Source organism: Chryseobacterium sp. CG10_8, assembly GCF_058117085.1.
Map to the genome: position 1 here is coordinate 1 of NZ_JBYVEB010000006.1, position 57,671 is coordinate 57,671.

The 57,671-nt window shown below is 35.8% G+C and carries 56 protein-coding genes; 32 read left to right on the top strand and 24 right to left on the bottom strand.

What is annotated here, in order from left to right; translation table 11 throughout:
* The 3 genes from AC4AGG_RS02090 to AC4AGG_RS02100 all read left to right on the top strand — a co-directional run.
* On the top strand, window positions 1-452 hold a 452-nt coding region (locus tag AC4AGG_RS02090; protein WP_489770320.1), incomplete at its 5' end, for a hypothetical protein.
* 454 nt (window positions 453-906) lie between these two features.
* Window positions 907-1,755 (top strand): hydroxymethylglutaryl-CoA lyase, encoded by an 849-nt coding sequence (locus AC4AGG_RS02095; RefSeq protein WP_489770321.1) that lies wholly within the window; start codon window positions 907-909, stop codon window positions 1,753-1,755.
* A 43-nt stretch (window positions 1,756-1,798) separates the two neighbouring features.
* Window positions 1,799-2,644 (top strand): sulfurtransferase, encoded by an 846-nt coding sequence (locus AC4AGG_RS02100; protein WP_489770322.1) that lies wholly within the window; start codon window positions 1,799-1,801, stop codon window positions 2,642-2,644.
* A gap of 54 nt (window positions 2,645-2,698) precedes the next feature.
* On the opposite strand, the gene AC4AGG_RS02105 is transcribed toward AC4AGG_RS02100, so the two are convergent.
* The 3 genes from AC4AGG_RS02105 to AC4AGG_RS02115 are packed head-to-tail and all read right to left on the bottom strand — an operon-like array spanning window position 2,699 to window position 4,341.
* Complete coding sequence (locus AC4AGG_RS02105; RefSeq protein ID WP_489770323.1) at window positions 2,699-3,028, bottom strand: SUF system Fe-S cluster assembly protein; 330 nt, start codon at window positions 3,026-3,028, stop codon at window positions 2,699-2,701.
* Window positions 3,029-3,069: 41 nt separating this feature from the next.
* Window positions 3,070-3,768: a ribonuclease H-like domain-containing protein gene (locus tag AC4AGG_RS02110; RefSeq protein ID WP_489770324.1), complete on the bottom strand. Its 699-nt coding sequence runs from the start codon at window positions 3,766-3,768 to the stop codon at window positions 3,070-3,072.
* A 24-nt stretch (window positions 3,769-3,792) separates the two neighbouring features.
* On the bottom strand, window positions 3,793-4,341 hold the full coding sequence (locus AC4AGG_RS02115; protein WP_489770325.1) for a hypothetical protein: 549 nt from the start codon (window positions 4,339-4,341) through the stop codon (window positions 3,793-3,795).
* 89 nt (window positions 4,342-4,430) lie between these two features.
* On the opposite strand from AC4AGG_RS02115, the gene AC4AGG_RS02120 reads away from it, so the two are divergent.
* The gene (locus tag AC4AGG_RS02120; RefSeq protein ID WP_489770326.1) at window positions 4,431-5,966 is read left to right on the top strand and encodes a YifB family Mg chelatase-like AAA ATPase; all 1,536 of its coding nucleotides are present in this window, start codon (window positions 4,431-4,433) and stop codon (window positions 5,964-5,966) included.
* 95 nt (window positions 5,967-6,061) lie between these two features.
* On the top strand, window positions 6,062-6,529 hold the full coding sequence (locus AC4AGG_RS02125; RefSeq protein ID WP_489770327.1) for a DUF5362 family protein: 468 nt from the start codon (window positions 6,062-6,064) through the stop codon (window positions 6,527-6,529).
* Between the two features lie 56 nt (window positions 6,530-6,585).
* Here AC4AGG_RS02125 and AC4AGG_RS02130 read toward each other — a convergent pair whose 3' ends face one another.
* From AC4AGG_RS02130 to AC4AGG_RS02140, 3 genes are all read right to left on the bottom strand, one after another.
* Window positions 6,586-7,047, bottom strand: coding sequence for a GNAT family N-acetyltransferase (locus AC4AGG_RS02130; protein ID WP_489770328.1), 462 nt, complete (start codon window positions 7,045-7,047; stop codon window positions 6,586-6,588).
* A complete protein-coding gene (locus tag AC4AGG_RS02135; protein WP_489770329.1) occupies window positions 7,044-7,520 on the bottom strand; it encodes a YdeI/OmpD-associated family protein in 477 nt (158 codons plus the stop codon). The genes AC4AGG_RS02130 and AC4AGG_RS02135 overlap by 4 nt, the downstream gene beginning before the upstream one ends.
* Before the next feature lie 81 nt (window positions 7,521-7,601).
* Window positions 7,602-9,770: a S46 family peptidase gene (locus tag AC4AGG_RS02140; RefSeq protein WP_489770330.1), complete on the bottom strand. Its 2,169-nt coding sequence runs from the start codon at window positions 9,768-9,770 to the stop codon at window positions 7,602-7,604.
* 95 nt (window positions 9,771-9,865) lie between these two features.
* Here AC4AGG_RS02140 and AC4AGG_RS02145 point away from each other — a divergent pair, with 95 nt between their 5' ends.
* The 8 genes from AC4AGG_RS02145 to AC4AGG_RS02180 all read left to right on the top strand — a co-directional run bounded on the left by AC4AGG_RS02145 (window position 9,866) and on the right by AC4AGG_RS02180 (window position 17,142).
* The gene (locus tag AC4AGG_RS02145) at window positions 9,866-10,300 is read left to right on the top strand and encodes an META domain-containing protein (RefSeq protein WP_489770331.1); all 435 of its coding nucleotides are present in this window, start codon (window positions 9,866-9,868) and stop codon (window positions 10,298-10,300) included.
* 32 nt (window positions 10,301-10,332) lie between these two features.
* Window positions 10,333-10,605 carry a SemiSWEET family sugar transporter gene (locus AC4AGG_RS02150; protein WP_489770332.1) on the top strand — a complete coding sequence of 91 codons (273 nt, stop codon included), beginning with the start codon at window positions 10,333-10,335 and terminating at the stop codon, window positions 10,603-10,605.
* Between the two features lie 73 nt (window positions 10,606-10,678).
* Window positions 10,679-11,890, top strand: a complete 1,212-nt coding sequence (gene hflX, locus AC4AGG_RS02155) for a GTPase HflX (protein ID WP_489770333.1) — start codon at window positions 10,679-10,681, stop codon at window positions 11,888-11,890.
* 120 nt (window positions 11,891-12,010) lie between these two features.
* A complete protein-coding gene (locus AC4AGG_RS02160; RefSeq protein ID WP_489770334.1) occupies window positions 12,011-12,727 on the top strand; it encodes a DNA alkylation repair protein in 717 nt (238 codons plus the stop codon).
* A gap of 63 nt (window positions 12,728-12,790) precedes the next feature.
* Window positions 12,791-13,453 carry a hypothetical protein gene (locus tag AC4AGG_RS02165; RefSeq protein ID WP_489770335.1) on the top strand — a complete coding sequence of 221 codons (663 nt, stop codon included), beginning with the start codon at window positions 12,791-12,793 and terminating at the stop codon, window positions 13,451-13,453.
* Window positions 13,454-13,474: 21 nt separating this feature from the next.
* Entirely contained in the window at window positions 13,475-15,493 is a 2,019-nt protein-coding gene (locus tag AC4AGG_RS02170) for a hypothetical protein (protein ID WP_489770336.1), read from the top strand.
* Window positions 15,493-16,758 carry a hypothetical protein gene (locus tag AC4AGG_RS02175; RefSeq protein ID WP_489770337.1) on the top strand — a complete coding sequence of 422 codons (1,266 nt, stop codon included), beginning with the start codon at window positions 15,493-15,495 and terminating at the stop codon, window positions 16,756-16,758. The genes AC4AGG_RS02170 and AC4AGG_RS02175 overlap by 1 nt, the downstream gene beginning before the upstream one ends.
* A 51-nt stretch (window positions 16,759-16,809) precedes the next feature.
* Entirely contained in the window at window positions 16,810-17,142 is a 333-nt protein-coding gene (locus tag AC4AGG_RS02180) for a DUF6122 family protein (protein ID WP_489770338.1), read from the top strand.
* Between the two features lie 87 nt (window positions 17,143-17,229).
* Here the strand turns inward: AC4AGG_RS02180 and AC4AGG_RS02185 are convergent, their stop codons facing one another.
* Window positions 17,230-17,610: a group III truncated hemoglobin gene (locus tag AC4AGG_RS02185; RefSeq protein ID WP_489770384.1), complete on the bottom strand. Its 381-nt coding sequence runs from the start codon at window positions 17,608-17,610 to the stop codon at window positions 17,230-17,232.
* A 69-nt stretch (window positions 17,611-17,679) separates the two neighbouring features.
* On the opposite strand from AC4AGG_RS02185, the gene AC4AGG_RS02190 reads away from it, so the two are divergent.
* Window positions 17,680-18,654, top strand: coding sequence for an ion channel (locus AC4AGG_RS02190; protein WP_489770339.1), 975 nt, complete (start codon window positions 17,680-17,682; stop codon window positions 18,652-18,654).
* Window positions 18,654-19,139: a YkgJ family cysteine cluster protein gene (locus AC4AGG_RS02195; RefSeq protein ID WP_489770340.1), complete on the top strand. Its 486-nt coding sequence runs from the start codon at window positions 18,654-18,656 to the stop codon at window positions 19,137-19,139. Before AC4AGG_RS02190 ends, AC4AGG_RS02195 begins: the two co-directional genes overlap by 1 nt.
* A 58-nt stretch (window positions 19,140-19,197) precedes the next feature.
* Here AC4AGG_RS02195 and AC4AGG_RS02200 read toward each other — a convergent pair whose 3' ends face one another.
* Complete coding sequence (locus AC4AGG_RS02200; RefSeq protein ID WP_489770341.1) at window positions 19,198-19,749, bottom strand: hypothetical protein; 552 nt, start codon at window positions 19,747-19,749, stop codon at window positions 19,198-19,200.
* 128 nt (window positions 19,750-19,877) lie between these two features.
* On the opposite strand from AC4AGG_RS02200, the gene mnmA reads away from it, so the two are divergent.
* The 3 genes from mnmA (at window position 19,878) to AC4AGG_RS02215 (ending at window position 22,108) form a co-directional block, all read left to right on the top strand.
* The gene (gene mnmA, locus AC4AGG_RS02205) at window positions 19,878-21,065 is read left to right on the top strand and encodes a tRNA 2-thiouridine(34) synthase MnmA (RefSeq protein WP_489770342.1); all 1,188 of its coding nucleotides are present in this window, start codon (window positions 19,878-19,880) and stop codon (window positions 21,063-21,065) included.
* A 145-nt stretch (window positions 21,066-21,210) separates the two neighbouring features.
* A complete protein-coding gene (locus AC4AGG_RS02210) occupies window positions 21,211-21,693 on the top strand; it encodes a hypothetical protein (RefSeq protein WP_489770343.1) in 483 nt (160 codons plus the stop codon).
* 52 nt (window positions 21,694-21,745) lie between these two features.
* Complete coding sequence (locus AC4AGG_RS02215; protein WP_489770344.1) at window positions 21,746-22,108, top strand: hypothetical protein; 363 nt, start codon at window positions 21,746-21,748, stop codon at window positions 22,106-22,108.
* Between the two features lie 51 nt (window positions 22,109-22,159).
* Here the strand turns inward: AC4AGG_RS02215 and AC4AGG_RS02220 are convergent, their stop codons facing one another.
* The 6 genes from AC4AGG_RS02220 to AC4AGG_RS02245 form a co-directional block, all read right to left on the bottom strand.
* A complete protein-coding gene (locus AC4AGG_RS02220; protein ID WP_489770345.1) occupies window positions 22,160-22,903 on the bottom strand; it encodes a LytR/AlgR family response regulator transcription factor in 744 nt (247 codons plus the stop codon).
* Window positions 22,904-22,913: 10 nt separating this feature from the next.
* Complete coding sequence (locus tag AC4AGG_RS02225; protein WP_489770346.1) at window positions 22,914-24,212, bottom strand: gliding motility protein GldB-related protein; 1,299 nt, start codon at window positions 24,210-24,212, stop codon at window positions 22,914-22,916.
* Window positions 24,213-24,306: 94 nt separating this feature from the next.
* The gene (locus AC4AGG_RS02230; RefSeq protein ID WP_489770347.1) at window positions 24,307-24,588 is read right to left on the bottom strand and encodes a 2TM domain-containing protein; all 282 of its coding nucleotides are present in this window, start codon (window positions 24,586-24,588) and stop codon (window positions 24,307-24,309) included.
* Window positions 24,589-24,621: 33 nt separating this feature from the next.
* Window positions 24,622-25,950 (bottom strand): 2TM domain-containing protein, encoded by a 1,329-nt coding sequence (locus AC4AGG_RS02235; RefSeq protein ID WP_489770348.1) that lies wholly within the window; start codon window positions 25,948-25,950, stop codon window positions 24,622-24,624.
* Between the two features lie 194 nt (window positions 25,951-26,144).
* Window positions 26,145-26,783 carry a hypothetical protein gene (locus AC4AGG_RS02240; protein WP_489770349.1) on the bottom strand — a complete coding sequence of 213 codons (639 nt, stop codon included), beginning with the start codon at window positions 26,781-26,783 and terminating at the stop codon, window positions 26,145-26,147.
* A 102-nt stretch (window positions 26,784-26,885) separates the two neighbouring features.
* Window positions 26,886-29,096 (bottom strand): TonB-dependent receptor, encoded by a 2,211-nt coding sequence (locus AC4AGG_RS02245; RefSeq protein ID WP_489770350.1) that lies wholly within the window; start codon window positions 29,094-29,096, stop codon window positions 26,886-26,888.
* Between the two features lie 179 nt (window positions 29,097-29,275).
* Between AC4AGG_RS02245 and AC4AGG_RS02250 the strand changes: the two genes are divergently transcribed.
* Entirely contained in the window at window positions 29,276-29,779 is a 504-nt protein-coding gene (locus AC4AGG_RS02250) for a superoxide dismutase family protein (protein WP_489770351.1), read from the top strand.
* A gap of 251 nt (window positions 29,780-30,030) precedes the next feature.
* Here the strand turns inward: AC4AGG_RS02250 and AC4AGG_RS02255 are convergent, their stop codons facing one another.
* Window positions 30,031-30,912 (bottom strand): mechanosensitive ion channel family protein, encoded by an 882-nt coding sequence (locus tag AC4AGG_RS02255; RefSeq protein ID WP_489770352.1) that lies wholly within the window; start codon window positions 30,910-30,912, stop codon window positions 30,031-30,033.
* A gap of 18 nt (window positions 30,913-30,930) precedes the next feature.
* Entirely contained in the window at window positions 30,931-33,054 is a 2,124-nt protein-coding gene (locus tag AC4AGG_RS02260) for a carboxy terminal-processing peptidase (protein ID WP_489770353.1), read from the bottom strand.
* A 132-nt stretch (window positions 33,055-33,186) separates the two neighbouring features.
* On the opposite strand from AC4AGG_RS02260, the gene surE reads away from it, so the two are divergent.
* The 3 genes from surE (at window position 33,187) to fdhF (ending at window position 38,672) form a co-directional block, all read left to right on the top strand.
* Entirely contained in the window at window positions 33,187-33,954 is a 768-nt protein-coding gene (surE, locus tag AC4AGG_RS02265) for a 5'/3'-nucleotidase SurE (protein ID WP_489770354.1), read from the top strand.
* A gap of 93 nt (window positions 33,955-34,047) precedes the next feature.
* On the top strand, window positions 34,048-35,700 hold the full coding sequence (locus tag AC4AGG_RS02270) for an NADH-ubiquinone oxidoreductase-F iron-sulfur binding region domain-containing protein (RefSeq protein WP_489770355.1): 1,653 nt from the start codon (window positions 34,048-34,050) through the stop codon (window positions 35,698-35,700).
* A 236-nt stretch (window positions 35,701-35,936) separates the two neighbouring features.
* Window positions 35,937-38,672, top strand: coding sequence for a formate dehydrogenase subunit alpha (gene fdhF / locus AC4AGG_RS02275; RefSeq protein WP_489770356.1), 2,736 nt, complete (start codon window positions 35,937-35,939; stop codon window positions 38,670-38,672).
* Here fdhF and AC4AGG_RS02280 read toward each other — a convergent pair.
* The gene (locus AC4AGG_RS02280) at window positions 38,669-39,244 is read right to left on the bottom strand and encodes a 5'-methylthioadenosine/S-adenosylhomocysteine nucleosidase family protein (RefSeq protein ID WP_489770357.1); all 576 of its coding nucleotides are present in this window, start codon (window positions 39,242-39,244) and stop codon (window positions 38,669-38,671) included. The genes fdhF and AC4AGG_RS02280 overlap by 4 nt on opposite strands.
* Before the next feature lie 102 nt (window positions 39,245-39,346).
* Between AC4AGG_RS02280 and AC4AGG_RS02285 the strand changes: the two genes are divergently transcribed.
* The 4 genes from AC4AGG_RS02285 to AC4AGG_RS02300 are packed head-to-tail and all read left to right on the top strand — an operon-like array spanning window position 39,347 to window position 41,921.
* Window positions 39,347-39,481 carry a hypothetical protein gene (locus tag AC4AGG_RS02285; protein WP_489770358.1) on the top strand — a complete coding sequence of 45 codons (135 nt, stop codon included), beginning with the start codon at window positions 39,347-39,349 and terminating at the stop codon, window positions 39,479-39,481.
* 10 nt (window positions 39,482-39,491) lie between these two features.
* Window positions 39,492-40,532 (top strand): GMP reductase, encoded by a 1,041-nt coding sequence (locus tag AC4AGG_RS02290; protein WP_489770359.1) that lies wholly within the window; start codon window positions 39,492-39,494, stop codon window positions 40,530-40,532.
* A gap of 50 nt (window positions 40,533-40,582) precedes the next feature.
* The gene (locus tag AC4AGG_RS02295) at window positions 40,583-41,464 is read left to right on the top strand and encodes a heme-binding beta-barrel domain-containing protein (protein WP_489770360.1); all 882 of its coding nucleotides are present in this window, start codon (window positions 40,583-40,585) and stop codon (window positions 41,462-41,464) included.
* 13 nt (window positions 41,465-41,477) lie between these two features.
* On the top strand, window positions 41,478-41,921 hold the full coding sequence (locus AC4AGG_RS02300; RefSeq protein ID WP_489770361.1) for a GNAT family N-acetyltransferase: 444 nt from the start codon (window positions 41,478-41,480) through the stop codon (window positions 41,919-41,921).
* A gap of 166 nt (window positions 41,922-42,087) precedes the next feature.
* On the opposite strand, the gene fabG is transcribed toward AC4AGG_RS02300, so the two are convergent.
* The 6 genes from fabG to AC4AGG_RS02330 form a co-directional block, all read right to left on the bottom strand.
* On the bottom strand, window positions 42,088-42,831 hold the full coding sequence (gene fabG, locus AC4AGG_RS02305; RefSeq protein WP_489770362.1) for a 3-oxoacyl-[acyl-carrier-protein] reductase: 744 nt from the start codon (window positions 42,829-42,831) through the stop codon (window positions 42,088-42,090).
* 23 nt (window positions 42,832-42,854) lie between these two features.
* Window positions 42,855-43,529, bottom strand: coding sequence for a 16S rRNA (cytidine(1402)-2'-O)-methyltransferase (gene rsmI / locus AC4AGG_RS02310; protein WP_489770363.1), 675 nt, complete (start codon window positions 43,527-43,529; stop codon window positions 42,855-42,857).
* A gap of 103 nt (window positions 43,530-43,632) precedes the next feature.
* Window positions 43,633-44,229, bottom strand: a complete 597-nt coding sequence (locus AC4AGG_RS02315; protein WP_489770364.1) for a DapH/DapD/GlmU-related protein — start codon at window positions 44,227-44,229, stop codon at window positions 43,633-43,635.
* An 8-nt stretch (window positions 44,230-44,237) separates the two neighbouring features.
* Entirely contained in the window at window positions 44,238-45,104 is an 867-nt protein-coding gene (bla, locus tag AC4AGG_RS02320; protein WP_489770365.1) for a subclass B3 metallo-beta-lactamase, read from the bottom strand.
* 24 nt (window positions 45,105-45,128) lie between these two features.
* Window positions 45,129-46,502 carry a UDP-N-acetylmuramate--L-alanine ligase gene (locus AC4AGG_RS02325; RefSeq protein ID WP_489770366.1) on the bottom strand — a complete coding sequence of 458 codons (1,374 nt, stop codon included), beginning with the start codon at window positions 46,500-46,502 and terminating at the stop codon, window positions 45,129-45,131.
* A gap of 94 nt (window positions 46,503-46,596) precedes the next feature.
* Entirely contained in the window at window positions 46,597-47,490 is an 894-nt protein-coding gene (locus tag AC4AGG_RS02330; protein ID WP_489770367.1) for a DUF8457 domain-containing protein, read from the bottom strand.
* Between the two features lie 59 nt (window positions 47,491-47,549).
* Here AC4AGG_RS02330 and AC4AGG_RS02335 point away from each other — a divergent pair, with 59 nt between their 5' ends.
* The 6 genes from AC4AGG_RS02335 to AC4AGG_RS02360 all read left to right on the top strand — a co-directional run bounded on the left by AC4AGG_RS02335 (window position 47,550) and on the right by AC4AGG_RS02360 (window position 56,078).
* On the top strand, window positions 47,550-48,146 hold the full coding sequence (locus AC4AGG_RS02335) for a thymidine kinase (RefSeq protein WP_489770368.1): 597 nt from the start codon (window positions 47,550-47,552) through the stop codon (window positions 48,144-48,146).
* On the top strand, window positions 48,143-50,593 hold the full coding sequence (locus tag AC4AGG_RS02340) for a bifunctional UDP-N-acetylmuramoyl-tripeptide:D-alanyl-D-alanine ligase/alanine racemase (protein WP_489770369.1): 2,451 nt from the start codon (window positions 48,143-48,145) through the stop codon (window positions 50,591-50,593). The genes AC4AGG_RS02335 and AC4AGG_RS02340 overlap by 4 nt, the downstream gene beginning before the upstream one ends.
* Window positions 50,593-52,737, top strand: coding sequence for a patatin-like phospholipase family protein (locus AC4AGG_RS02345; protein ID WP_489770370.1), 2,145 nt, complete (start codon window positions 50,593-50,595; stop codon window positions 52,735-52,737). The genes AC4AGG_RS02340 and AC4AGG_RS02345 overlap by 1 nt, the downstream gene beginning before the upstream one ends.
* A 4-nt stretch (window positions 52,738-52,741) precedes the next feature.
* A complete protein-coding gene (ybeY, locus tag AC4AGG_RS02350) occupies window positions 52,742-53,164 on the top strand; it encodes an rRNA maturation RNase YbeY (RefSeq protein WP_489770371.1) in 423 nt (140 codons plus the stop codon).
* 60 nt (window positions 53,165-53,224) lie between these two features.
* Entirely contained in the window at window positions 53,225-55,087 is a 1,863-nt protein-coding gene (mnmG, locus tag AC4AGG_RS02355; RefSeq protein ID WP_489770372.1) for a tRNA uridine-5-carboxymethylaminomethyl(34) synthesis enzyme MnmG, read from the top strand.
* 160 nt (window positions 55,088-55,247) lie between these two features.
* The gene (locus AC4AGG_RS02360) at window positions 55,248-56,078 is read left to right on the top strand and encodes a class I SAM-dependent methyltransferase (RefSeq protein WP_489770373.1); all 831 of its coding nucleotides are present in this window, start codon (window positions 55,248-55,250) and stop codon (window positions 56,076-56,078) included.
* A gap of 181 nt (window positions 56,079-56,259) precedes the next feature.
* Here AC4AGG_RS02360 and AC4AGG_RS02365 read toward each other — a convergent pair whose 3' ends face one another.
* Window positions 56,260-57,450 carry a phosphoglycerate kinase gene (locus tag AC4AGG_RS02365; RefSeq protein WP_489770374.1) on the bottom strand — a complete coding sequence of 397 codons (1,191 nt, stop codon included), beginning with the start codon at window positions 57,448-57,450 and terminating at the stop codon, window positions 56,260-56,262.
* Window positions 57,451-57,671 lie beyond the last annotated feature (221 nt).

Genomic DNA, 57,671 nt, shown 5'->3' on the forward strand with positions numbered 1-57,671 from the left:
TTTATTATAATAATGATCCCGTCTTAAGAGACGAAGGTAATTTGAAAAGAAGAGGTGTTGGTGGTGGATGGGAAGATATTTATTTAAGAGGTAAAAGAGTGGAAAATTATAATCTTAAAAAAGATCTGATAAAAAAGATAGAGCCATTAGCAAAAATTGTAGATACAGATAAGTTAGTCAATATAGATTGGCATTCTGATAATAATCAATTGCATAAAACAGATCTTAGTGTGGGAAACTTGAAAATAAAGAAAATAGGAGGTTCTTTTTATTACATTAAAGAGACTAAAAAAGAATTTATTTGTAAGGAGTCTAAAATTATCTCGTTCAATAGTTTAGATATTGATAATGACAATAAACCTGAACTCTTGGTTTTTAAAACAGAAGTAAATCCAAAATATGATTTTCTAGAAACATCTTGTTCTATATACAAAATATCATCAAACAAATAGTATGGATCTAATTAAAATTGCAATAGTATGTGTTTATCTAACTTTGGTTTTAGGATTTTACTTTTTTTTCAAAAAGAATACGTTTTTAAGAATAATTATTTTTTCAATCATTTTTTTAGCGTTGATTAGCTTGATATATGTTGGTACAATGCACTTCATTCACGAAAATGAAAAATTCGGCGGGCTTATTTGTTTTTTCCATGCATTAGAGGTTAATATCTATTATGTTATATTATGTTTTTTCATTTTATTAATTACTAGCTTTATAAAAAAAGAACTATTTTGATAAAAACTAAGACTTTTCCAAGGCATGAAAACCCTTAGCTCTTGCTATTTTATTAAACTTACCCTATGTCGCAAACTAAAAAACAATGCCGCAGCTTAAAGTTGCGGTTTTTCTTGCTTTTGGCAATTCCTGAAAAAATGTATCTTTACGAAAATCCAAAATCGAACTATGTTTCTTACAGAATGTCCACGAGATGCGATGCAAGGTTGGGGAGAAATGATTCCCACACAACAAAAAATTGACTACATCAATGCGTTGATGCAAGTTAACTATGACGTCCTTGATTGCGGGAGTTTTGTATCACCAAAGGCGATTCCTCAAATGGCCGATTCGGGAGAAGTAATCGACAACATCGATAAGACTATTTCCAAAACCAAACTTTCTGTGATCGTAGCTAACATTCGAGGTTCGGAAAAAGCACTTTCGCACGGCAATGTTGATATTTTGGGGTTTCCGTTTTCGATTTCGGAGACATTTCAGTATCGCAACACCAATAAAAATAGAGAAGAAGCCTTCGGTCAGATTCAACAAATTTTAGAAGTAACAAGAAAGGAAGGAAAAGAACTTAACGTCTATTTCTCGATGGCTTTTGGAAATCCTTACGGAGAAATGTGGAAATGGGAAGATGTCGATTTCTGGGCTCAAAGATTCTCGGAAATAGGAGTACAAAATATTCTCCTTTCGGACACCACAGGAGTTGCAACGCCAGAAAGTATTGCCCTCATTTTTGACAAAATACCTGCAAAATATCCCGAAATTAATTTCGGTGCACATTTCCATAATCGTTATGAGGAATCTTATCAAAAGTTAAAAGCTGCCTACGATAACGGTTGTCGAAGATTTGATTCTGCAATTAAAGGAATCGGTGGTTGTCCAATGGCAAAAGATGATTTGGTGGGCAATATGCCAACTGAACAAGTCATCAACTTTATGGCTCATGATAAAATTGAGAACCAATTGAATCTGCTAAACTTCGAAGCCGCTTATAATAAGGCTAAAGATATTTTTCACTTTTAGAGTATCTGCCAGATTTCACAGATCGACGCAGAACGAGGTAATTATGAATAAAGTAAATCCAATAATTTCTGTTTCCGAACTGAAGGATATTTTCAATTCCAAAGATTTGGTTATTCTTGATGCAAGAAGCGGAAAAGACGCCTATCAAAACTATCTGAAAAAACATATCAAAGGAGCCAGATTTATTGATTTGGATAAAGATTTGGCGCAGATTCCTCAAGACCCAGCAAATGGAGGAAGACATCCATTGCCTGAAATTTTTGATTTTGCCAAAACACTTTCTGATTTGGGAATATCTAATCATTCTCATGTCGTAATTTATGATGACAAAGGAGGAGCCAACGCCGCAGCGAGAACGTGGTGGATGTTGAAAGCTTTCGGAATCGAAAACGTCCAAGTACTTAACGGAGGCTTGCAACAATCAGAAAAAGAAGAATTTAACTTAGATTCAGAATTGCCACATTTTCACGCTTCGACCATAAAAATTCCAGACCATTGGTTACTTCCCATGAAAAACATTAATGAGGTTGAAACGGAATTATCTCAAAACTCTGCCACCGTCATTGATGTGAGAGAAGCATATCGATACAATGGCGAATCGGAACCAATAGACCTGATAGCGGGACATATTTCTGGAGCGATTAATATTCCTTTAGCTGAAAATCTGGATGAAAACGGTATGTTTTTGAAGCCAGAAATCCTCCGTCAAAAATATTTGAACCTAATAGAAGGCCGTCCAGAAAATCTAATTGTACATTGTGGAAGCGGTGTTACTGCATGTCACACGATTTTGGCTTTGGATTACGCAGGATTTACAACACCTCAACTTTATGTGGGTTCTTGGAGCGAATGGAGTAGAAATGATAAAGCAATAGCTACAGAAATATAAAAAACACCTCTAAGAGATGTTTTTTAAGTATACTTTTTAAAGATTGCAAATTTTCTAAAACAAAATTCCCAATTCGAATTTTGCTTCTTCGCTCATCATATCTTTGTTCCATGACGGCTCGAAGGTAAGTTGCAAATCAACTTCGTTAACCCCTTCTACTTCAGCAACTTTATCTTTCACTTCTTGAGGAAGCGATTCGGCAACTGGACAATTAGGAGTGGTAAGAGTCATCACCACTTTCACATTACCCTCTTCTGAAATTTGCACGTCATAAATCAGCCCCAATTCATAGATATCAACTGGAATTTCAGGGTCGTAGACTGTTTTAAGAGCTAAGATAATTTGGTCGCCAATATCCGCTATTTGTTCGTCAGTATATTTCATTTCTTGCATTGAGCCATTAGCAAAAAGCTACTGGCAAAAAATTAATTTTCACTTCTTTTCAATAAATCTTCTTGGCGCATACGCCGAAAAACATTCGCCAAAGTTAAGACATCTTTTTCACAATATTTAATGATTCTAAATAAATCTTTGTCTATATAATAGATAGACGCAACCATTGAACCATCGATATCATCCTTGGGAGTAGGGATTCCGAAGAGGTGAGCCAACAATTCTAAGGAAACGAAACTTTTGTAATCACCAAATTTCCAAAGTTCCATCGTATCAATGTGCGGAATTTCCCATGGTTTTTTTCCATACATCTGAAACTGAATTGGAGGTTGCATTCCGTTAATCAGAAATCTTCTCGCAATCCAAGGAAAATCAAATTCTTTTCCGTTATGTGCGCAAAGGATAACATCGCGAAGTCTTGGACTATTAAAAATCTCACCAAAATCATTTAGTAACTTCTTTTCGTCATCACTTGCAAAACTATTGATTTTGAGCGTGTTGTTTTTATCTAACATCCCAACAGAAATGCAAATGATTTTCCCAAACTCCGCCATGATCCCACCTCGCTCGTGATAAAATTCTTCCGCAGAAATATCATCCTTGCGTTGCCATTTCGTCTTTTTATCCCAAAGGTTCTGTTCGGCTTCCGAAAGCTCGGTCCACTGCCCAAACTGGGGAACAGTCTCAATGTCTAAGAACAAAATTTTCTCAATGGGAATATTCTGAATCATTTCTAAATTTTTTCGATTATTAAATTACGAGATATCATCGGTACTTGGCGCTTCCTTCTCTCCTCTTTTGATAAGAATCTCATCTAAAAGTTGTTCAACTTCTACCTTTTGGTCAGCATATTTACTCTGAAGTTCGCTTCCTTCACCCATCTTTCGATAATAATCCAAAGCTTTCTGCGCAAATTGTTTTTGGTTAAAAAGCGGCGCATCTGGAACCAATGGAAAGGTCTTATGGAAAAGCATCTCATAATAAGCTTGCCATTCTCTTTCATTTCTTTCTTCGATAGGATTTCCCGGTGCTTTTTGCCTTACATGCAACATCTCATGAGCAATCATGTTGACCACCAAACTAAAATCAAAATCAAATAAATTTTTCGGAATATTAACAACTTGACTTCCGCCAATTTCACCTTCTGCTGTTAACAAAATGGATTTCTCTTCCAACTCAGGTCGGAATCCAAAACCTGCAAAATTTTCGTGCTCCAGACGAAAAGTCCTAATAACAAATTCTGCGGCATCCAAAATTTGGTCGTGACTTTTATATGCTTCTATGTGATTTAAAATAGTTTCCATTCTAACAAATGTAAAATAATTATCTTTATAATCACAACGTATTGAATTTGAAAAATTTATTTTAAATTTAATTCTAAATAAAAACTAAAATGCTGATAAAAGTCTATGGAAGCGCCATTCACGGTGTTTCTGCCCAAACCATAACCATCGAAGTCAATGTTGATACCGGAGGAATCGGCTATCATCTGGTTGGTCTTCCCGACAACGCCATCAAGGAAAGTAGTTACCGAATTTCTGCCGCATTAAAAAATGTTGGATACAAAATTCCGGGAAAGAAAGTTACAATTAACATGGCTCCCGCAGATTTGCGGAAGGAAGGTTCCGCCTACGATTTAAGTATTGCCATAGGAATTTTGGCTGCCTCTGATCAAATTGTTGCTGAAAACATTGGTGACTACATCATCATGGGCGAATTATCTCTTGATGGCGGACTTCAGCCTATTAAAGGAGTTCTACCTATTGCTATTAAAGCAAGGGAAGAGGGTTTCAAAGGAATTGTTCTTCCAAAACAGAATACTCGCGAAGCTGCAATCGTCAACAATCTTGACGTATATGGTGTAGAAAACATTAGTGAAGTGATTGATTTCTTTAATGAAGGAAAGCCTCTTTCAAAAACAGAAATTGACACCCGAAAAGAATTTCAAGATAGAATCAATCTTTTTCCATTCGATTTCTCTGAAGTTAAAGGTCAAGAAACGGCGAAACGAGCTATGGAAGTTGCTGCAGCTGGTGGACATAACATCATCCTCATCGGACCTCCCGGAAGTGGAAAAACGATGTTGGCAAAACGTGTCCCAAGTATATTACCACCTTTGACCTTGAAGGAAGCTTTGGAAACGACAAAAATTCATTCTGTTGCAGGAAAAATGGGTGCAGAAACATCACTCATGACCGTACGACCCTTCCGCAGCCCCCATCACACAATCTCCGATGTAGCACTTGTTGGAGGAGGGAGCTATCCTCAACCTGGAGAAATTTCTTTAGCTCACAATGGCGTCTTGTTTTTGGACGAAATGCCGGAATTCAAAAGAACGGTTTTAGAAGTCATGCGACAGCCTTTAGAAGACAGAGTGGTTACGATTTCTCGAGCGAGATTTACTGTGGAATACCCTGCAAGTTTTATGTTGGTAGCCAGTATGAATCCCAGTCCAAGCGGATATTTTCCTGACGATCCTAACAATACTTCAACAGTTTTTGAAATGCAACGATATATGAATAAGCTTTCTGGTCCGCTTTTGGACCGAATTGATATCCATATCGAAGTTCAGAAAGTTGAATTTGAACAATTATCAGATAAACGAAAAGGAGAAAGTAGCGAAACCATCCGACAACGAGTTTTAAATGCTCGCGAACGACAAACGGAACGCTACAAAGATTTAGAAATCAATTATAATGCTCAAATTGGGCCAAAGGAAATTGAGAAATATTGTGAACTTGATGAAGCATCACAGAACCTCATCAAAAACGCAATGGAAAAGCTGAATCTTTCCGCTCGAGCCTACGACAGAATTTTAAAAGTTGCAAGAACGATTGCTGACCTTGATGATTCAGAAAAAATTAAGCCTCAACATATTTCCGAAGCCATCCAATATCGTAGCTTGGATCGCGAATTTTGGAATGTTTAGGGGCTTTAAAACATTTTACAACAAATTATCAATTATGAGTATTTATCATTTTTTCATTACTAAATATTCCTTACTTTCGGCAAAAAAATAAATTTATGGAAGAAAACGTATCTCCTTTTGAAAAATTTGATGGTATCCAAGTAACTACGCAAGCTAGAGATATTTTGAAAGAAGCCGCAAAATGGGCTAACATCGTATCTATTTTCGGTTATATTGGGCTGGGATTTATAGTGCTTGCAGCAATAATAATGTTATTTGTTGGGTCATCAGCATCGATGATGAGTAATAGTTTGATGCCTTTCGGTGGAACAGCAATATTTACCGTTATATATCTCTTGGTTGCAGCATTGTATTTTTTCCCAATCTACTACCTTAATAAATTTGCCAGTTTTGCAAAGCGAGCTGTTCAATCTAATAACGCAAACGCCTTAACTGATGCTTTAACTTACCTAAAATCTCACTATAAATTCATCGGAATCATGATGATCGTTGTCGCGGGATTCTATGTCTTCATGTTCCTGATCGGGATTTTTGGAGGATTGATGGGTGCCTTAGGAAGATAAGCTCTACAAATCTTTTTCGTAATACAAAAGATCTTCGGGATCATTTGGAAGTCTAATCAACTTTTGAATTGTAAACCTAGCTTTTCAATTAACCTTTGAGAAGCTAGGTTTTCTTTTATAGTAATTGCAGACACCTTGCTAACGCCAAAGTCCTGTTTTGCAATAGTTAATAACTTACTGGCCGCTTCAAAACCCAAGCCCTTCCCTTCATATTCTGGTAGGAAGCTAAATCCAATATCCATGACATCCAAACCTTCTCTTTCAAAAATACCTACCCCTCCAATCTTCTGTCCATTATCCTTGAGAACAATAACATAGTTCCCAAAACCAAGCTTCTCAATTTGAGGATAAAACCTATCTATAATATATTGTCTTCCTTGCTCAGTTGTTCTCAAATTTCTATCTCCAACATATTGAATAAATTTTGGGGTGTTGTATAACTCCACTAAAAAATCAGCATCTGATTCGTCAAATAATTTAAGATAAAGCCTTTCGGTTTCGTATTGGTATTTGTTCATATTCCTTTTTTTCCTTGTAAAATCATTTCAATCATCTTCGCTTTTCTGTTTTCTCTGGTTTCGGGCTTCTTGGCATCCGTAATCCAGCGTATATACTCTTTTCGGTGGGTATAACTCATTTCTTCGAGAAGCTCCTTCGCCTTGGAATTATTATCCAGTAATTCTTGGACATCAGCTGGGATTTCAACAATGCGCTCTTCTTTATCTTCCAGCAGTTCAACTTCAATGATGTCTCCAAAAGATTTATTCAATTGCTTTCTGATTGCTTGTGTTAACCCTAAACAGTGGACTCCGCCTCCCATATTGGCAAGACTTCCTCGGTATTGAACCTGGTTATCAAAAATAGCTTTAACTTTAACCTGTCCCTTCTTTCCATAGACTTCTAATGTAGAAAAAGGAAACTCCACATAAGCCGCATTTATATCTTGATGTTGAAGTATTGCCGCGGAAAATTTAATCTTTTTTGAATCCATTTCATCAATCGTTTTGAACAAAAATAAAAAAACCGAAAGAAAAAAATTCTTTCGGTTTATCATTTATTTAATCCCTAAATCTTATTTTTTCTTTTTAGCTTCTGCAGCAATTTGCTCTGGAGACTTAATCAAGTTCAATTCATTTACCAATCTTTTTGCTCCTGCATATTTATCCATTACCCAAAGAACGTAACGAACGTCAAGATTAATGGTCTTTTGCCACTCTTCTTCGAAAACAATGTCTCCACTTAAAGCTTCGCTATTACCGTCAAAAGCAATACCGATGAGATTGCCATCTGCATCAATAACTGGTGATCCAGAGTTACCTCCTGTAATATCATTATTAGAAAGGAAGTTAACTGGCATGTATCCAGCTGGATCAGCATAAATTCCGTAATCACGAACCGCATTAAGATCGATAACTCTTTGAGGAAGGTCAAACTCTTCATCGCCTTTCACATATTTAGCAACCATTCCGTCCATATCTGTATAGAAATTATCAGAAATACCGGTGTACTTTCTATCTTCTCTTTGCGGAAGTCTATCTACTGTTCCATACGTTAATCTCATTGTTGAGTTAGCATCTGGATAGAATTTTTTCTCTGGGAAGGCCTTTCTAAATCCATCAAGAAAAATCCTATTATTCTTTGCGAAACTATCATCAACTAAACTATATTTCTTTGCAAGATTTTGGGAATCTTCAGTGAATCCGGCTACAAGTCTGTACAAAGGATCCGCATCCAATTTCAATCGATCCGGGTTAAGAACAAAATTAGTAACTGAAATCTTATTTGCAAAAATAGATGACGATGCCAATCCGGCTAACCCAGATGCATCTTGAGCCATCAAAGTTGGAGAAGCCTCTTCTTTATCTACTCTATTTTGATAAAGTCCAACAAGCGAAGAAAGCATTTCTCCTTCTAATTTAGGATTAAGATTACTGTAGATTTCCTCAATTGCAGCTGTTACCTTAGGTTTCATATCAAGGCGCCCTTGCATATCTTGCTTTGCATATGTATTTAAGATAGACCCTAATTGACTCGCCACCTTAAGATACTGTGCGTTTCTCATTAAAATCGAAGCATAATTACGCTCAACATTTCTATTAGAAACCTGCTTATAATATAGTTGAATATTTTTTAACACATACTCATAGTCTCCATTTTCAGGACGTTCTGCGAATTGCGAAAACTTTTCCTCAGCTTGTCTTTTGGCCTGGATTGTCCCGTTCTTTTTAACAGCATCAATAGTACCTTGTCTGTTTTTCCAGTAATTGGCAACGCCTGCATATTGTGAAGCATAATTCAATCTAGTTGCAGTCTCCTTATCCATATATTTTTTCATAACATCCATAGCTAACCTAGATGCTTCTACCCAAGCTGGATAATCTTTGTCCACCAATTGCTCGATTCCATAAGACGTCAAATAACGATTGGTTCTACCTGGATATCCTAAAATAATTGCAAAATCACCAGGTTTAACCCCTTTTAAAGAAACTGGTAAAAAATGTTTTGGTTTCAACGGAACATTCGTTGGTGAAAATTCAGCTGGATTTCCGTTGGCATCTCCATAAACTCTAAAAACAGAGAAATCTGCTGTATGTCTTGGCCATTCCCAGTTGTCTGTATCTCCACCAAACTTTCCTAAAGAGGAAGGTGGCGCTCCAACTAGACGAATATCTTTATAATCCTGATATACAAAATAATAAAACTCATTTCCGTTGAAGAAGTCTTTTAAAACAACTGTATACTTACCATTTTCTCCATTCTCGGCCTGAAGTGCTTTGCTTTCTTTCTCAATAATAGCTCTCCTTTCTTCACCGGTCATACTGTTGTTAAGCAACTTGTTAATTCTTTCGGTTGCATCTCCCATTCTTACCAAAAACCTCACATACAATCCTTTCGAATTGATTTCGTCTTTTTGCTTCATTGCCCAGAAACCGTTTTTTAAATAATCTTTTTCTGGAGTTGATGCGTCTGCAATGGCACCATAACCACAGTGGTGATTAGTAAAAATAAGTCCTTGGTTAGAAACGATTTCTCCTGTACAAAAACCACCAAAACTTACAATTGCATCTTTAAGCGAAGAATTATTTACAGAATAAATCTCATCTGGTGTCAAATGCAATCCTTCTTTCTGCATGTCTACACCATTAAGACGCTTAATCATCATCATCAACCACATCCCTTCATCTGCCCTCATCTGCACAAAACTCAACAAGAAAGTAGCGAGTAAAAATATTCTTTTCATATAGTAAAATTATTTATGTGGCTAATTTAATAATTTTTAGTTTAACTGCTTGATAAAATGGCTAAATTTGGATTATTAACCTATTTGCATCAATTATGAAATGGATTAGTTTACTCTTTTGCTTCGTTCTATTTTCTTGCTCAACATATTCTACCCCAAAAACATCAGAATCATCAGCAGGAGACACTCACAATCGAGAGTGGATGCTGGTCCAATTTGATGGTTTTACCAAAGACTTCTTCATGCAAAATAAGATAGGAATTAACTTAACCAAAAATCATAGTGATGACTACACTGGATTTATTGGCTGTAACTCCATCCGTTTCAAGGCGATATTCAATGAATCTGGAGGAGTTAGATTTTCAAATTTTTATTCAACAATGGCTAATTGTGAAAAAACAAAGGATTTTGAAACCACTTTCGATAAACAATTGCTTGCAAGCACTCATTATAAAATTGAAGGTCACTTTCTTACGCTCTATGACGAAAAAGGTAACGAAATGAAATTTGTTGCCGCAGATTGGGATTGATATTGTACGTTTGAACTAAATTATTTTTTGATATGGATTTTAACCCAGAAATATTAGGCTTAATAGGAGGAACGCTATCATGTATTACCTTTGTTCCTCAAATTTTTAAAACGTGGAAGTCCCGCTCCGTAAAGGACATTTCGGTTTCTACGTTTCTTATCGTGGTTGCCAGCACCATTATTTGGATAGGCTATGGAATCATGAAGGATAGCATCTCTGTTTTGCTCACCAATATTGTCGTTTTTTTTACAGCTGTGATAATGCTTTGGATGAAATGGAAGTTTTCCGAAAAGCAGCAGGATTAATTTTAGAAACCTTAACGGTTTTCTTACCTTTGCGTTGTGCACGAAGCAAAATGCTGACCACGAAGATTATACTATGTTAGAAAAAAAGGAACATCAATACGAGAAAGCCGTACTTGTCGGCTTAATTACGAAAGACCAAGACGAAGACAAACTGACGGAATATTTGGACGAGCTTCAGTTTTTGGCCTATACCGCAGGAGCAGAAGTTGAGAAACGATTCACTCAAAAAATGTCGATGCCCGATTCCAAAACTTTTGTTGGAAAAGGAAAAATGGAAGAAATCAGGGATTATGTAAAGGAAAACGGCATCAATACTGTGATTTTTGATGATGAATTGTCTCCATCTCAATTGAAAAATTTGGAAAGAGAAATTGAAGTGAAAATTCTTGACAGGACCAACCTTATTTTAGATATTTTCGCTCAAAGAGCTCAAACATCTTATGCAAGAACTCAGGTGGAACTTGCTCAATATGAGTATCTTTTGCCAAGATTGACCCGAATGTGGACTCACTTAGAGCGTCAACGAGGAGGAATCGGAATGCGTGGTCCTGGTGAAACCGAAATCGAAACCGACCGAAGAATAATTCGTGACCGAATCTCTCTTCTAAAAGAAAAACTAAAAACCATCGACAAGCAAATGTCAACCCAAAGACAGAATCGTGGGAAAATGGTTCGTGTTGCTTTGGTGGGTTACACCAATGTTGGAAAATCAACGTTGATGAATGCCATTTCGAAGTCGGAAGTTTTTGCAGAAAACAAATTGTTTGCAACGCTTGATACTACCGTAAGAAAAGTGGTTATAGGTAATTTACCCTTTTTGCTTTCTGACACGGTTGGGTTTATCCGAAAATTGCCAACGCAATTGGTGGAGAGTTTCAAATCGACTTTGGATGAAGTTCGTGAAGCAGATTTATTGATTCATGTGGTGGATATTTCTCATGAAAGTTTTGAAGACCATATCGAAAGTGTAAATCAAATTCTACAAGAGATTGATGCACATAAGAAACCAACGATTATGGTTTTCAATAAGATAGACGATTTCAGTTATGAGAAAAAAGACGAAGATGATTTAACTCCGTCGACTAGAAAAAATATTTCTTTAGACGAATGGAAAAAAACATGGATGGCGAAAAGTAAAAATCCGACCGTTTTTATTTCAGCTTTAACTAAAGAAAACTTCCCTGAAATGAAGAAAATGATCTACGATGAGGTTCATCGCATTCATATTTCAAGATTTCCTTATAACGATTTCTTGTTTGAGTATTTTGAGGAGGAGGAAAATTAACTAAAGTAAGTCTTTGTCATTCTGAACGAAGCGAAGCGGAGTGAAAGAATCTCACCGCCTTTATAGTTTGAGCTTCCTCCTTCGCCGGAATGACATTTCACGAAATAATATCTTTTAAATTTGAAAACAGTAGCCGAAATTAAACAAGCCCTATCTTTCCTATCTATCGATGAAAAGAAAGAATTCTTTCCTCGTTTTTTTAAAGCAGGTAAAGGCGAGTATGCAGAAGGAGACCAATTTATTGGAGTAACGGTTCCTGACCAAAGAAAAGTGGCCAAAGAATATTGGAACAAAATTTCTTTACCTGAATTAAAGGAACTTCTTTCTTCAAAAATTCATGAGCATCGTCATACAGCACTTTTGATTTTGGTTACAAAATATGAAAAAAGCAAAGACCCGAAAAAGAGGTCGGAGATTGTCGAATTTTATTTGAAAAACAAAAAGCACATCGACAATTGGGACTTGGTTGACAGTTCGTGTTATAAAATTTTAGGCAGGTATTGTTTTGAAAATGAAGATGATATTATTTTACGAAAACTATCTGACGAGGATATTCTTTGGAGCAAAAGAATGGCTATTGTTGGAACCATGTGGTACATCAAAAAAGGAAGTTACAAATTAACTAAAGAGTTGGCTATTAACAACTTGTATCACGAACATGATTTGATGCACAAAGCCAATGGTTGGTTGCTTAGGGAAATGGGAAATAAAAACGAACCCGAATTAATCGAATTTTTAAAAATTCATTATCATAAAATGCCAAGAACTTCCTTGCGTTATGCCATCGAAAAATTGGATGAAGACTTACGCCAAGACTTTCTGAAAGGTAAAATATAAATCATCTAATTATTTTTTTTTCTATCTTTCAAATTATTTACTTTTACCCAAAAACACAACTATATGCAAAGAAGATTCCTCTACATTTTCTTCCTTATCATTCTTTTTTCCTTAACAAGTTGCTTTGATATCGTGGACAAAATCCACCTGAAAGCGGACGGTAGCGGTGAATATTCCCTGATTCTTAATGCTAGTAAAAGCAAAACCCGAATCGCCCAAATTTCCAAAATGGAAACCATCAATGGGAAAAAAGTTCCAAAAAAATCAGAAATAGAAGCCAAAGTCAAAGAAGCGGAAGCTGTTTTTAAGAGTACACCTGGAATCAGCAATGTAAAAACCACCATGGATTTCAGCAATTATATTATTAAACTCAATTGCAACTTCAAGAACATCGAAAATATTAATAATGGGCTAGAAAGACTCAAAGCTAAAAAAGTAATTAGCAACATCGTACCAACTGAGTTATACGGATACAAAGGGAAAACTTTTACTAGAAATAAGTTCAACACCTTCAAAACCGAATACCAAAAACTAAGTTCTGCGGACAAAGAAGTTTTCAATAATGCAAGATATACTTCTGTCATGCAATTTGACAACACCATCAAATCTCAAAGTAACTCTTCTTATATAATGTCGCCTAACAAAAAGGCATTAAAAATAGATGGAAGCGTATTGGATTTTATCCTGCAAAAAAAGTCGCTTCACAACAACATCAACCTTAATTAACACGCTATCAAATACTCAGACATGAAAAAACTATTTTCATTTTTCCTAGTTATCTGCTCGATTGCAATCATAGCTCAAGGCAAGATTAAACTTCCAGAAAACACCATTTTCTACATGGAAATGAACGGAAAGTCAATCAACAAAAAAATTAATTGGGAAAAATTCAATCCGATTCTACAAAAAGTAACCAAGGACCAGCATATCAACGAATCGTGGAATGATTATTCCAAAACCGGAATCAAATATGACGGAATCCAATATCATTATGCGTATGTTAATGATTCGATTACTTCCTACAACGCTCTTTTTGAAATAGATAACAACCAAAAATTTCTAGACTTTATTACTTCTTCCAAAAAAGAAGGCCTCGAAGTGACCAAAAGAAACAACTATTCCTATATGAGCTTAGATGAAGATACTTTTGTTGCATGGAATGGCAAAAACGCCGTGCTCAAAACCATGAGTTACTCGGAGCCTTTTAATTTGGATGATGATTATGCTGTTGAAGCTGTAGTTGATAGCGCAGTTGCAGTGGTTGATTCTACTGCTGCAGTGGCTGATTCCACATATGCTGAATTCGAATATACAGAACCTGCGCCTTTTGATTATAAAGAAGCAATCAAAAACCTGAAAGAAGAGGCAATCTATCACAAAGGCGAAATTAAAAGGATAGAAAAAGACATTAAATATATCGAAAAGAACAAAACCTACCCTCCTGATCCAGAGCCAACCGAGGCAGAAAAAGACGCAGCAGAGCAAGCTGCTGAAGCTGTGGAAGAAGAGGCAAACGCAGCTGAAGAGGAGGAAGAAGACGACTATTATGAAAACTATCAAAAAAGGATGGATTCCATTGATGTCGAACACTTCAAAATCAAGAAGAAATTAACAGAAGAATATTTTGACCAAATTTTTAGAAGTAATTTCACACTTGATGTTCCTCAAGAGAAACTAGAATTTCGAGATCCCAACTCCGATGTATTTGTCTATACAGACTATGGAAACCTAATAACCAAGACCTACTTTGGAAATAATAGGCATTTGCCTTGGCTTGGTTATATGGGTAAATTTTATAATTCGGATTCATCTTATAATTTATATTTTGATCAAGAAAAAGTAAGATTAGTCAACAACTACAAAAACAGAAATCCTGAAGTACAAAAAGCTTGGTCCGAATTCTATCAAGGAAAGAAAAGCAAGAAACTTTCAAAACTAATTTCAGACAAAAGCATTGGCTATTACGCAATGAATGTCAATGGTTACAAAGCATTTGATTTTCTCTACGAATTGATGGACACTATGGGAGATGGCGACCAATATCAAAAAGAAATCAGTCTAATGACCGAGACTTTGAAGATTGCTTTGGACGAGGAAGCGATTACAAAAATTGCACCTGGTAATGCCCTTTTCATCCTTAACAAATTGTCCTCCAAGAAGGTTGAATACACAGATTACGACTACGATGACGACTACAACGAAATCGAAGTCAAAAAAACGAAAGATGCCGCAATCCCAGATTTTACCTTTGCATTTGTAACGGAGAACGAAGGTTACTGGAATCGAGTTTTCGATATGATAGCTAATAATAAAGAAACCAGTAAGTACGTCAAAAAAACCGCCAACGGATACCACATCAAGCCAGAAGATAGTCCAGAATTTGAAAATCTTTTCATGGGAGTAAAAGAAGGAATGGTATATCTTACGACTACATTAGAAAATTTGACTCCACAAACTCAATCTTCGGAAGCTAAAAAATGGGCAAAAGAAGCTGCTGGAAATCCAGTGTTTGGACGTCTTGATGTGCAGAAATTAATCCAAGGAATGGGAATAGAGTTCAAAGACCAAGAGGACAGAGAAATGTACAACTATTTCAAAGAAAACACAGGACAATTTAATTTGAAATCTACCATTGAAAAGGGTTGCTTCAAAACCGAAATCAACTATAATATCCAATCCGAATCAGAAAACAGCCTCATGTATTTCTTCGATATGATTGAAGCCATTGACGAAATCGAAAGTAAGGTTGAAAAAAAAGTTCTTTAATGAAAAAAAAGTGGATTTTTCTTCTTGTCGTTGTGGCTTTTGGTGTAGCAATCTATTGGTTGCTCTTCCATAAGGACAAAACACTTAAATATATCCCTGAAAGCGCAGATATGGTCGTGCTCGTTGATGTCAAAAACGTTTCTCGACTATATCTTTCTGAGCTTTTGATGAATCCATCGGAATGGGGAGGTCCTTCAGAAGACAAGGAAGACAAAATTTCAATGAAAGACGCTGGAATCAAAATTCCCGACTATTTGCAGTTTTTTCACCTAAAAAATACAGATGTCAGCAATTGGAATTTGATTCTTGAGCTATCTGATCAACAAGAATTCTCCCAATTTCTCAAACAAGAAGCTTTTGAAAAATTAGGAAAAAATATTTTCAAAAAAGATAAAATTACGCTTGAGATTATCGGTGAGCGGTGTCTCATACAGTTGGGTAATCACAAAGACAATTCAGAATTTGGAGTGATTGCGAAGCAAATGCGTTCGCCCGAAAATACTTGGAAGACATTGGATGCCGATCAATTTATAGATGGTTCCCACGGAAGTCTTTCTATCATCAATGGAGACAAAATCAATAACTTTCCATTAGAAGTTGGAGAAAACGAAATTACCATTTCTAATCTTAAAGAGACTTCAACCTTCAATTCTCTAATTGAAAATTTGGCGAAGAGAAGACAATTTTTGGAAGCAAGTTTAGACAAAAAGGCTCTTGACAAGACTTCCCAACATTTCAAAAAACAATTGAACGATTATTCTGCTGCCTTTCCTCTCATGAGTTCGGTATCACTGACCTCATCAATCGAAGAAATCAATGATACCATTGTTTCGTATGAATATGATGACAACTTCAATGAAATTGAAAAAGTGAGCTACCAGAAAATCCTTCAACCAATTTATTCAATAGAGATTAAAAGCGACGAGCAAGAAAAATTGTGGACTTTGTTTCAAGAAAAGAAGTGGATTAGTTCGGATAATAAATTTACAGCGATTCCCTTTCAACCCAATAAAATTTCCAAAAATGGAAAATTAATAACGATACAAAGTCAACCTAATCCTATTGAAAGTCAACTCGAAGAGAAAAGAAACTTCGTATTTGTCAATAACAATGAAAAATTGATCCGCTCCTTTTCAACAATAAGCGAAAAACAGAAAAAAGATATTCTAAAAATCGCCTACCTCTTCTACGGAAATACGGATAATCAACATTTCTTCCGAATCCAATTCAAAAAAGAAGAAATTCCATTAATTTTGCGCTTTTAGCCTTTTCTTGAAAGAAAGCTATCCCGAATTTTCAACCTCGAAAAAACCTGAATGGAGTTTCTCTTTTCCCTTAAATCAATTTGGCATTACAGCCTGCATCTGGTATTTCCAGTTGTGGTGGCTTTGTTGTTCTTTAAGAAAAAATGGAAAACGGTTGCTTTAATATTCTTGCTCACGATGTTGGTGGATTTGGACCATCTTTTGGCGACTCCTATTTTTGATCCAAAACGTTACAGCATTGGATTTCATCCATTACACTCCTATCCAATGATTGGATTTTATGCTTTAGGTGTATTGTTTCTGAAAAATAATTGGCGGTTGATTGCAGCAGGATTGCTGTTTCACATGTTAACAGACTTTCAGGATTTTTATTTCTGGAATTAAGGCGAGTTACGAGATTCGAGTTGCGAGAAAAATATTCTATACTCCAAGTTTAAAAAACTCGTATCCTCGACACGCGTAGCTCGAAAATCATGCCTTCCTCGCTACTTCCATTTTGAAAGCCATCAACTGAGAAATATTTTTGGCTTTATAAACGGCCATTTCCGCAGTCTCTCCTTCGAAGTTTTCTTCTACTGTTGTGGTCCAAACTTTTAGCCAGTGTTCGAAGTGATGCTTTTCTAATGGAATTTGTTCATTAATTGGAAAATGCTTCGCCATAGGATTTCCTTTATACGATACTTCTCCAAACAAAAGCGTTTCCCAAAACTTATACATTTTCGGAAGGTGTAAGCTCCAATCGACTTTTGCAATGTCATTAAAAAAGAATCCTATCACCTCATCTTTCTGAATTTTATTATAAAAAGTATTGACCAAAAATTCTATATCTTGTTTTGTTTCCAGCTTTTTCATGTCGCAAAAGTATCCATATTTTGACGAAAATGGTATGACGTAACGCATATAATATTAATTTTGCAAATCATGGCAAGAAAGTTCAGAATTATAAGACAAAAAGCGCAGGAAGACACTGGTTTTTCCAGCAATGCATCAGGACGTTTTATCAACAAAGACGGCTTTGCCAACGTTCGGAAAAAAGGTGTCCCCATCCTAAAACGATTCAGCTGGTATCACACGATGCTCAATCTTCCCACCTGGCGTTTTATTTTGTATTTGGTTATAGGTTATATCTCAATCAATATTGTTTTTGCAACTATTTATTATCTGATTGGTGTCGATCATTTGACAGGAATCGACCGAACCAATCCGCTTAACGAATTTATTGATGTTTTCTTTTTCAGTTCTCAGACCTTCACCACGGTAGGTTACGGACGAATTGCACCTGTAGGGTTTTTGGCAAGTCTTGTGGCTACCTTTGAAGCTTTTATTGGTCTTTTGGCATTTGCGATTGCAACAGGACTTTTCTACGGAAGATTCTCGCGACCAAGAGCTTATCTCAAATTTTCAAACATAGCCTTAATCGCACCATATCAAGATGGTACAGCACTGATGTTTCGGATGGCTCCGTTTAAAAATAATGCGCTAACGGATGCAGAAGTGATCGTTTCTGGAGCAATCGAAGTTAATGAAAATGGTGAAAGAAAAAGTAATTTCTATAGAATAAACTTAGAATTGAGTAAAATCAATAACCTCTCCCTCAACTGGACGATTGTTCACAAAATAGACGAAGAATCCCCCTTCTTTGGATTTACAGAAGACGACTTCAAAGACCCCGAAACCGATATTGAAGTCATTGTTCAGGTTCGAGCATTTGATGAAGTGTTTTCGAGCACTGTAATACAAAGCACCTCTTTCATCAATTCTGAAATTATATTTGGGGCTAAATTCGAAAAAATGTATTATCCTGCAGACGATAAAAAATCAACCATTTTGGATTTAAGCAAAATAGATGATTATCAAAAAGTTGAAATTCCAACCCTAACAACCAGTGACTCGTAATGGATCTTCAATTTTATAAAACGCAAGCCCTTCAAAAACAGAAAGAGCATAAAAAATTCTTGGATCAACTCAAAAAGAAACCTCCAAAGAACTTGGATTACGTTGTTCAAGAGACCCATGATGACGTTTTTGAAGAAATAGATTGCTTGCAATGTGCAAACTGCTGCAAAACAACAGGTCCTCTCTATACCGAAAAAGACATCGAAAGAATCTCGAAACATCTCCGGATGAAACAAGCAGATTTCGAATCCAAATTTCTAAGAGTAGATGAAGACAATGACAAGGTTTTGCAAAATCTTCCTTGCTTTTTTCTGAATGAAGACAATACTTGTTCCATCTACGAAGTACGTCCAAAAGCTTGTCGAGAATATCCTCATACTGATCGAAAAAAGGTTTTTCAAATCAATAATCTCATGTTGAAAAATACGGTGATTTGTCCAGCTGCATTTGTCTGGGTAGAAAAAATGCAGAAGAAAACTCTATAGTTCTTCTGCATTTTGTATTTAAATATGATTCAACAATATGGTGTTGAATGCTTTGGTCTTAAAGTCCGTAAACGATTCCAATATTAGGAACCAATCCTCCTCCGAAAACTGATCTGCCGTCCCTGTATAACACATTATACATTAAACCGATCTGCATATAAGCATGACCACCCAATCTTTGCATATATCCACCTCCTAAATAAAGGGCCGCTTCATTATCCGAGTATCTAACGTCATAATATTTATCTCTTGTATTCACAAAATACTCCTGAAACAATCCAGAAACATATGCGCTTCTTCCAAAATAATAGTTAGCAAAAGGACCAACGCCAAACATGGTTGAAGAATAATAACTAGACGATTGCCAAGTGAAGTTACCGGCTAACCCGACTTCGAAGTTATTGGTTACTTTGTATCCAGCTCTTGGAACAATGTACACGGAGGTTCCTCCTCCATTGCTTCCAAAAACTCCTCCTAATCCAGCATAGCCTCCTAATGTCCATTTGGACTCGCTTCCTCCAATCTTGGTGGTGGGAATACTTGTCCCAATCTGCGCAAAACTTAATCCTGTGAATAGTAAACCAGCAAAAAGTATAGATTTTTTTAACATGATGTATTTTTTTTAGTTGATATCTATTATCCAAATTTATACCATTTATTTATAATACGTTAGAATCTTTCTTAAAATCGTAAATTTGCAGTCGTAAAACTTTCCCTTAACGAAAGCGTAACAGAATTATGAAAATAGTAGTTGGTTTATCTGGAGGTGTTGACTCCAGCGTTGCAGCATATCTTTTGCAACAACAAGGACACGAAGTAATTGGCCTTTTTATGCGCAATTGGAACGATGCTTCCGTTACTTTAGAAGACGAATGTCCGTGGATTGAAGATAGTAATGATGCGTTAATGGTCGCTCAAAAACTTGGGATCCCTTTTCAAGTAATTGATATGAGCGAACTCTACAAAGAACGTATCGTAGATTATATGTTCGATGAATATCAAAAAGGGAGAACTCCTAATCCAGACGTATTATGTAATCGTGAGGTAAAATTTGATGTTTTTCTTGAAACTGCATTGTCTCTTGGTGCAGAAAAAGTAGCCACTGGTCATTACGCGAGATTAGATTCTTTTGTTGATAACAACGGAAAAGAAATTTACCAACTTCTTGCTGGGAAAGATAATAACAAGGACCAAAGTTACTTTCTGTGTCAGCTAAGCCAAAAACAACTTTCAAAAGCATTATTTCCAATTGGTGAATTAACCAAACCAGAGGTGAGAGAGATTGCGAAACAGATGGACTTGGTCACTGCCGACAAAAAAGATTCGCAAGGATTATGCTTTATCGGAAAAGTAAGCTTACCCGAATTTCTAAAACAACAACTACAGCCCAAAGAAGGAGAAATTGTAGAAATATTCAAAGATTTTGAAGGTTTTCACGGAGAAACACCCTCTTTTAGTACTAAATTAGAAGAATTAGAATTTCTTTCAGCCAAAATTCGATATCAAAAATCGAACGGAAAAGTCATCGGGAGACACCAAGGTGCACAATATTATACCATAGGGCAAAGCAAAGGTTTGGGAATTGGCGGCCACAAAGAATCATGTTTCATCATCTCAAGAGACATGGAAAACAATATTCTTTTCGTTGGTGAAGGTCATTCTTTTCCTGGGCTTTATAGAAAAGCGCTCAAAATCAACAATCCCGAAGTGCATTGGGTAAGAGAAGATTTGCGTCTCCAAATTGGAGAGTCCATGGAAGTCCTGACAAGAATCCGTTATAGACAACCTTTGGAAAAAGCTATACTTTATCAGTTAGAAGAAGGTCTCTATATCGAATTCCAAAATCCACAATCTGCAATTGCGGAAGGTCAATTTGCAGCATGGTATCTTGACGACGAACTGCTTGGAAGTGGAGTCATTGCATAGGTTTTTGTTAATTTTCATTAACAGTTCGACTTTTTAACCGACACTTTTTTTACGTTAACCTCAATTCCGAATTATTCTTGTGATGCGGAACAGAACTTGACATACATTTGACATAACAATTAGAAATAATCTAAATATTAAAGTCATGAAAAAGTTAATCATCATCGCAAGTTTATTTGCCATAGTAAGTGTTTCTGCTCAAGAAAATGAATCTGGAAGAAAACAAAGACAGAAACCAACCATCGAGCAGCAAATGCAAGAATTCGATAACCTGAATATCTCCAGCAAGCAAAGATCAAAATTGGAAAAACTCGTCAAAGAAAGAGACGCAGAAATGGAGAACAACAGACCAGAACCTCCACAAAACGGACAAAGAGGAATGGGTTCTAACGACAGACAAGGGCCTCCACCTCCACCAAGAGATGGACAAGGAAGAAAACCTCAAGGTCAAGACGGAGAAAGGCCTCAACCACCTCAAGGTAACAACCAAGAATTTGATCAAAGAGTTCAGAAAATTCTAAACGAAGACCAATACAAGTTGTATCAAGAAAATCATAGAAAACACAGACAACATGATCCTATTCTTGACCAAGACATGGAAGAAAACACTCCTGAAGAGTTAAAATAATAAAAGACATAAAAAATTCACAATAGTAAAATAACAATTAAATATTAAAGTCATGAAAAAATTATTAATAGCAGCCAGTATATTTTTAGCATTGTCAGTGTCTGCACAAAAAGCACCAGCTAAAACACAAGCAAAAGCAACTTACGAACAGCAATATCAGTCTTTGAACAACGATGTTAAGCTTTCTGAAAAACAGAAAAAAGAAGTGAAGTCACTTTATGATGAAAGAGACAAAAAAGGAACCAGCGACAAAGATTTCGATGCAAGAATGAAAAAAGTTTTGTCAAAAGACCAGTACAATAAGTACAATGCGAACAGCAATAAGTATAAGACAAAGCAAAAAAGCACCAAAAAAGACAGTCCTGCCAAAAAAGCAGAACCAGTGAAAGCAACACCTGCTAAAGCACAAAGATAATTACAAAATCATATAGTCCTCAAGACCTTTCTGAGAAATCGGAAGGGTTTTTTAGTTCTCCAACCAATCTTTGAAATCCTTAACCCGATCTCTGCTTACCGTAATTTCCTCGCTGGGTTGAAATTGCATTTCGACTTTAAAGTTCGGAGAGGTGTGTATATTCTTAATCAATCCCAACTGAACAATAAACTGACGATTCACCCTAAAAAATTTGGAAGAATCCAAGCTGCTTTCAAGCTCATCCAGAGTGAAATCTGTCGGAAAAGCACGTTCTGAAGTTTGGGCATACACAATTTTGTTTTCGGAATAGAAGCAAGAAATTTCCTCAGTCTGAATCACCTTCAAGTTATAACCAATTTTAGAAACGATACGAGAAATTTTTGGTGTTTCTTCCTTAATTAATTTTTTGAAATTCAAATTGTTATAGGACTGACTTAATGGCATAAAAGACCTAAATTTCTCCACCGCAGATTGCAAATCCTCGTCCAAAATCGGTTTCAAAAGATAATCAACAGAGTTGAGCTTGAAAGCCTTTAATGTGTAATTATCAAATGCGGTGGTGTAGATAATAAAACTTTTGGTTGGTGTTTTTTCAAAAATATCAAAGGAAAGTCCGTCCCCTAAAACAATGTCAGAAAAAATCAAATCAGGATGCTCATTGTTGTTGAAATAGTCTATTCCTTCCTCTACAGAATGCAACATTGCAACCAACTCCAAGTCTTCGAACTGCTCCAACTGACGAGCGAGCTTTCTCGCTGACGGCTTTTCGTCTTCTATAATGAGGGTTTTTATCATTAATTTGCAATTATTTAGTTTTAAATTTTACAAGGAATTCTTTGTCTAAAAGAGGATAACCTTCTTTGGATTTAAAGCCCTTGTTGGTCACAACAAACTCATATTCTTTATTCGGTTTTAAATCAACGCCAAGAACAATAGTCATATCATTATTTTCAAAACCCACAACTTTGGTTATAGGGAAACTTTCTTTTCCTTTTTCAGAATAACTAATTGAAAAACTATCTGTTAACATTTTCTTTGAAAAAGTAATTTTGATCTCCTTCAAATCCGAATTAACATTAATTGCTCCATTTTCGAACGTCTCGATCTTTACAATTCGGGGTTGATTTTTTGTGTAATCCTTGATGATTTTTTCTTTAATAATTCTTTCTTTAAAGAATTTGGACCTCATCAAAAAATCTTCCACTGCCTTGTCGTCATCTAACTTCAGTTCGATAATATCTTTTACAGCCTGTGATTTGTCTTTTGCATTTTCATAATAGGATTTGCAAATTTCGTATCCGATAAAATACCCTAAATCCGCTTTATCTCCTTTTCTACCACCATTATATATCCAATTGGAAAAATTATTGGTGAACATTTCTTTTTTAAACTCTCTTTTAACTTCCTCGTAATGAGCTCGTCCATAAGTTAGGTATTGAGTTGAAATGGGTTTTTCAAGGACTAATTCTGCAATAAAATCACAAGCGCCTTCAGAAATATTTCGACTTAGAACAGTATTCCCATTACCCGCTTGTTGTGTATGAATGTATTCGTGAATTTTGAGGTAAACGATATTATCCAAAGACTGTTTGGCGAAGACATTCTTTAACCAATCGTTTTCAAACTCGCTCATGTCAACACTTGCATTTCCTGTCGCTATTTCTGCGCCGACTAACACCATATTGTCTTTAACAGTTCCTCCTGAACGCAACCCTCCAATCGTGAAATACATTTCAGCATTTTGAAGTTCGGGATATAGCCTCTTTAGGTTTTCTACCGCCTTATCAAGTTCGGTGGTTTTATTCTTAATGGATAATGTATTTGCTCGTATTGATTTCCAAAACTTTGGCTTTTCCTCAATCAGCCCCACATACATGCTATCATTATAATTTCGTGCTTCCATGAAGGCTTTTAGTCCCTTTGTCCCTTTATCAATGTAAAGTCTGTTAATATAATCCAGTTTTTCCGTAAAGTTATTTGTCGTCTGAATACTATCAAAAGCTGTCCAGAAATTATCAATATCCAAGACAAAAATTTTATTTGAGTTCTGAGCAAAAACAGTTGCGCTAAGAATTGAGAATGCGATGAGTAAAATTTTTTTCATATTTTTCTCTGCCTCGTCAAAATTTTACAAATTTAACCACCCTAACAATGAAGCGAAGTTTTACTACTATTAAGCGAGACTACAACAAAAGTAATTATTTATTTTTATCCATGATTTCGCGGATTTTTCGCTCCTCCCAATCGCTTCCCAAGAAAAAATTAGGAAGAAAAACTGTTAGTCCATGTATAAAAAGGCCAACTCCCCAAAGCACCATTCCCCACGAATCATGTATTTCTATGTTATCGGTTTTTAATATTTTCAAAAGAATAATCATAAGATTAACCAAGACAAATACTGTAGCATGAATGTAGAATCCTTTCACTTGACGAACTCTTTTCTTTGCTCTCAAGTACTTTATTTGATTGTTTGTTTCCATAAAAATTGACTTAATTTAATTGCTCTCCTATAATTATTTCCATTTTTTCTGAATTTCTTCCTCCTGTTTCATGTATTTTTGGATTTGCCTTTCTTCCCAATTGCTTCCAATCCCAAAAACTCGTACAGCATGAGCTGTCAATCCGATTCCCCATCCGAACATTGGCCAGAAAGCCCACCAATATTCTGGTGATGTCCTCCAATTCACAAAAAACAAAAATGATATTACGATACAATAAGAGGCAAAATTTCCGTAAAACCCTTTTAGTTCTTTTACTCTTCTGGCTGCTTTTGCATATGCTCTCGAATCTGTAGTTTTATTAGTGTTCATAATGGTAAGTTTTTCTGTTAATACGGGTATTTTTACTTTAAAATAATCTCCTGTTTTGTTGATAAATACGTTTCTGTCAGTAATCAAGCTATAACGTTGTACAATGTTTTCTAATCCTATTCCTTTTCTGTCGTTCGGAAGTTCTCTTTGTTGTAAATTATTTTCGATGCAAAGAAACCCGTACTCTGAAAATATTTTGATACTCAATGGTTTCGATGATGTGGCGTGATTATGCTTAATGCTGTTTTCTAATAACAATTGAAGAGACAGTGGAACAACAAAACCCTTCTTATCTTCTTCAGAAACTTCAAATTCGAAATTGACGCTGTCCTCAAATCTGGTCTTTAAAAGTTCGCAATAGGTTTTCGCAAAATCTAGTTCTTCTTCCACCGTCACCAATTCTTTATCCTTTTGCTCCAAAACGTATCTGTAAATCTTTGACATTGAGGAAGTAAACTTCTGCGCTTGATCAGGATTTTCGTCAATTAAAGAACTTAAAACATTCAAAGAATTGAACAAAAAATGCGGGTCTAATTGGTTCCTCAAACTCTCAAATTGCGCATTGGCTGATTTGGCAATAATCCTCTGTTCTGTGACTTCAGTTTTGGTTGCTTTTTTCCATTCTTCCATAAATCCTTTGGCGTGCAAAATAGCAGAAATCAGCAAAGTAATGTTAAGCATAATCCAGTTAGCGGCACCCATTTTTCCAGTAAAAAACTTAGTCGGGTCAGCTTTTTGCCAAAGAATAAAATTGACATAATTAATAGCTAAAACCATCACCGTATTAACTAAGACTATCCCAATGATTCCCAAAATCACTCTCGTTCTGGTCTGGTCAACCCAAGAATATTTTTTGTTTAGAAAATCATTGACAAAACCGTTTCCTATCGCTATCGGAAAACTATATAATACTGCAATCGCAATCGACAAAACAGCATTCAGAATATTTTTTTCTCCATCAAAACCGAAAAAAAAGAACAAGCCTGTTATGACGGAAATCCAAATGAGGGTAATTAAACTTTTTCTATTCATGTCTAAAATTCTTTTTCAAAGGTAAGTTCATTTCATTGGAAACAAAATAAATTTCGACCGAGTCGTCGTTTTCGATAACCGAACCGTCAAAATGATTCTAAAAGCGGTCTTCAAACTATCTAAATTACCGTTAACAAAGAAAAACCCTTCCTAAAATTCTTTAGAAAGGGTCACATATTATTTTGATACAAATCCTATGGTTTATTCACAAGAAAATATTCGGCTTCTGCTTTTCCCCAATTAGGGTCTAACGCAGTCTTGGGCTTGAACGTTTCGTATTTCTTCAGTGCTTCTTGGAAAAGTTCTAAACCTTTTTCCTTGCTTCCTCCAAATTGGGCTGGAGTGAAATACGTATCTTCAGCTCTTAATAAAGTAATTCTTGGATTGGTTGGGTCGATTGATTCAGCCTTATTCAACGCTTCGGTTGCAGCAATTCCTTCTGTCATAAATCTTTGCTGAGGATTAACCATCATCTTTAGCGAATGAATCATCTTCACCAGAATATAATTTTCTGCATTATTGGGTTCCTTTTCCATTGCAACATCAGCATATTTTTGAGCTGCTGCTGCAACATCATCTAACCCGCTGGTTTTGCCTTCTCTCATTAACAATCTCCCTTTCTGAATTTGAGCAAAAGCTGCATAATAATAAGCCTGCCAAGTTGCTTCTTTCGTGCTAATTCTGTCAAAATCATTAGCTAATGCTTGAAACTCATCTGGTGATTTACAAGTTTCGATTTTTGCAATTTTATCTGTCATTGCCTTCTCGTAAGCACTTTGTCCAAAAGCCAAAGAGGACAAAACGATTGCTAATGTTAAAAGTCCTTTTTTCATATCTATTTCTTTTTATTATTAAAATTATATTTCAAAGATAGTCTGTTTATATTTTCGGTTATCAAATAATTAACCGAATCGTCATTTTATCAAGCTGAGTTGTTACAAATTATTATTAATGGCTTCTTGCGTTCTGTCAACACCAAAGCTTATAAATGCTCCCACAAAAACAAAAGTATTAGCCGTCGGAAGAATCGGTGACGCCTTCATTCCATCATATGAAAAGTTATAACCATACTCATTTTTGAAACCTAAAATATTGCTCACTGAAAACACCAAAACAGTAAATGCTTTTGCATCTTTCTTTCCTAAATTCGGAAGATAATTGACGCTAAAATTAAGAGAGTTATAGTCCTTTACGACCCCTCTTGTTTGTAACATCGTGTTTCCATTATAATTAGCAAAGAAGTAATATGGTCGTCCGCTGTTATAGTTATATGAAAGATTGAATCCTGTCTTCCAGTCCGTTACAAATTTTTTAGCTACCACCGAAAGCGTATGTTTTGCTGCGAAACTTGGAAACAGGCTTTGGGAATAATTTAAGAAATCTCTTTCTGAATCGAGGTAAGAATAAGAAATCCAGTAATCTATATTCTTCAAACTTTTTTTGTCTCTCCAAAATAATTCGATTCCTTTCGCATATCCATATCCTGCATTGCTTACCGCAATCGGGTGGGTTGTGCTGTTGCTTGTTTTCGTTAATTCATCATAGTTTTTGTAATAGGCTTCCAATCGAAGGCTTCTTCCTTCTGATTGCCTCTGCACTTGCAAAATATAGTGATCGGCCTTTTGAAAATCACCCTTATAATTGGGATTGTAATATTGATTTTCGGGATTTTGATAAAAAATTCCATAAGCAAAAGAAGTCGTCCAAGTTGGAGAAAATTGATAAGCCATCGCAAACCTTGGCGCAATATTCCATTGGTCAAGAGCCGAAGAACGTTCTGTCCTTGCTCCGATTTTTGTTGAAAAATGATTACCCAAAGAAATGTCTGTTTCGGCAAAACCTGCAAAAATATCATCTTTGTAATCTTGTGTCTGGTTGTAGGCAGAAACCTCTGTCTTTTCATTGGTGAACTGGTTTTCAAGACCTCCTCTAATTTTAATATTTCGAATGATATTTCGTTCTACAACAGCTTTGGAATTGAAATAAGTTCCTTTGGTGTCAATATTATTTTTGAAAACAGGAACGTCATTCTGCTCTGCTTCCAATCCCAAATCAGCATTGTTATACGAAAAGCTTGTTCCAACATTGACTAAGTACTTTCCAAATTTTTGTTTGAAGGACAAATTATGAAATGTGTTATGTCCATCAATTGAACTTACATCTATTTGATTATCATAATCTAAACTCGGATTTTCTACACCAAATTTGTTGCTATCGTAACTTCCATAATACTTCAACATTCCGCCTTTCTTATTTTTGATTCTGAAATTAAAGTCACCTCCCAAGCTTGACGGAACTTGTCTAAAATCTGTATTGAAATTCAGCAATTTGGTCATGATTTCGAGGTTGCTATAACCTGCTGAAATTCCATAGGAAGCTGTCTTCTTTTCGTTAACATGTTGGTAAGCTCCGCTTAAAAAGATGGGCGAAATCCCAAAATCCATCGATGTTTGGTCAGGCAAATCCACACTTTCTAACGCAAGAACCGCAGACAAAGCTTGTCCATACAACGCCGAATAACCACCACTGGAAAAAACATTTCCCTTAAACAAAGAAGTATTAAGCCTTTCTCTTCCAGGAATTCCCGGAACCGAATTGGTGAAAAAGTTATTGACCAAAGAACCGTCCATGAAAAATTTGGCTTCAGAACCAGTTCCTCCTCTTACGAAAAGGCCCTCCGACTCGCCGACTTTTTGGACTCCTGGAAGTGTACTTAAGGCAGAAGTAATTTGAGCGTCGGCTCCTGCTGTTGTATAGATATCAATAGGCGTCAACAAAGCCGTAGCTCTTTTTTTGTCACTGGCTTCAATGGAACCTGCACTCACCACCACTGCATCAATTTCGTTGTACATTTCCTTCATTTCTACATTGACTTGGACAGGTTTTCCGTCTAAAGTGATGCCTTTCTCGACTTCATTGTATTTAGGATGAGAAAAAATCAAAACATGTTCACCCGTTTCCGATGTCTCGAATTTAAAATTGCCTTCATCATCAGTCGTTGCTCCGTCGTAAGTATCTTTGAGCGTCACATTAATATCTTTCAATCCCTTGTTTTTCTGTGTAACTTTACCAGAAACAACAACTTGCGAAAGGAAAACCTGAAAGGCAAAAATCATCAAGACTCCAAATGTCAATTTCGTGTTCATGTTCGTATCATTATTGAGGCAAATGTAGTTGTTTAGCATTTTCATTTCAAAACCAATTCTACCGAAAGGTCTATTATCGCAACTGAATCGTTATAACATGTCCATCTATAAATGTCCCTAATTTTTAGATTGAATAATAATCACTAATTTTATTGCATAATTTTGAAAATTATTCAATCATGAAAAATACAATCTATGTACTCGCTGTTTTGGTGGCGATACTAACAACCTCTTGTTCAACATCAAAGACCTATACGATTATCGCGAAAAGCGGAACTGAAACCGAAGGAACGGCAAAATTCACTCAAAAAGGAAATACCGTTACTTTAGAAATGACCGTACATAAACTTACGCCTGGAATTCATGCTGCGCATGTTCATGAAAAAGGTGATTGTTCTGCTGCAGATGGAAGTTCTGCTGGTGGTCACTGGAATCCTACGTCACATGACCACGGAAAATGGGATTCTCATGCTTTTCATATGGGTGATATCGGAAATCTAACTGCAGACGAAAACGGAAACGCAAAACTGACTTTCAAGACAGATAAATGGTGTCTTGGTTGTGAAGATGCTACCAAAAATGTCATTGGAAAATCAATTATCATCCATGCAAAAGAAGATGACTTCAAAACTCAACCAACAGGCAATGCTGGAGGAAGAGTGGGTTGCATTGAGATTAAATAAACACTTGAAAATACTGTGATCCCAACCAATATAGTTAAATCTTAATAATTTGTCATGATATACTTGTTTGTCGTTCTGAGCACAGACTGAAGGTCTGCGAACGAAGTTCTGAAGTGGAGTCGAAGAATCTATATAGATGCTTCCTTCGTCAGCATAACATTTTAAATAGATTTGACTATATATTTGACTTCAACTAAAATTTTTTGAGTCGGATGTTTAGCATAAAATGACAAATAAAAAAGAGAGCAAAATTAATTGCTCTCTTTTTTTATTACTGTATTGGGAGGAAGTTCCAGTGTCCTAATTGGATACGGAATAATGACTCCGTTTTTCCGAAACTTGTCCAAAATCGCCCTTCTAATTTCGTTTCGTATTCTCGGTGCTGAAAAAAGACTGGTGGAGAAATAATACAAGCTCATATTCAATGAGCTATCTCCAAAGCTTTCCAGACTCACAATAGGCTCTCTCTCTTGATAGACTTCTGGATGTTCTTTCGCTGCTTCAATCAGAAGTTTTTCGACCAAATCCATATCCGAATCATAATGAACCCCAACATCTACATTGAAACGCACGATTTCCTCATTGTGTGAAAAGTTAATCAATTTGTCTTTTGTCAAAACCGAGTTTGGGAAAATCATGCTCTTGTTATCACGAGTGATGATGGTCGTTGTTCTGATTTTGATTTCTTCAACTTTACCGATAATTCCATCCAAATCCACAACGTCACCGACTCTTACGGAGCGATCGATAAGTATAATTACTCCCGAAATAAAATCTAAAAAAAGATTCTGTAATCCCAGCCCAACTCCAACCAACAATGCTCCTGAACCTACCAAGATAGGAGATATATTAACTCCCAATGATTTCATCGCCAAGAAAAAGGTGATGATAATAATGATGTATCTTAAGATTTGGGAAAAAGCGAACTTCTTCCCAACATCAATCTTCTCCGAACGATAAATAAATCGCTTGGTAACTTTGGAAATGAAGATACCAAGAAGGACAATCAATACCGCAGCTAAAACCTCATAAACGGACAAAGAATATTTCCCCAGTGAGAAAATCTGAAATTCTAGAAATTCTTTGAAGGTGTTGCCCACGTCTTGTGTAAGATTTTGTACATTATCCTTCATTGTCCTGTAGTTTATTTATTAAGCTTTAATCATCTCTACAATGGTAATTGCTTCTTGGAGATAGACATCTCTTTTTAGCTTTTTAATCCAATTTTCTGATTTCTTTTTGAAAGCTTCGTCCGTTTTTCCTCTTTCAATTTCTTCTACATACTCGATGAAATTAAGTCCATTATTGTACTTGTCTAGGCTTTCGAATTTTTTGATTTGTCCCTTTCTTTCTTTCATCAAAGCAAAAAACTTTTGCTGGTTAAGAGGAAGTGATTTCTCTTTATCAAGATTTTCTTTCCACTTGGCAGACTCTTGAAGCAATTGGTAGTTGGTGTTAGTTGCTAAACGTGCTGCACTTGCTTTTGCTAATTCGGCAGAGTTAATATTACCTACTTTTTCAAATTTGGAAGGGGTGATCTTATCCCAAGCTAATGCATAATCGTCATATTTCTCTCCTACTTCTGCATAAGATAAAAAGTCTTCCATCTTGACATCAGAAACAATCCCCTCTCTTTGTGTTGATTCTCCAGTAATTCTATAAAACTTCTGAATTGTTAACTTTAAAGAACCAAAATCATCACTTGTACTTAGAAAACGATTAAGGTCAACAAATGTCTGAACCGTCCCTTTTCCAAAAGAATGTGGTGAACCAAGAATCACGGCTCTTCCGTAATCTTGCATCACTCCTGCTAAAATTTCAGAAGCCGAAGCCGAAAGCTCATTTTGCATAATCACCAATGGTCCCGTCCAAACAGGTTCGTTGGTTTTGTTCTTCAGGGTTTCGATTTTTCCATTTCCGTTTTTCACTTGTACGTATGGACCTGCCTTCATGAACAATCCCATAATATCGCCAACTTCTGTCAAAGAACCTCCTCCATTATTTCTTAAGTCAAGGACAATTCCTTCTACATTTTGAGCTTTAAGTTTTAATAATTCTCTTTTCAAATCATCAGATGCATTATTTTTTTCTGGATGTTCGAAGTCAACATAAAATCCTGGAAGGTCTATCAATCCATATTTTTTCCCATTAGGAGAATTAATGATAATACTCTTCGCATACGTATCTTCAATGGAAACCTCCTCTCTAATCATGGTTACGTCTTTGATGGTTCCATCACTTTTCTGAACGGTCAATGTTACAGGAACTCCTTTTCCTCCTCTAATATAACGTACTGCTTCATCAGAAAGCATTCCCACAACATTGATGGGGTCTTCTCCTGGTTTGGAAACAACTTTTAATATTTTGTCTCCTTCAGAAAGCTGTTTAGATTTCCAAGCTGGGGCACCTATCGTCAATTGACCCAAATAAAGATATCCTTTCTTTTCCTGAATAATAGCACCGATACCGATTACTGTTCCTGTGAAATTAACGTCGAAATCTTCCTTATCTTTTGGTGAAAAGTAGCTGGTGTGAGGGTCAAAAACTTCAGCATAGGCATTCATGTAACGAGAAAACCAATCCATGTCTTTTACCTTTTTCACTCTTCGGAACATATCAGACATCAAATCTTTAACCTCTTGGGTAGCCTTAGTTCTTTTCTGTTCTTGAGTTAGAATTTGTACTTTAACAGTATCCTTCAACCCGTTTTTCTGAAAAGAATCTTTCTTTTTCTTTTGAGATTCCTCTTTGCTGTTCAACGTTTCAATCTCTTGTAGAATATTGTATTTGATATATCTTTTCCACTCGTTATACTGCTCCTGTTTGTTAGCAGGTGCTTTTTTATTGTCTGGGTCCAAGATAATGATATCCTCTTCATCTAAATTGATCGGCTTGCTTAAGATTTCCTTCGTCATGGTGTCCACCTCATCCATTCTCTGGTGAATTCGAGCATTGGTTAATTTAAAAAACGCAAGGTCTCCTTGATTGATGTAATCATCTAATTTTGTATTGTACTTACTGAATTCGTCCATGTCTGACTGTTGAAAGAACCTTTTTGCAGGGTCAATCATTTCGAAGTACTTCTTGTACACTTCCTGAGAATAAGCATCATTGATTGGCTTTGGATTATAATGTAAGTAGGACAATGTATTCTTTACACTCACCATAATGGTTCTCATCTTCTCATCATCGTCTTGAGGCGAGTTGAAGCAGAACATTAAACTGGTTAATGGTATGAATAACAATAATTTATTGATTTTGAAATTTTTCAACATAATTCTTTAAATTTTAAACTGGATATGTATGTTATTAGTTTTGTTTTGTTACAAATATACGAAGTAACAAAATTAATACCTTATTGAAAAGAGAACTCAAACTTTTAATTTAATTTTGTAAAAAACTTAATTATGCAAAGGCCTTTGATTTTGGTAACCAATGATGACGGAATTACCGCTCCAGGAATAAGAAATTTAATCAACTTCATGAACGAGCTTGGAGAAGTTGTGGTTGTTGCTCCCAATTCGCCTCAAAGCGGAAAAGGGCATGCAATCACCATTAATTCTACTTTAACGTTTGAAGAAATTAATTTGGATGGCCCGCAAAAAGATTATGCTTTGAGCGGAACTCCTGTTGATTGTGTTAAATTTGCACTGGACAAAATATTAACCAGAAAACCAGACATCGTGGTTTCTGGAATCAATCACGGAGCCAACTCTTCGATTAATGTTATCTATTCTGGAACTATGTCTGCTGCAGTCGAAGCCGGTGTCGAAGGATTACAAGCCATTGGATTTTCGCTTTTGGATTTTAGTTGGGACGCAGATTTTTCGCAAGCAAAAGAATTTATCCAGAATATTGTTTTGAAAACTCTGGAGAACCCTCTTCCAAAGGGAATTGTACTTAATGTGAACATTCCTAAACTCAAAAAAGAAGAAATTAAAGGCATTAAAGTCTGTCGACAAGCCAACGCCAAATGGGAAGAAAGTTTTGACGAACGAATTAATCCTCACGGGAAAAAATACTATTGGCTGACTGGTTATTTCAACAATATGGATGAAGGAGAGGATGCTGATGAAAATGCGTTGAGCAATGGTTACATCTCTGTTGTTCCGGTAAAATTTGATTTGACCGCTCACGAATATCTTCAAGATTTGGGAGCTATTCTTAATTCTTAACCTTTTTTCAGTCATTCTGCTCTTTCCTTTTTCGGAAAGCGCTTTTATCGTTCATTTTTTTTCTTAACTTTCCATTTCTAAAAAGTTTTGAAAATGTCCAAAAACCTAAGTGCGCTTTCCGGACGAAAAGGAATGCAAAGAAGTTTATTCGATTTGATGGGAAAGGAAGCTGTCGAAGATGGAGGGACTCCCACCAAAGAACACTTTCATCAACTCGCCGAAGAATTTCTAATGGGTGACGCCAATACTTACGGAAGTATTACAGCGTATGATTTCATGAAACCAGAAAATCAAGGAAAAGAAATCTATGTCTGTAATGGTTCTGCATGTCTTTGCGCAGGAACTCAGGATAAGGTTTCCGAAGAGGTGTCAAAACATTTCGATGCAGAAAAAATTGGACACATGACCTGTCTTGGTCGTTGTCATGAGAATTCATCTTTTCATTATCATGGGAAAAATTATTCAGGTGACAGCATCCATCATTTAGAAGAAATCATCAATAAAAGCAATACCAATCAAAACGGAAAGTACAACATAACCAGCGATTTTCAATTGCTAACTTCCGAGTTCAATGGTGTTGAAGAATTCCGAACTTTGCTTCAGGATTTGTTTTCAAAAACGCCAGAATCTGTTTTACAAGAAGTTAAAGATTCTCATATTCGCGGACGTGGTGGAGCTGGTTTTCCCGCAGCCATCAAATGGGAAAGTTGCAAAAATGAAGTTTCCGACGATAAATTTATCATCTGTAATGCTGACGAAGGAGATCCTGGTGCTTTCTCTGACCGATATTTATTAGAAGAACGTCCTTTCGCCGTTCTATTTGGGATGCTTGTCGCAGGATATTGCACTGGTGCCAACTGGGGTATTCCTTTTATCCGAGCCGAATATCCAGAAGCTATAGAAATTGCGCAAAATGCCATCAAAGAATTGTATGAAAATCAATTGCTTGGAGAAAACATTCTCAATTCTGGATTTTCATTTAACTTCAAGGTGATTAAAGCACAAGGAGCATATATTTGTGGAGAAGAAACGGCTTTGATTAATGCCATCGAAGGACAAAGACCAGAGGTGAGAACTCGTCCTCCATTTCCAACACAGCAAGGATTATTTCTGAAACCTACCATCGTCAATAATGTAGAAACCTTAGCTGCCATTCCTTGGATTTTTAAAAATTCTGGAATAAGCTTCGCTGAATTAGGAACCGAAAAATCTACCGGAACCAAATTGATTTCATTAGATAGTTATTTCAACAAGCCAGGAATTGTCGAAGTCGAAATGGGTACCTCTCTTGAAAAAGTTATTTACGAATTGGGCGGTGGTTTTCGTGAAGAAGTCAAGGCCCTACATATTGGAGGTCCACTTGGGGGAATTGTTCCTGTTGAAAAAATTTCGAGCTTATCAATTGATTTCGAAACATTTGCAAAAGAAGGTTTCTTATTGGGTCATGCTTCAATTGTATGCATTCCAAAGGATTTTCCAATGATTAAATATTTAGAACATTTATTTGAATTTGCCGCATTCGAAAGCTGTGGAAAATGTTTCCCTTGCCGATTGGGAACCAAAAGAACCCATGAAATGTTAGAATCTGCAACTCAACATCAGAAACCAATTAACAAAATGCTTTTTGAAGATTTGCTGAATACACTACAACAAGGCTCTCTTTGCGCACATGGAGGCGGAATCCCATTGCCTGCGAGAAATGCGATGCAATATTTTAGAGAGGAATTAAATGAATATTTCAACTGAAAATAAATTAAAAATTGAATGACGGTTATAGATATTTCGGATTTGTCATTCCGACGAAGGAGGAATCTCAAAAAGATACAGATTCTTCACTGCGCTTCTCTTCATTCAGAATGACAGCAGCTTAAAATTAATACTTAAAATTTCTGTCACTGGAAACCAACTAAAAAAGTTAGCAAATTTCTATTCATTTTTATTTATTGAAAAAAAAATACGCTCAATGTGTTAAATTTAGAATCATGAACAACATTGCCTATATCAACAACCAACCTTTCGAATTCGAAGCTGGAGAAACCATGCTATCTTTTATCCGAAGAAATCATGGACAACAATCCGTTCCTACACTTTGTGATGCTCCAAATTTGGAACCCTTCGGCTCTTGTCGTGTTTGTAGCGTAGATGTCGCATTGGAAGAAAATGGCAGAACCAAAGCCATGGCTTCTTGTCATTCGCCAGTCTCAGCGAACATGTACCTTTATCCAGACTCGGACAATATCAAGCAATTGCGAAAAAACATTATGGAATTAGTACTTTCGGACTTGCCTGAGGAAGAGCGTTTCAAAATGGACGAAAGACCAACGGAGTTTCAGCAAGTTGTTCAACAAATTGGAATTAAAGAAATTAGATACGAAAACTCTGGAAAAAATCAGTTTTCGATGGACGCTTCACATCCTTACATGCGCTCTAATCTTAACATGTGTATCAATTGTTTCCGATGTGTAAGAGCTTGTGATGAAGTTCAAGGACAAATGGTTCTCAACATGGCTGGTCGTGGTTACGATGCACACATCATCAAAGGAATGGACGTTGATTTCATGGATAGTGATTGTGTTAGTTGTGGTGCCTGCTCGCAGACTTGTCCAACAGATGCGATCACCGATGTTTTCCAAATGTCAGAAATCATTCCTGAAAAAGAAACCAGAACAGTATGTACCTATTGCGGGGTAGGTTGTAACCTAAGTGTTGCGTCCAAAGGAGAGGAAATTATTTCAATTACAGCACCTTACGAAGCCGAAGCCAACCTTGGCCACACTTGTTTGAAGGGACGCTATGCATTCAAATTTTATAATCATCCTGACAGACTTCGAAGTCCGATGATTAAGAGAAATGGAAAGTTTGATGAAGTAAGTTGGGATGAAGCCTATGATTTCATTGTAGAAAATTTAACTAAAATAAAAACTGAATCTGGTCCTGATGCAATTGCAGGAATTTCTTCGGCGAGAACACCCAATGAAGAAAATTACCTGATGCAAAAATTCATGAGAGCTGTTATCGGTACCAACAATATTGACTGTTGTGCACGCGTCTGCCACTCTCCTACCGCTCTTGGAATGCAGCGCGCTTTCGGAACGGGAGCGGCAACCAATTCGATTGAAGATTTGGCTTTTACCGATTGTATTTTAGTCATTGGAGCTAATCCAACAGCTGCGCATCCAGTAACTGGAGCCAGAATCAAACAAAGAATGCTAAAAGGAGTAACTGGAATCGTTATTGACCCACGAAAAATCGAATTAGCAAAATTCGCTAAATATCACCTGCAACTACGTCCAGGAACGAATGTGGCATTACTTAACATGATGCTCTACTACATCATTTCTGAAGGTTTGGAAGATAAAAATTTCATCGAAAACAGAACTGAAGGTTATGAAGAGATGAAGGCTGAAGTGCTAAAACTCAATATCGAAGAATTAGAAAAAATCACCGGTGTCAAAAAAGAATTAGTTCGAGAAGCTTCTATTGCCTACGCTACAGCAAAAGCAGCCATGGAATTTCATGGTCTTGGTGTTACGGAGCAAATGCAAGGAACATTTACTGTTCAGTTGATTGCAGATTTAGCAATGATTACGGGGAATATCGGAAAAAAAGGAGCTGGAGTTAATCCACTTCGAGGACAAAATAATGTTCAGGGAGCGGCAGACATGGGTTGCCAACCTCACCAAGGAGCTGGTTATTTGGATGTTACCATCCCTGAAATCAACGAAAAATATAATTTATTCTATAACAGAACTGTCCCTTCGCACATCGGATACAAAATTCCTGAAATGTTTGATGCCGCAATCGAAGGAAATTTAAAAGCACTTTGGTTGATTGGTGAAGATGTTGTACAGACCGACCCTAACACCCAAAAAGTGATGAAGGCGTTGGATAGTTTGGATTTATTGATTGTTCAGGAATTGTTTATGACCGAAACGGCAAAGCACGCAACGGTTATCCTTCCTGGAGCTTCATTTTTGGAGAAAGAAGGTACCTTTACCAACGGCGAAAGACGAATCCAAAAGGTTCAGAAAGTGGTGGAACCCATCGAAGGAACCAAGACCGATGGCCAAATTATCATTGACATCATGAACAAAATGGGTTATCCTCAACCAGCATATTCAGCAAAAGGAATGTTGGAGGAGATTTCTCAGATCGTTCCATTCTTTGCTGGAGTCACTTGGGAAAACCTCGAAGGAAATGGGAAACAATGGCCGGTTGCACCTGATGGAACGGATACCAAAATGCTTCATATTGACGGTTTCAAAAGTGGAAAAGGGCAATTCACTTTCAAGAATTTTGAAGAAAGTCGAGAAGTGGAAAAGCATGGAAAAGATTACCCATACATTATTACCACTAACAGAGAGTTGGAACATTACAATTGTGGCGCAATGACCCGAAGGACAGGAAATGTCGAAATCTTAACCGAAGATGTTTTACTCATTAATCCTGATGATGCTCAAAAAGAAGGAATTGCAGATGGCGATTTTGTTTGTGTAGAATCACCACGCGGAAAAGTAGATATCAAAGCCAAAATATCCAAAGAAATGAAACCCGGAATCTTAAGTTCGACTTTTCATTTCCCAGAAATCATGCTCAATATTATCACTTCTGATGAACACTGTACCGAGGCGCTTTGTCCAGAATATAAAGTTGTCAGCTGTCGAATTAGAAAGAGTAAAGGAAAATACAAACAATTGGCAGAAGCAGGAGAATCTTAGAATAATTTTCTAAGTTCTTTTGCTGCTAATTTTACTTGCTCCGTCCAATCTGCAGCCGCTTCATCATCAGCTCCATCCGAAATATATTTGATGCTCATAAAAGGAATATTTTCGCGCTGTGCTACCAAAGCTAAAGCATAAGCTTCCATGTCAAGAACATGATAGGCATCTGTTGAATGTGCGGTTTCAAAATGGTCGCCCGTTCCACAAATAGACTCTTGTAACCCATTCATTTTCATGCCGTAAGATAAAATAATATCTTCATTAGAAAATGGTGTTTTATATTTTGCAAAACCCAAAGGCGTCACATCCATATCCCTCTGAATGAATTGCGTACAACATACCAATTCGCCCCTTTTAAAGTCCACACTTCCTGCGGTTCCAAGATTTACGATTAATTTAGGTCGATGATTCTGAAGATATTTTGTTAAAGCATAAGTGGCATTAACCTTACCAATTCCTGTGAAAACGGTATTGCAATCATCAAAATAATGCTGTGCTTCAGATTCTAATGCAAAAACGAAAAGAATATCCTGCAATTGATATTCTTTAGGATTAAATTCATTTTTCATCTTGTAAAAATACAAAGGTTCCTAAATTATTCACTAATTTTAAATCATTAAATAAAAACCACAAACAAATTATATATTCATTGATTATGCATTGACGCTGTCATGCTGACGAAGGAAGCATCTCTCAATTGCTGCCGGTTTTCTAAATCGGACAATACTTATTACAGAGATTCTTCGACTCCACTTCGTTCCGCTCAGAACGACACCGTTAATTATTTGGTGATCAAAAAATCTTAAAACACTCTATATGAGAATAGAATACGATATTAAATTAGGGTTTAAAGACGTGATGTTCCGCCCAAAGCGTTCCACATTGAAATCTCGTTCCGAAGTAGATTTGGATAGAGATTTCGTTTTTAGAAACTCCCAAAGAAAATGGAAGGGTGTTCCAATAATTGCTGCAAATATGGACACGGTCGGTACTTTCCAAATGGCAGAAGCTTTGGCAAAAGACAAAATTATAACCGCAATTCATAAACATTATTCCGTAGAAGAATGGAGTGCCTTTTTGAAAGATAAGCCAGATGATTTTTACCCATTTATTGCTTTGAGCACCGGAACTGGTAAGCAAGATGAAGTGAAAATCGCAGAAATCCTTCAAAATCACCCTAAAATCGAATTTCTATGCATAGATGTTGCCAATGGCTATTCCGAACATTTTGTGGACTTTGTGAAAAAAATTAGAAAAACTTACTCCGATAAAACCATTATTGCGGGAAATGTGGTTACAGGCGAAATGGTCGAAGAACTGATATTGGCAGGTGCAGACATTATTAAAGTCGGAATTGGCCCTGGTTCTGTTTGTACAACACGAGTCAAAACCGGTGTTGGTTATCCTCAACTTTCTGCAATTATCGAATGTGCTGATTCTGCCCATGGTTTAGGTGGACACATTATTGCCGACGGTGGTTGCAAAGTTCCCGGTGATGTGTCGAAAGCTTTTGGTGGTGGAGCAGATTTTGTAATGTTGGGAGGAATGTTTGCTGGACACGACGAAAGCGGTGGCGAAATCTTGGAAGAAAACGGTAAACAATATCGCCTTTTCTATGGAATGAGTTCTAAAACAGCCATGGAAAAGCATTCTGGTGGTGTCGCTGAATATCGTTCCTCAGAAGGAAAAACCGTGAAAGTTCCGTACAAAGGAAAGGTATCGGAAACCGTAAAAGATATTTTAGGCGGTGTTCGTTCAACTTGTACATATGTTGGTGCTTCAAGGCTAAAAGAACTTTCAAAGCGGACTACATTTATCCGAGTTCAAGAACAAGAGAATCAAGTCTTTAACGATTAATTTTAAATCAATTTGAAAACATAAAAAAACAGCTTCAAAAAAACTTTACCATGAAAAAAAACTATCAATCCATCACAAAAGCCATAGAAGACTTGAGTCTTCACGGTTACAATTACGATTTCAATTTACTTCCTAATGGACATTTAGAATCAAAAAACATTCAGGAATTGTACCACGCAAAATCATTTAAAGTAGATTCTATCTGCACATTAGAAGACCCTTCTGTATCAGCAACTTTTATCCCAATCTACCTGATTGATGCAGGTGAAGACCACAAAGGATTTTTTATTGATGAAAACCAAATTTTAGAAAATCTTTTGAATGGAAAAATCACTGAATTCAATTTAAATGATGCTTCTGCAAAATATTTAGCATTTGGCCCTTTACTTCCATTAATAGGAACTTGGGAAAGCGATGGAAACGGAATGGATGTTTCGCCAGATAAAGATACTTACACAGAAAGCAATCCATTCCATGGAAGTTTGACTTTTGAACCCGTCATCATCCCAAGTGTTCACAACGCTGCTCATCAGCAACTAAAGGCTTTGATGTATCGCCAAATTGTAGTCAAAAATATCAATCAAGAAGTTTTTCATGATGAGTCTGGTTATGTTATTTGGGACGAAAATACAGACAGTATCATTGTTTCGTTTTCGATTCCGAGAGCGGTTGCCTTAAATGCCGGTGGAGATTACAGCAAGCTCGATATTATGAAAAATGAAGCTACAATAGAAGTCAATGCTAAAAAAGGTTCTGAGTGGGAAATCTCTGAATCTCCATTTTTGGTCAAAAATGGAAGTACAAAAGCATTTAATAGGACTTATTCGGTTTCAGGTGACCAGCTGAATTTTTCGCAAACCACAAGTCTTTTTATCTATGGCAACGACTTCGATCATACCGATAACGGAATCTATTTTAGAAAAAAATTTTGAATATAATTAACACATGAATATTACACGAACGACATCGGCTAATGCTGACTTTATAAACCTTGTTAAAGACTTAGACTTCTACCTCGCTTTGAAAGATGGTGAAGAACATGTTTTCTATGCACAATTCAATAAAATTGATGGCTTACAATATTGTATTGTTGTTTATGACAACGATATTCCTGCTGGTTGCGGCGCTATAAAGCCTTATGATGATACTTCAATAGAAGTGAAAAGAATGTTTGTAAAACCCGAATTTCGTGGAAAAGGCTATGCTTCAAAAGTTCTAACTGAATTAGAAAATTGGGCAAAAGAATTAGGCTACAACAACACCATTTTGGAAACAGGAAAACGTCAAACAGAGGCTGTAAATCTCTACCAAAAAACATATCAAATCATCCCAAATTATGGACAATATGAGGGTGTGGAAGACTCATTATGTTTCAAAAAAGAACTTTAAGGCGATTTAAGGCGCGAGCGAAGCGAGCGCCAAAACGTGTCCCAATAAAAAATCCGAATCTTTAGAATTCGGATTTTTTATTTTATAAAGGTAAACTACCCCCCGTCTTCAAAATCTTCAATTTTAAATCCATCCCTTCAAAGAAGGGGAATTAGTGAAGCTTTTTTTATGTCAACATTCCACCATCTACGTTTAGGACTTGCCCAGTAACATAAGCGGACATATCAGAACCTAAGAAAACACATGCATTTGCAACATCTTCTGGCTGTCCTCCTCTCTTCAATGGAATTGAATCTCTCCATCCTTGAACTGTTTTTTCATCCAAAGCACCTGTCATTTCAGTTTCAATAAATCCTGGAGCAATTGCATTACAACGAATATTTCTTGAACCTAATTCCAAAGCTATAGATTTAGAAAAACCGATTACACCAGCTTTAGAAGCCGCATAATTTGCTTGTCCTGCATTTCCTTTCACACCAACAACCGAAGTCATATTGATGATTGAACCAGCTTTTGCTTTCATCATAGGTTTAATAACCGCTTTCGTTAAATTGAATACAGAATCCAAATTCACTTTGATAATAGTATCCCAATCTTTCTTGGACATTCTCAACATCAAATTATCCCTCGTTATTCCTGCATTATTAACCAAAATATCAATTTGTCCGAATTCAGCCATCACATCATCAACTAACTTCTGAGCAGCATCATAATCAGATGCATCTGATTGATAAGCTTTAATTTGCGTTTGACCACTTAGAGCGTTTTCTAATTCCTTTGCTTTATCAACAGAACCCGCATAAGTAAAGGCTATTTTTGCGCCTTGAGCTGCAAAAACCTCAACAATTCCTTTTCCTATTCCTCTGGTTCCCCCTGTAATTAGGGCTACTTTTCCTTCTAATAATTTCATGTTATTTATTTTGTCAAATATAATTAAATTGAATTATTCACAATCAACACAATCTCTCCTTTTAAAGTTTTACTTTTAGAGAACTCGATTAACTCATTGATTGTTCCTCGTTTGGTTTCTTCAAATTTTTTGGAAATTTCTCGGCTCAAACTTACTTTGGTTTCTTCGCCGAAAAACTCTTTTATCTGTTCTAAGGTCGTGTTAATCTTATGCGGACTTTCGTACAAAATGATGGTTTTCTTTTCTTCCGCCAATTGTTTCAGTTTGGTTTGGCGTCCCTTTTTCTGCGGTAAAAATCCTGCAAAATAAAAATCGTGATTCGGTAATCCCGAAACCACCAAAGCTGGAACAAAAGCTGTTGCTCCTGGAAGACAAATCATGTCAATGTCCTCATCCGCACAAGCTTTCCCTAAAAGATAACCTGGGTCAGAAATTCCGGGCGTTCCTGCGTCGGTAATAATAGCAATATTCTGTCCGTTCTTCAAATCATCAATAACTTTAAGTGTTGCTTGATGTTCGTTATATAAGTGATACGATTTTAAAGGTTTAGAAATTTCATAATGTTTCAACAAAACACCTGAAGTTCGGGTGTCTTCACACAAAATATAATCCACCTCTTTCAGAATATTTACAGCTCTGAAAGTCATATCTTCTAAATTTCCAATCGGCGTTGGAACAAAGTATAGGGTTCCTGACATATATTATTTTCCGTTATTGCGAGGAAGAATGACGAAGCAATCCAACCTTAGATTGCTTCATTTCGTTACACTTCATTTGCAATGACAAACTGTTTTTCTAATTTTAAATATCTTTAATTTGTCCAACAAGTTCAAGCCTTTTCACAATTGAATTTTTCTCTAAAATTGTTCCTGGTGAAAGAACAGCATTTGCTCCAATTTTTGAAAAACCTCCCACCAAAGAACCAAATTTTTGACGATTAGTGTTGATTATTTCATCATTAATTTTCACATAAATAGTTTTATCTTCTCTTTCATTAAAATGATTTGCTGTGATTGAACCTGCTTCAAAATTGACATTACAACCAATAATACTATCTCCAATAAAATTAAAATGCGCAACCGCCGAGTTTTCAAAAATAATGGAAGATTTTATTTCGCATCCTGTTCCTACTTTCACGTTTTCACCAAGAAAAACTCCGTTTCTCAAATAGGCATTTGCTCCTATAAAAACATTTTCACCAATAATTACAGGAGCTTTAATCGCTACATTTTGTTCTATAACTGCAGTTTGATGTATTGCTATGTTATTTTTAATGATAAAATCTTCTCCTAAAACTTCTATTCTATCTAAAATATACTTTTCTATATTCTGAATAATTTCCCAAGGTTTTTCATTCGGAAAAAATTTAAAAAAATTTGATATATAATTTTCAATCATTCAGAATTCTACTTTGTTGTTTCTTCTTTCAACTTCTCCTGATATTTTTTTTCATAATCTTTCAATTCATCAAGAAAAGCCTTTTTATCCATAAATATTTTAGGATTGTAAGAAGCGTTTGGTTGATGAATTTTATGTAAATTAAACTGACTTGCATGTGCAGCGACCCACAAATCGAATTTTAAATTTTTCATCGAATTGATCGTGTACTCATAATCTTTTTGAATAGAAGGATATTCTTTCTCTTCCGAAAATTTTCCATCAATAATGATCGAAGGCATATTTGCAATCAGAACTTTGTAAGTTTTCTCTCCATCTTTTACATCCAACATATAACTACAAGACCCTTTTGTATGTCCTGGATGATTTAGCATAGTAAGTTTGGTATCTCCTAATTTTATTATTGAATTGTCTTTCAATAATTTATCTGGAGTTACAGGAACAAAAGTTTCACCATATTTTGCTAACTCATAATCTGCTTTTCCTCCTGATTCTAAAACTGGTTTATCTGCTTTATTTACATATAATTTCGCTTTCGTTTCGCTTTTTATTTGAGCCAAAACCCCAGTATGGTCATAATGCGCTTGTGTAATTAACAAAACTTTAGTATCTTTTAAAGAAAAACCTAATTGTTCTATATTGTTTTTAATCAAAGGATAAGAGTCGGTTCCTCCTGTGTTAATCAAAATATTTCCATTCGGTGTTACAATAAGATAACACGCCAAATCATAAGTTCCAACATAGTAAAGATTTCCAACAACTTTAAAAGCAGGATATGGTTTTGACCATTCTGGATTGTAATACGGTTTCAAGTCTTGAGCTTGAGCATTAAATCCTAAAATAGTCAGTGAAAATAATAAAAAAAATTTCTTCATTTTGTGTTTTTAATGTTTTTAGAACTACAATTTTTCGTACAATTCTTTACAGAATCCCTCCAAACTAGGGTCTCTTGCTCCCATCAAAAGAAGTACTGAATTTTCTGATAATGAATGCTTTACCGTTTCTAAAAATAGATTTCTATCTTCCACGAAAAATGCATTCTTACCTTCAGCTTTAATATCTTGAATTAAATCATTGGCTGAAATATCTTTCACCGCAGTTCCTCCAGCGTAGAAAATTTCACTCATCCAAATTTCATCTTGAGGACGAAGAACTTTTGAAATTTCTTCCACAAAATCTTTTCTCAAAAATCGAGTCGGTCCATAACCATGAGGTTGAAACCAAGCCACCACTTTTTCCGCCAAAGGTTGACATGCTTTTATCGAAGCGGCGCATTTTGCTGGATTGTGTGCGTAATCATCAATCACCCAAACTCCATTTTTATTGCCTAAAATTTGGTGACGTCTATAAATTCCTTCATATTTTGCTAAACTTTCGGCACAAATCTTTAAATCAACACCTATTTGATGGGCAACAGCAATTGCGGCGGTTGCATTTTCTACACTGTGTTGACCAATCGAATTCATTTCAAAAGTTTGATTTTTTACTTCGAAACTTAAATGAAATCCATTTTGATTAAAATTTATGGCATCGAAACCTGCATTTTCATTTTCAAATCCGAAATCATATTCAGAATTTGCAGACAACGTTTTAGCTAATATATTCGATTGATTTACAACAAATAAACCTTTTGTGTTATTTTTAAAAATGGTAAACAAATGAATCAATTCATCAATTTCTTGATGGTCTTTGTCGATATTGAGTAACAAACCAATTTCTGGTTCATATTGAACAACCGAACCGTCACTTTCATCCGCTTCAATAATCAACCAATCTCCTTTTCCGACAGAAGCATTTCCGATTTTTCCTTGTTTGATAATAGAGGTTAAGCCTGCTCCCGAAATAATGGAAGGTTCTAATTGAGCATCAAGCAAAATTTGAAATAACATCGCCGAAGTTGTTGATTTTCCTGAAGTTCCTGCAACAGCAATCGTTTTTTTACTTTTTGCAATAATCGAAAGCAATTCGCTTCTTTTGATGATTGGGATTCCTAATTCTTTTGCTTTTTTAACTTCAAAAACAGTATCTTCAATGGCGGTCGAAACTACAACAAGGTCGGTTTCATCAGTAATTCCGCTTCCGTCCTGAAGAAAACATTGGATTCCTTCAGCTTCAAGCTGTTCTTTGGTTTTGTTATAAGTATCGGGTTGAAAATATCGGTCGCTCCCAGAAACTTGTTTCCCAATTCCTTGGAGATATTGTGCAATCGCACTCATCCCAACTCCTGCAACACCGATAAAAAATGGATTATTAAATTCTGTAATATGCTTCATAAGCCCCTTTCCCCAAAGGGGAAACCCTTTATTATTTTTTTAAAAATTTTTCTTTGTATAAAACCCAAAAAGTCCCCTTTGGGGATTTAGGGGATTACATAAATTTATTTTCCGCTAAAGACCACAACCTTTGTGCATAATCGTCAACTTTATCCCATTTTCGGTCATAGTAAAGTTCACTCAAATATTCTTTGGCTTCGTCAAGAGTCTGGAAGGAGTTCAACTTGTGAATCGCTTTGTTAAGTTCTTCTTGTTCTCCACCAAAAAGGGTCTTGGTAAATGCTATTTTGTCATTGAAATCCAAACGAAACTCTGGTCTCGCTTTCGGAGCTTCCATATATTTGGTAGAAACATGGCTTTTCAGTAGACTACTGCTATCTTCATGAACTACCTCCTCAACGGTTTCCTCTTTTTTAAGACCTTTGATATGAGCCAGTTTAATCCTTCTTAATTCCATCGCCTCTTCTGATTCTTCTTCAGGACTCACATGGATTTCCATTGGTATCTTCTTCTCTTCCACTACCTCTTCAGCAACCGATTCTTCAATAACTAGTTCTGGCTCAGCTTCGATTTGAGGTTCTTCATTTGGTACGACTTCAATCTCCTCCTCTACTTCCAATTGGATTACATCCCCTTCTACAATCTTATCATCCTGTACGTTTTGGTACGAAATATCTTCATTGGAGATTTCGTTCAATTCATTATTGAAAATCACTTCTTCTTCAACCTCTTCATCATGAATTTTGAATTCAAATTCCTGCTTAATTTCTTCCTCTTGCTCGACTACTTCTTTAATAAAAGCAGAAGGAACTTCCTCAACTTGAAAATTTCTTTCCATTACGCGGAAAAAACTGATATTTTCCAACAATAAAAACAAATCTTCTTCCGAATTAATCAAATCTTCAACAGTATTAACGCTCCCAAGATCCGAAATAATTCGTCTGCTTTCTTGGAAAACCTTGTCTTGAAGATCGTTATATTTTTCCATATCTTTCTGTTTATTTTGTGTATTTTTGATTCTATAAAATTTACGGCTAATTTAACAAAATGTTTTTAGAAAATACGATAAACCACTCCAAACAGAGTGGATGGATGGAAGTGATTTGTGGATCTATGTTTTCGGGGAAAACCGAGGAGCTTATAAGAAGACTAAGACGAGCAGAAATGGCTGGTCAAAGAGTTGAAATATTTAAACCAAAAATTGACAGTCGATATCATAAAGATGATGTAGTGTCTCATAATCAAAACTCAATCAAGAGCACCGCAGTTGAATCTACTCAAGAAATATTTGAAAAAGGGAAAAACTGTGATGTTGTTGCTATCGACGAAGCTCAATTCTTCGATCCATCTATCGTTGATATTGCCAATCAATTGGCTAACCATGGGGTACGAGTTGTTATTGCTGGATTAGATATGGATTTTCTTGGTCGTCCTTTCGGGTCTATGCCCGATCTAATGGCAACTGCAGAGTATGTTACTAAAGTTCATGCGATTTGTAAAAAGACCGGAAATCTCGCCAATTACTCATTAAGAACATCAAAAAGCCAAGACCTCGTAGAACTTGGAGAAACAGAAAAATACGAAGCGGTAAGCAGACGTGTTTTTATTGATGAAGTTCTGAGTAAAAAAAATGATAATGAATGAATTACACCACACGACAACTTGCTGAGATAACGTCGTCTTTCCTCATCGGAAATCCAGATCTTTTGGTTAAAAAAATTGCTTTCGACACCCGAAAACTTTTTACAACCGATGGAATGGCTTTTATTGCACTCAATACGCAGAAAAATTCTGGTGAAAAATATGTTTCCCAAGCTATCGAAAAGGGAATCAATATTATCATTGCCGAACACAAAATAGAAACGGAAACCGAGGTCACTTGGGTAATTGTTGAAAATGCATTGGATTTCCTGAGACAATTAGCGAAACATCATTTGACTCTTTTTCCTCAGTTAAAAACCGTCGGTATCACTGGAAGTAACGGAAAAACAGTGATTAAGGAATGGTTATTTCAATCTTTGAATGATGATTTTTCCGTGGTAAAAAGTCCAAAAAGTTATAACTCTCAATTAGGACTTCCACTCTCAATTCTACAAATAAAACCCGAAAATCAAATCGGTCTTTTTGAAGTAGGAATTTCGAAACCAGGAGAAATGCAAAGACAATCAGAAATCTTTTCTCCAGAGATAGGAATCCTAACTCATATCGGTAGCGCCCATCTTGCCCACTTTGAAAGCAAAGAGCAGCTTATCGACGAAAAAATATCTCTTTTTGAAAAATCTAAAACCATTATTTACAATGGTGATGATCCAATGGTTCGTCAAAAAATTAATGCTAAATATGCGGATCGAAATTTAATTTCGTACGGACTTAGCTTTGATAACGATGTCTACATTGCCAACGATTGGCAAGAAAAAAGTCAGGATTTGGAGATCGTTCTTAGAGGACAACACTTCCTTTTACCTGTTCAACAAAGAGATCAAGCAACATTAAGTAATGCATTAGGAGTCATTACTTTACTTAGCGAATTAGGTTTCTCAACAGACAAAATCACGGACAAAATCAATGAACTTCGCGCAGTCGAAATGCGTTTAGAAAGCATTGAGGGCATCAGAAATAATCTCATTATCAACGATTCCTTCAATCTTGACATCGATTCTTTGATTATTGCTTATCAATTCATCAACGAATATAATAAACCTAAGAAAACGTTGATTCTAACCGATTTCTTAGAAGGAAAAGATAATTATGATGAGTTCTACCAACAAGTAGCAAGCTTAACTAATCCACAAAATTTTGATACCATTTTTCTTATAGGTAAAGAAATTACACAGTTTCAGAGTTTATTTGAAAGTGAAATTTTTACTTTTAATAATACTGAGTTATTAATTGATAGTCAGGAATTTAGAAAAATAGAAGATTCCCTCGTTTTACTTAAGGGCGCAAGAAAATTCGAATTAGAAAAGGTAAAAAACGCTTTAGAACTTCAGAAACATGATACGGTTTTAGAGGTTAATCTTAATGCTATTATTCACAACATTAACGTTCATAAAAGCTTTCTCAAACCAGAAACCAAAATGATGGCGATGGTAAAAGCTTTCTCCTATGGACTTGGTGGTTACGAAATTGCAGAATTTCTTCAACATCATCATATTGATTATCTTGGAGTTGCGTACGCAGACGAAGGAATCGATCTTAGAAAGAAAGGGATTACTTCTCCAATTATGGTGATGAATCCCGAACAACACAGCTACTCCAGCATCATCGACTATCAATTAGAGCCAGAAATCTATAGTATTAGAGTTTTGGACTTATTCTGTGAACAACTGAAACAAAAAAATATTTCTGAAAAATATCCTATCCATATCAAGTTAGAAACAGGAATGCATCGTCTTGGTTTTAAGGAAAATGAATTAGATGAATTGATACAAAGATTGAAGTCGCAAAATGTTAGAATTAAGAGTATCTTTAGCCATCTTTCTTCATCAGATGTTGCCTCAGAAAGAGAATATACACTTGAGCAGATTGCGGTCTTTGACAGAATGTCTTCAAAAATAAGTGCATCTCTGAAGGAGAAACCTATTCGACATATTCTTAATTCGTCGGGAATAGCAAATTACCCAGAATATCAGTTTGATATGGTAAGAATTGGTATAGGTATGGTTGGTATTTCCTCAGACAAAGAAATACAAAAGCAATTACAGAGTGCAGTTTGTTTTAAGACCGTTATCTCCCAAATAAGTGATGTTAAACAGGGTGATTCTATCGGATATTCTCGCAACTACAAAGCTCAAGAAGATACCAAAATTGCAACACTTCCTGTTGGATACGCAGATGGAATTCCAAGGCTTATCGGGAACAGCGTTGGCAAAGTCGGTCTCAATGGTCAATTAGTACCAATTGTTGGGAATGTTTGCATGGATATGATGATGGTTGATGTGGGCAACATTCAAGTCAAAGAAGGTGACGAAGTTAAGATATTTAATTCAAATCCCACTTTAGAGGAATTTGCATCTTATTGTAAAACAATTTCTTATGAGGTATTAACCTCTATATCAAGAAGAGTCAAAAGAGTATATATCAAAGACTAATGAAAAGGCTATTTATTCTTTTTATCATTTGTTTCTTTGGGGTTTTAATGAAATCTCAGGAGGCGTCTCGTCCGAAAGTAGGGCTATCCCTATCCGGAGGCGGAGCTAAAGGATTTGCTCATGTAGGAGTACTAAAAATGATAGATTCCTTAGGAATCAAGATAGATTACGTCTCAGGGACAAGTATGGGCTCTATCATTGGTGGATTATATGCTTCCGGGTATTCTGCAAAACAAATTGAAAGCTTCATCAGCAACACAGATTTCTATACTCTTTTAACCAACGAGAAAACACGAAAAGAAACTTCTTTTTTTACCAAAAATACAGATAAATACATCCTTACCGTACCCATCAAGAATGGTAAAATGAATATGCTTCCAAAAGCCATATCTTCAGGCCAAAAGAATATCTATGTGCTGAAAGAGCTTTTGGATAACGTATCTGAAATCAAGGATTTCTCCAAATTGCCTATTCCCTTCATGTGTGTAGCTACTAACCTGGAAACAGGAAAAATAAAGTACTTTGAAGAAGGAAATTTAGTCAATTCAATCATGGCAAGTTCCGCCTTCCCTTCTTTAATGAATCCAGTCAAAATTGGAGACAGTCTCTATATTGATGGTGCAATGACCATGAATTATCCTTCTCAGCCACTTAAGGATAAAGGAATGGATATCGTTATTGGGGTTAACCTGAGCCAAGATTTTTCCACTCGTGAAGACTTAGAAAGTGCATTAGATATTCTTAATCAAGTTCTTGATTTTCAAATTCAAAATGAAACAAAAAAGCAGATTCAATACACAGACATTAATATTCACCCAAATCTTAAAGGATTAACTGCTTTAAGTTATGACCAGAAAAAGGCGATTATTGACTCTGGTTTTGCTGCAGCAAAGCAATTTGAGTCTGTGTTAAGTAAGTTACCAAAAAGAGAGTTCAGTTATGTTAGAAACCCGGGTAACACCATATTTTCCAACACCTACAAAATAGATGACATTCAGTTGAATAATAATAAGATTTTCAGCAAATCCTATGTTCTGGGAAAAATGAACTTACGAGTGCCATCTGTTCTTTCCTATGCAAGCATCAACGGAATGACGGATAAGTTATATGCAACAGATAACTACAAATTTATTTCCTACGATATTACACGAAAGGATAATAAAAATGTGCTTGTCCTCAATGTAGAAGAAGATGCGACAAGATATTTTCTTAAATTCGGATTACACTATGATGATGCCTTTAAAACAGGCCTTCTTGTCAATCTTACTATTAAGAGATTAATTTTTAAGAATTCGACCATATCTATAGATGGGGTCATAGGCGACCAGCCACGCTATTATTTCAACTATTTCATCGATAATGGATATATACCTGGTTTTGGCCTTTATGCCTCTGGAATGACGCTAGATTTGAAGGATATTAACGGTAACGATGGAGAAGAGTGGAACTGGTATAGAAACAATGCGTTTATACAGTCTACTTGGAAGGACAAATATGCTATAGGTGGAGGATTTTCTTGGGATATTTATAATACAAGATTACCAAACTCTGAAATTACAGATAGAGAAAAGCCTATCAATCCATATGTATTCATAAAAAGTGATACCCAAAATGACCCGGATTTCCCTACAAAAGGAATCTTCATTAATACAGAAGGAAAATTATTAGACCTCTTTAATGAGGAATTGGAAGAAAAGAATCTTCAATTAAAAGGAGACTTCCGGTTCAATTTTCCGATATCAGAAAAAATAGCCTACCAACTGAAATTATACGGAGGTTTCACTTTTGGTTCAGGTATTAGCAAATATTACATGTATAGATCAGGAGGATATATAGCTCAAAACTTAAACAATTTTGTAAGGATGAATGGTTACTACTTTGGAAGTCTTGCTAGTGAAAACATGCTGTTTGCTTCTAATCAGTTCCAATATCAGTTTTATAAAAATTTGTTTGTTATTGTGGATTTTCAAATGCTCAACAACTTTAACAATGTTAATGTAGAAAACGTATTGAAAATCACAAACAGCTCGGCAGGATTAACTTTGGGCTATAAATCACCATTTGGACAAATTAAACTTAACTATAGTCTACCAATCGAAACACAAAAAGGGATATTCTCTGTAGTATTAGGACATTGGTTTTAATTATATGATTACACATTCATTTGAAAATTTAGAAGAAATTACACTTCCTCCACATACCGAAATGTGGCTAGAAAAACTAGTACAGACCGAAGAAAAAAAACTTGGTGATATCCATTATATCTTCTGTGATGATGATTATTTACTCAAAGTGAATCAAGACTTTCTTCAACATGATGATTATACAGATATCATCACCTTTGATTACGTCAAAGGCAAAACCATTTCGGGAGATATTTTCATATCTTTGCAGCGCATTTCTGACAACGCAGAGCTTCTTAATTTACCCTTCGATGAAGAATTAAAAAGAGTTCTAGCACACGGTGTTCTTCACCTTTGTGGGTACAAGGACAAAACAGAAACCGATAAAATAGAAATGCGAGCTAAAGAAGATTTCTATTTAGACTTGTACAAATCTCTTTATTTATAGGACTTTTTTGCAATTGTTTCACGTGAAACAATAAATATTTTAAAAGAATTTTGCATTAATATGATTAATGAAATATATGACGTTATCGTTGTAGGGGCTGGCCATGCAGGAAACGAAGCTGCTGCTGCTGCTGCCAATTTGGGTTCCAAAACCATACTTATCACCATGAATATGGAAACCATTGGTAAAATGAGCTGCAATCCAGCAATGGGAGGTATAGCAAAAGGCCAAATCGTAAGAGAAATTGACGCATTAGGAGGATACAGCGGAATTATTGCTGACAAATCTGCTATCCAATTCAAGATGCTTAATCTCTCCAAAGGCCCTGCTATGTGGTCACCAAGAACTCAGAATGACCGAATGCTTTTCGCAAACGAATGGAGATTAGCGCTTGAAAATACACCCAATTTAGACTTTTTTCAAGATATGGTTAAAAGCTTAATCATTGAAAATAATCAAGTTACAGGCGTTATCACCTCCCTTGGAATCGAAATCAAAGGAAAATCAGTAGTCCTAACTAACGGAACTTTTCTTAATGGACTTATCCATGTTGGAGACAAACAACTTGGTGGAGGAAGAATGGGCGAACCCAAAGCTTTTGGAATCACAGAGCAATTGGTTGACTTAGGATTTGATGCTGGAAGAATGAAAACCGGAACACCACCTCGAATTGACGGAAGATCCTTAGATTATTCCAAAATGGAAGAACAATCTGGTGATATTAATCCTCAGAAATTCAGTTATTTAAATACTCCAAAAATAACAAAGCAAAAAAGCTGCTATATCACTTATACCAATGAAGAAGTACATGATATCTTAAGATCCGGTTTTGATAGAAGTCCAATGTTTAATGGTACAATACAAAGTACTGGTCCAAGATATTGCCCAAGCATCGAGGATAAAATCAATCGTTTTGCAGAGCGAAATCGCCATCAACTCTTTGTAGAACCAGAGGGTTGGGATACCATTGAAATTTACCTTAATGGATTTAGCTCATCTCTACCAGAAGATATACAGATTAAAGCATTGAAAAAGATTCCAGGAATAGAAAACGTCAAGGTTTTTCGACCTGGATATGCGATAGAATACGACTACTTCCCTCCTACACAATTGAGTCATACTTTGGAAACTAAAATCATTGAAAATCTGTACTTTGCTGGCCAAATCAACGGTACAACTGGATATGAAGAAGCTGCGGGACAAGGTTTAATGGCGGGAATTAATGCCCATCTTAAAGTTCATGAAAAAGAAAAATTAGTTCTTAGCAGAGATGAGGCTTATATAGGTGTTCTTATTGATGATTTAATCACCAAAGGAACGGAAGAACCATACCGAATGTTTACTTCAAGAGCAGAATACAGACTACTTCTTAGACAAGATAACGCAGATATCCGACTAACAGAAAAAAGCAACAAAATAGGCCTTGCATCAAATGAAAGACTGGAATTAGTTAACAAGAAAATAGAGGAAAGTGACAAGCTGGAAAATTATCTTAGAGAATTATCTTTGAAACCAAAAGTAATTAATCCAATTCTTGAGGAAAACGAAAGCAATCCAGTAGATCAAGCTTATAAAGCGTCACAATTTCTAACAAGACCAAACATCAACCTTCAAAAACTTTCTTCAGTTGATGAGATAGGAACTGAGCTTCAAAATTACTCTGAAGAAGTGATAGAACAAGCTGAAATCAACATTAAGTACAAAGGTTATATTGAGAAAGAGAAAGAAAATGTAGCTAAATTGCAGCGTATGGAGAATATCAAGATTCCTGAAGATTTTGACTTTTCTAAGATATCTTCTCTTTCCTCTGAAGCCAAACAGAAACTACAGAAAGTATTGCCAAAGACCATAGCACAAGCATCAAGAATTAGCGGTGTCTCCCCTGCCGATATCAATGTTTTGTTGATTTATTTAGGTAGATAGAATTATGGATAACTTGTGGAATGTTTCACGTGAAACATTATAAAAACGCAGAAATAATAATAAATATTGATATTGTTAATTTGTTAGTAAATGAAATCAAAATGATTTATTAGAATCATTGAAGATAACATGTCCTTGTTGAAAAACATCAAAATAAAACATGAAAATTAAAGATCATTTCCTTTCTCAGGAAACCTTCGAAGTAAAAGAAACAGAAATAAAAGGTGTTTTAAAAACCACCCCAGTCCCATCCAATATATCCAAGTATTACGAAAGTACCGATTATATTTCGCATCACCAGGATTCCCAAAGTTTAAAAGAAAAAATATATAAATTCTTTCAGAAATTTAATCTTAACTACAAAAGGAATCTCCTTTCTAAGGAACTCTTTGAAAACGCAAAAGTACTAGACTATGGATGTGGTGCTGGTGAGTTCTTGAAATTTATAGAAAATGATGTTAGAACTTTTGGCTATGAACCTAACGAAGATGCACGCAATTTTGCAAAATCCAAATCCAACAAAACTCAATTCATTTCCAATATTGAGGAAATAGAAGATGATAGTCTGGACGCAATTACCCTATGGCATGTCTTCGAACACATCGAAAATCAAGATGAAATTTTAGAAATATTTTATAGAAAACTGAAGAAGCAAGGAATCCTAATTATTGCTATTCCGAATCATGATTCTTACGATGCAAAATATTACAAAGAATTCTGGGCCGCTTACGATGTCCCTCGACACATTTTTCATATCTCCCAAAATGGAATGAAAAATCTATTTTCGAAAAATGAGAACAAAGAAAAATGGAAACTCAAAAAAATCAAACCTCTCCTACTCGACTCTTATTATATTTCCATCATGAGTGAAAAATACAAAAAAAATCCTCTTTTTTGGATTAAAGGAGGAGTTCTTGGAGCGATTTCTAATTTTAAAGCCTCAAAAACGAACGATTTTTCCAGTTTGATATATATACTCGAAAAAATATAGATATTTAAAATTTAATAGGTTTCTGAAAGTCAATTTTCGGCACAAAAACCACAATTTTCAAAAAAAATCATTTTTCTGACAAAAAAATTGATTACAAAAAAATGACAAACGAAAAATAAGAAAATAAAAAAACGTCTCCAAATTTTGGAGACGTTCTTATTTATAAAAATTAATAGAAATATTAATTATTAATTGCAGCAACTCCTGGAAGTTCTAAACCTTCTAAACTTTCCAACATAGCACCTCCTCCTGTAGAAACATAAGATACTTTATCAGCATAACCATTTTGTTTTACAAAAGCAACACTGTCACCACCTCCAACTAAAGAAAAAGCTCCCAACTTAGTTGCCTCTGTAATACTATCACCAAGAGCAATTGTTCCATTAGCAAAAGTTGGCATCTCGAAAACTCCGACAGGACCATTCCAAAGAATAGTTTTAGAATTCATAATCACATCATGGAAAATCTCTCTTGACTTAACACCTGCGTCCAAACCTTGCCATCCTTCTGGAATCTCATAAATATTTACAACTTTAGTCTCGGCGTCATTAGCAAAATCATCTGCAGCAATAACATCAACAGGTAGATACACATTAACGTTCTGAGCCTTCGCTTTTTCCAGGATAGAAAGCGCAAGGTCCATTTTATCATCTTCAACGATAGAAGTACCGATATGACCTCCTAAAGCCTTAATAAACGTAAAGGACATACCTCCTCCAATAATCAAATTATCAACAGCAGGCAAAATGTTTTCAATAATGGTTATTTTACTTGAAACTTTGGAACCACCTAAAATAGCAGTAACTGGTTTCTCCCCAGAACGAAGTACTTTATCAATAGCCTCCAACTCCTTCTCCATCAACAAACCGAAAAATTTAGTTGAAGGAAAAAACTCGGCAATAACAGCTGTAGAAGCATGCTTTCTATGAGCTGTACCAAAAGCATCGTTAACATATGCATCACCTAACTGAGCAAGACTTTTAGCAAATTCTACATCACCTTTCTCTTCTTCATCGTGAAAACGTAGATTCTCTAACAACAAAACTTCTCCAGGCTTCAAAGCCGCAGCCTTAGCTTTAGCATCATCTCCAATACAATCTGTGCTGAAAATTACTGTTTTTCCTAACACTTTCTCAATTTCAGAAAGAACATTTTTAAGAGAAAATTGCTCACTAACTTTCCCTTTTGGTCTTCCAAGGTGAGTCATAATAATCACAGAACCTCCATCCTCGATAATCTTATCGATAGTAGGTTTTGCAGCTACAATTCTTGTATTATCCGTAACTTCCAATGCTTCATTTTGAGGAACATTGAAGTCAACACGCACTAAAACTTTTTGGTCTTTGAAATTGTGATTCTTTATAGTTTTCATATGAATAAGTGAATTATTTTTTGTGGTACAAATTTACACTTAATCCCCGAAACAAAATTAAATTCGAGTTCAAAAAATCCCAAACCTACAACCAACATTAATCATCTTTCTTTTTTATAAATAAATAAATAATGATGTTGTATAATGTTGTGTGTTGTGAATTTTGGGGAAAAGTTTTTCAAATTACTTTGCCACATTTTACTTTGTAGTAATCCATATTT

Bases quoted from the DNA above. Each gene is read 5' to 3' on its own strand.
- AC4AGG_RS02245 (WP_489770350.1), bottom strand. From the start codon at position 29,096: ATGAACACGAAATTGACATTTGGAGTCTTGATGATTTTTGCCTTTCAG.
- AC4AGG_RS02125 (WP_489770327.1), top strand. From the start codon at position 6,062: ATGGAAGAAAACGTATCTCCTTTTGAAAAATTTGATGGTATCCAAGTA.
- AC4AGG_RS02140 (WP_489770330.1), bottom strand. From the start codon at position 9,770: ATGAAAAGAATATTTTTACTCGCTACTTTCTTGTTGAGTTTTGTGCAG.
- AC4AGG_RS02200 (WP_489770341.1), bottom strand. From the start codon at position 19,749: ATGTTAAAAAAATCTATACTTTTTGCTGGTTTACTATTCACAGGATTA.
- AC4AGG_RS02220 (WP_489770345.1), bottom strand. From the start codon at position 22,903: ATGATAAAAACCCTCATTATAGAAGACGAAAAGCCGTCAGCGAGAAAG.
- AC4AGG_RS02135 (WP_489770329.1), bottom strand. From the start codon at position 7,520: ATGGATTCAAAAAAGATTAAATTTTCCGCGGCAATACTTCAACATCAA.
- AC4AGG_RS02345 (WP_489770370.1), top strand. From the start codon at position 50,593: ATGAAAAGGCTATTTATTCTTTTTATCATTTGTTTCTTTGGGGTTTTA.
- AC4AGG_RS02130 (WP_489770328.1), bottom strand. From the start codon at position 7,047: ATGAACAAATACCAATACGAAACCGAAAGGCTTTATCTTAAATTATTT.
- AC4AGG_RS02170 (WP_489770336.1), top strand. From the start codon at position 13,475: ATGAAAAAACTATTTTCATTTTTCCTAGTTATCTGCTCGATTGCAATC.
- AC4AGG_RS02115 (WP_489770325.1), bottom strand. From the start codon at position 4,341: ATGGAAACTATTTTAAATCACATAGAAGCATATAAAAGTCACGACCAA.
- AC4AGG_RS02185 (WP_489770384.1), bottom strand. From the start codon at position 17,610: ATGAAAAAGCTGGAAACAAAACAAGATATAGAATTTTTGGTCAATACT.
- AC4AGG_RS02285 (WP_489770358.1), top strand. From the start codon at position 39,347: ATGCTGACGAAGGAAGCATCTCTCAATTGCTGCCGGTTTTCTAAATCG.
- fabG (WP_489770362.1), bottom strand. From the start codon at position 42,831: ATGAAATTATTAGAAGGAAAAGTAGCCCTAATTACAGGGGGAACCAGA.
- AC4AGG_RS02215 (WP_489770344.1), top strand. From the start codon at position 21,746: ATGAAAAAATTATTAATAGCAGCCAGTATATTTTTAGCATTGTCAGTG.
- hflX (WP_489770333.1), top strand. From the start codon at position 10,679: ATGTTAGAAAAAAAGGAACATCAATACGAGAAAGCCGTACTTGTCGGC.
- AC4AGG_RS02235 (WP_489770348.1), bottom strand. From the start codon at position 25,950: ATGAATAGAAAAAGTTTAATTACCCTCATTTGGATTTCCGTCATAACA.
- AC4AGG_RS02300 (WP_489770361.1), top strand. From the start codon at position 41,478: ATGAATATTACACGAACGACATCGGCTAATGCTGACTTTATAAACCTT.
- AC4AGG_RS02315 (WP_489770364.1), bottom strand. From the start codon at position 44,229: ATGATTGAAAATTATATATCAAATTTTTTTAAATTTTTTCCGAATGAA.
- AC4AGG_RS02175 (WP_489770337.1), top strand. From the start codon at position 15,493: ATGAAAAAAAAGTGGATTTTTCTTCTTGTCGTTGTGGCTTTTGGTGTA.
- AC4AGG_RS02250 (WP_489770351.1), top strand. From the start codon at position 29,276: ATGAAAAATACAATCTATGTACTCGCTGTTTTGGTGGCGATACTAACA.
- AC4AGG_RS02165 (WP_489770335.1), top strand. From the start codon at position 12,791: ATGCAAAGAAGATTCCTCTACATTTTCTTCCTTATCATTCTTTTTTCC.
- AC4AGG_RS02270 (WP_489770355.1), top strand. From the start codon at position 34,048: ATGTCCAAAAACCTAAGTGCGCTTTCCGGACGAAAAGGAATGCAAAGA.
- rsmI (WP_489770363.1), bottom strand. From the start codon at position 43,529: ATGTCAGGAACCCTATACTTTGTTCCAACGCCGATTGGAAATTTAGAA.
- AC4AGG_RS02105 (WP_489770323.1), bottom strand. From the start codon at position 3,028: ATGAAATATACTGACGAACAAATAGCGGATATTGGCGACCAAATTATC.
- AC4AGG_RS02230 (WP_489770347.1), bottom strand. From the start codon at position 24,588: ATGGAAACAAACAATCAAATAAAGTACTTGAGAGCAAAGAAAAGAGTT.
- AC4AGG_RS02180 (WP_489770338.1), top strand. From the start codon at position 16,810: ATGGAGTTTCTCTTTTCCCTTAAATCAATTTGGCATTACAGCCTGCAT.
- AC4AGG_RS02335 (WP_489770368.1), top strand. From the start codon at position 47,550: ATGTTTTTAGAAAATACGATAAACCACTCCAAACAGAGTGGATGGATG.
- mnmA (WP_489770342.1), top strand. From the start codon at position 19,878: ATGAAAATAGTAGTTGGTTTATCTGGAGGTGTTGACTCCAGCGTTGCA.
- surE (WP_489770354.1), top strand. From the start codon at position 33,187: ATGCAAAGGCCTTTGATTTTGGTAACCAATGATGACGGAATTACCGCT.
- AC4AGG_RS02295 (WP_489770360.1), top strand. From the start codon at position 40,583: ATGAAAAAAAACTATCAATCCATCACAAAAGCCATAGAAGACTTGAGT.
- AC4AGG_RS02145 (WP_489770331.1), top strand. From the start codon at position 9,866: ATGAAATGGATTAGTTTACTCTTTTGCTTCGTTCTATTTTCTTGCTCA.
- AC4AGG_RS02360 (WP_489770373.1), top strand. From the start codon at position 55,248: ATGAAAATTAAAGATCATTTCCTTTCTCAGGAAACCTTCGAAGTAAAA.
- AC4AGG_RS02195 (WP_489770340.1), top strand. From the start codon at position 18,654: ATGGATCTTCAATTTTATAAAACGCAAGCCCTTCAAAAACAGAAAGAG.
- AC4AGG_RS02095 (WP_489770321.1), top strand. From the start codon at position 907: ATGTTTCTTACAGAATGTCCACGAGATGCGATGCAAGGTTGGGGAGAA.
- AC4AGG_RS02210 (WP_489770343.1), top strand. From the start codon at position 21,211: ATGAAAAAGTTAATCATCATCGCAAGTTTATTTGCCATAGTAAGTGTT.
- AC4AGG_RS02280 (WP_489770357.1), bottom strand. From the start codon at position 39,244: ATGAAAAATGAATTTAATCCTAAAGAATATCAATTGCAGGATATTCTT.
- AC4AGG_RS02330 (WP_489770367.1), bottom strand. From the start codon at position 47,490: ATGGAAAAATATAACGATCTTCAAGACAAGGTTTTCCAAGAAAGCAGA.
- AC4AGG_RS02240 (WP_489770349.1), bottom strand. From the start codon at position 26,783: ATGAAAAAAGGACTTTTAACATTAGCAATCGTTTTGTCCTCTTTGGCT.
- AC4AGG_RS02255 (WP_489770352.1), bottom strand. From the start codon at position 30,912: ATGAAGGATAATGTACAAAATCTTACACAAGACGTGGGCAACACCTTC.
- AC4AGG_RS02325 (WP_489770366.1), bottom strand. From the start codon at position 46,502: ATGAAGCATATTACAGAATTTAATAATCCATTTTTTATCGGTGTTGCA.
- AC4AGG_RS02260 (WP_489770353.1), bottom strand. From the start codon at position 33,054: ATGTTGAAAAATTTCAAAATCAATAAATTATTGTTATTCATACCATTA.
- mnmG (WP_489770372.1), top strand. From the start codon at position 53,225: ATGATTAATGAAATATATGACGTTATCGTTGTAGGGGCTGGCCATGCA.
- ybeY (WP_489770371.1), top strand. From the start codon at position 52,742: ATGATTACACATTCATTTGAAAATTTAGAAGAAATTACACTTCCTCCA.
- bla (WP_489770365.1), bottom strand. From the start codon at position 45,104: ATGAAGAAATTTTTTTTATTATTTTCACTGACTATTTTAGGATTTAAT.
- AC4AGG_RS02190 (WP_489770339.1), top strand. From the start codon at position 17,680: ATGGCAAGAAAGTTCAGAATTATAAGACAAAAAGCGCAGGAAGACACT.
- AC4AGG_RS02120 (WP_489770326.1), top strand. From the start codon at position 4,431: ATGCTGATAAAAGTCTATGGAAGCGCCATTCACGGTGTTTCTGCCCAA.
- fdhF (WP_489770356.1), top strand. From the start codon at position 35,937: ATGAACAACATTGCCTATATCAACAACCAACCTTTCGAATTCGAAGCT.
- AC4AGG_RS02365 (WP_489770374.1), bottom strand. From the start codon at position 57,450: ATGAAAACTATAAAGAATCACAATTTCAAAGACCAAAAAGTTTTAGTG.
- AC4AGG_RS02100 (WP_489770322.1), top strand. From the start codon at position 1,799: ATGAATAAAGTAAATCCAATAATTTCTGTTTCCGAACTGAAGGATATT.
- AC4AGG_RS02110 (WP_489770324.1), bottom strand. From the start codon at position 3,768: ATGATTCAGAATATTCCCATTGAGAAAATTTTGTTCTTAGACATTGAG.
- AC4AGG_RS02225 (WP_489770346.1), bottom strand. From the start codon at position 24,212: ATGAAAAAAATTTTACTCATCGCATTCTCAATTCTTAGCGCAACTGTT.
- AC4AGG_RS02340 (WP_489770369.1), top strand. From the start codon at position 48,143: ATGAATTACACCACACGACAACTTGCTGAGATAACGTCGTCTTTCCTC.
- AC4AGG_RS02150 (WP_489770332.1), top strand. From the start codon at position 10,333: ATGGATTTTAACCCAGAAATATTAGGCTTAATAGGAGGAACGCTATCA.
- AC4AGG_RS02290 (WP_489770359.1), top strand. From the start codon at position 39,492: ATGAGAATAGAATACGATATTAAATTAGGGTTTAAAGACGTGATGTTC.